The sequence below is a fragment of the Bifidobacteriaceae bacterium genome (assembly GCA_031281585.1).
In the GTDB taxonomy this organism is placed as follows: Bacteria; Actinomycetota; Actinomycetes; order Actinomycetales; family WQXJ01; genus JAIRTF01.
In genome coordinates this window covers 1-51,338 of sequence record JAITFE010000022.1, presented here as the reverse complement: position 1 = coordinate 51,338, position 51,338 = coordinate 1, and the positions used below count along the sequence as shown (strand labels likewise).

The 51,338-nt window shown below is 67.6% G+C and carries 30 protein-coding genes and 2 pseudogenes; 12 read left to right on the top strand and 20 right to left on the bottom strand.

What is annotated here, in order from left to right; genetic code table 11:
- Window positions 1–474: 474 nt before the first annotated feature.
- The 4 genes and pseudogenes from LBC97_02015 to radA form a co-directional block, all read right to left on the bottom strand.
- Window positions 475–1,314: pseudogene (locus LBC97_02015) on the bottom strand (NUDIX hydrolase).
- Window positions 1,215–3,353 (bottom strand): RNA degradosome polyphosphate kinase, encoded by a 2,139-nt coding sequence (locus LBC97_02010; protein MDR2564835.1) that lies wholly within the window; start codon window positions 3,351–3,353, stop codon window positions 1,215–1,217. The pseudogene LBC97_02015 and the gene LBC97_02010 overlap by 100 nt, the downstream one beginning before the upstream one ends.
- 4 nt (window positions 3,354–3,357) lie before the next feature.
- Window positions 3,358–4,500, bottom strand: coding sequence for a DNA integrity scanning diadenylate cyclase DisA (gene disA, locus LBC97_02005; protein ID MDR2564834.1), 1,143 nt, complete (start codon window positions 4,498–4,500; stop codon window positions 3,358–3,360).
- Window positions 4,501–4,545: 45 nt separating this feature from the next.
- Window positions 4,546–5,949 carry a DNA repair protein RadA gene (gene radA / locus LBC97_02000; GenBank protein ID MDR2564833.1) on the bottom strand — a complete coding sequence of 468 codons (1,404 nt, stop codon included), beginning with the start codon at window positions 5,947–5,949 and terminating at the stop codon, window positions 4,546–4,548.
- Window positions 5,950–6,153: 204 nt separating this feature from the next.
- Between radA and LBC97_01995 the strand changes: the two genes are divergently transcribed.
- Entirely contained in the window at window positions 6,154–7,782 is a 1,629-nt protein-coding gene (locus LBC97_01995; protein ID MDR2564832.1) for a serine/threonine protein kinase, read from the top strand.
- Window positions 7,783–7,854: 72 nt separating this feature from the next.
- Here LBC97_01995 and LBC97_01990 read toward each other — a convergent pair whose 3' ends face one another.
- The 3 genes from LBC97_01990 to LBC97_01980 form a co-directional block, all read right to left on the bottom strand.
- Window positions 7,855–8,172 (bottom strand): hypothetical protein, encoded by a 318-nt coding sequence (locus tag LBC97_01990; protein ID MDR2564831.1) that lies wholly within the window; start codon window positions 8,170–8,172, stop codon window positions 7,855–7,857.
- Window positions 8,165–9,592 (bottom strand): CCA tRNA nucleotidyltransferase, encoded by a 1,428-nt coding sequence (locus LBC97_01985; protein MDR2564830.1) that lies wholly within the window; start codon window positions 9,590–9,592, stop codon window positions 8,165–8,167. Before LBC97_01985 ends, LBC97_01990 begins: the two co-directional genes overlap by 8 nt.
- Before the next feature lie 118 nt (window positions 9,593–9,710).
- Window positions 9,711–9,980, bottom strand: a complete 270-nt coding sequence (locus LBC97_01980; protein ID MDR2564829.1) for a hypothetical protein — start codon at window positions 9,978–9,980, stop codon at window positions 9,711–9,713.
- 401 nt (window positions 9,981–10,381) lie between these two features.
- Between LBC97_01980 and LBC97_01975 the strand changes: the two genes are divergently transcribed.
- From LBC97_01975 to LBC97_01930, 10 genes and pseudogenes are all read left to right on the top strand, one after another.
- On the top strand, window positions 10,382–10,981 hold the full coding sequence (locus tag LBC97_01975; GenBank protein MDR2564828.1) for a DUF2867 domain-containing protein: 600 nt from the start codon (window positions 10,382–10,384) through the stop codon (window positions 10,979–10,981).
- A gap of 1,136 nt (window positions 10,982–12,117) precedes the next feature.
- Window positions 12,118–12,561 (top strand): annotated as a pseudogene (locus LBC97_01970) (NUDIX hydrolase).
- The gene (locus LBC97_01965; protein MDR2564827.1) at window positions 12,558–14,711 is read left to right on the top strand and encodes a DUF6049 family protein; all 2,154 of its coding nucleotides are present in this window, start codon (window positions 12,558–12,560) and stop codon (window positions 14,709–14,711) included. Before LBC97_01970 ends, LBC97_01965 begins: the two are co-directional and overlap by 4 nt.
- A gap of 284 nt (window positions 14,712–14,995) precedes the next feature.
- The gene (locus LBC97_01960) at window positions 14,996–16,639 is read left to right on the top strand and encodes a hypothetical protein (protein ID MDR2564826.1); all 1,644 of its coding nucleotides are present in this window, start codon (window positions 14,996–14,998) and stop codon (window positions 16,637–16,639) included.
- A 209-nt stretch (window positions 16,640–16,848) separates the two neighbouring features.
- Window positions 16,849–19,446 (top strand): heavy metal translocating P-type ATPase, encoded by a 2,598-nt coding sequence (locus LBC97_01955; protein ID MDR2564825.1) that lies wholly within the window; start codon window positions 16,849–16,851, stop codon window positions 19,444–19,446.
- A 188-nt stretch (window positions 19,447–19,634) separates the two neighbouring features.
- Entirely contained in the window at window positions 19,635–21,962 is a 2,328-nt protein-coding gene (locus LBC97_01950) for a hypothetical protein (GenBank protein ID MDR2564824.1), read from the top strand.
- Window positions 21,963–21,984: 22 nt separating this feature from the next.
- Window positions 21,985–22,968, top strand: coding sequence for a thioredoxin-disulfide reductase (trxB, locus tag LBC97_01945; protein ID MDR2564823.1), 984 nt, complete (start codon window positions 21,985–21,987; stop codon window positions 22,966–22,968).
- Window positions 22,969–23,145: 177 nt separating this feature from the next.
- Window positions 23,146–23,472 carry a thioredoxin gene (gene trxA, locus LBC97_01940; GenBank protein ID MDR2564822.1) on the top strand — a complete coding sequence of 109 codons (327 nt, stop codon included), beginning with the start codon at window positions 23,146–23,148 and terminating at the stop codon, window positions 23,470–23,472.
- A gap of 10 nt (window positions 23,473–23,482) precedes the next feature.
- Window positions 23,483–24,817, top strand: a complete 1,335-nt coding sequence (locus LBC97_01935) for a PLP-dependent aminotransferase family protein (protein MDR2564821.1) — start codon at window positions 23,483–23,485, stop codon at window positions 24,815–24,817.
- 161 nt (window positions 24,818–24,978) lie between these two features.
- Window positions 24,979–25,923, top strand: coding sequence for a D-alanine--D-alanine ligase (locus LBC97_01930; protein ID MDR2564820.1), 945 nt, complete (start codon window positions 24,979–24,981; stop codon window positions 25,921–25,923).
- 579 nt (window positions 25,924–26,502) lie between these two features.
- Here LBC97_01930 and LBC97_01925 read toward each other — a convergent pair.
- From LBC97_01925 to LBC97_01865, 13 genes are all read right to left on the bottom strand, one after another.
- Entirely contained in the window at window positions 26,503–27,192 is a 690-nt protein-coding gene (locus LBC97_01925; protein MDR2564819.1) for a hypothetical protein, read from the bottom strand.
- A gap of 322 nt (window positions 27,193–27,514) precedes the next feature.
- Complete coding sequence (locus tag LBC97_01920) at window positions 27,515–28,078, bottom strand: hypothetical protein (GenBank protein ID MDR2564818.1); 564 nt, start codon at window positions 28,076–28,078, stop codon at window positions 27,515–27,517.
- A gap of 31 nt (window positions 28,079–28,109) precedes the next feature.
- Window positions 28,110–30,062, bottom strand: a complete 1,953-nt coding sequence (locus tag LBC97_01915; GenBank protein ID MDR2564817.1) for a hypothetical protein — start codon at window positions 30,060–30,062, stop codon at window positions 28,110–28,112.
- Complete coding sequence (locus LBC97_01910; GenBank protein MDR2564816.1) at window positions 30,059–31,129, bottom strand: GTPase domain-containing protein; 1,071 nt, start codon at window positions 31,127–31,129, stop codon at window positions 30,059–30,061. The genes LBC97_01915 and LBC97_01910 overlap by 4 nt, the downstream gene beginning before the upstream one ends.
- Window positions 31,113–32,993, bottom strand: coding sequence for an APC family permease (locus LBC97_01905; GenBank protein ID MDR2564815.1), 1,881 nt, complete (start codon window positions 32,991–32,993; stop codon window positions 31,113–31,115). Before LBC97_01905 ends, LBC97_01910 begins: the two co-directional genes overlap by 17 nt.
- Window positions 32,994–33,342: 349 nt before the next feature.
- Window positions 33,343–34,383, bottom strand: coding sequence for a hypothetical protein (locus LBC97_01900; protein MDR2564814.1), 1,041 nt, complete (start codon window positions 34,381–34,383; stop codon window positions 33,343–33,345).
- Between the two features lie 44 nt (window positions 34,384–34,427).
- Window positions 34,428–34,937 (bottom strand): hypothetical protein, encoded by a 510-nt coding sequence (locus LBC97_01895; GenBank protein ID MDR2564813.1) that lies wholly within the window; start codon window positions 34,935–34,937, stop codon window positions 34,428–34,430.
- A gap of 563 nt (window positions 34,938–35,500) precedes the next feature.
- Entirely contained in the window at window positions 35,501–38,308 is a 2,808-nt protein-coding gene (locus LBC97_01890) for an FtsW/RodA/SpoVE family cell cycle protein (protein ID MDR2564812.1), read from the bottom strand.
- Complete coding sequence (locus tag LBC97_01885; GenBank protein MDR2564811.1) at window positions 38,305–39,327, bottom strand: FHA domain-containing protein; 1,023 nt, start codon at window positions 39,325–39,327, stop codon at window positions 38,305–38,307. The genes LBC97_01890 and LBC97_01885 overlap by 4 nt, the downstream gene beginning before the upstream one ends.
- 837 nt (window positions 39,328–40,164) lie before the next feature.
- Window positions 40,165–42,408 (bottom strand): 1,3-beta-galactosyl-N-acetylhexosamine phosphorylase, encoded by a 2,244-nt coding sequence (gnpA, locus tag LBC97_01880; GenBank protein ID MDR2564810.1) that lies wholly within the window; start codon window positions 42,406–42,408, stop codon window positions 40,165–40,167.
- Between the two features lie 28 nt (window positions 42,409–42,436).
- Entirely contained in the window at window positions 42,437–43,297 is an 861-nt protein-coding gene (locus tag LBC97_01875) for a carbohydrate ABC transporter permease (GenBank protein ID MDR2564809.1), read from the bottom strand.
- Window positions 43,294–44,253 carry a sugar ABC transporter permease gene (locus LBC97_01870; GenBank protein ID MDR2564808.1) on the bottom strand — a complete coding sequence of 320 codons (960 nt, stop codon included), beginning with the start codon at window positions 44,251–44,253 and terminating at the stop codon, window positions 43,294–43,296. Before LBC97_01870 ends, LBC97_01875 begins: the two co-directional genes overlap by 4 nt.
- Window positions 44,254–44,343: 90 nt before the next feature.
- Window positions 44,344–45,663 carry a sugar ABC transporter substrate-binding protein gene (locus LBC97_01865; GenBank protein MDR2564807.1) on the bottom strand — a complete coding sequence of 440 codons (1,320 nt, stop codon included), beginning with the start codon at window positions 45,661–45,663 and terminating at the stop codon, window positions 44,344–44,346.
- A gap of 464 nt (window positions 45,664–46,127) precedes the next feature.
- Between LBC97_01865 and LBC97_01860 the strand changes: the two genes are divergently transcribed.
- A partial coding sequence (locus LBC97_01860; protein ID MDR2564806.1) for an endo-alpha-N-acetylgalactosaminidase family protein occupies window positions 46,128–51,338 on the top strand: 5,211 nt, incomplete at its 3' end.

Below are 51,338 nucleotides of genomic sequence, written 5' to 3'. Positions count from 1 at the left end.
GATGTGGCTCCGCGATGAACTCGGGGACTCCTTTGTTCGCGGCGTGGTGTTCCACGCCGGGCCGATAGCCCGCGAACTGGGAGACCGGATAATCGCGCTGCCGTTCAGCGCCATCTGGGGATGACGGCGTTCCTCGGGGCGGGGATCCCGAGAGGGCATGCTGGCCGCGGCGCGGGCGAGGCGTGGAGATCTTGCTCAGTGGTGGCGGTGGATCAGCGGGGGGCGGACGCGGTCTAGGGCGACCACTTTGACTTTGCCGGAGCGGGTGCGGACGGTGTGGGCTATGGCGGCTTCGCCGGTGGCGAGGGGGCCGGTGGCCAGGGCGCGGTGGACTTTGCCGGCGGCGCGTTCGGCCACCACGCTGAGCAGGAGCGGCAAGACCGGGCGGTGGGAGCAGACGACCACCGGCGGGCCGCCCTGCAGGATCCGCTTCATGAGCCCGATGGCGCGCTCGGGCTTGGTCTTCGCCGCAGATTCGGTTAGCCAGCGGTTCGTGTTGACGGCCAGGCGGGCGCGGTTCGCGAACGGGCGAACGGTGCCCCGGCAGCGGGTCCACGGGGATGAGATGACCCGGCGGACGCCCAGCGCGGCCAAGAGCGGGGCGGCGCCCCGTGCGCGGGCCCTGCCCTCCGCGGTCAGGGGCCGCAGGCCGTCCAGCTTGGTCCACTTGACCCGGTCCTCGGCTTGGGCGTGGCGGATCACCACCACCGGGCGGGTTTCGAGTTGGCCGCGTTCGTAATAGCGCATCAGCTTGAGCAGCGGGACCCGGTCGGTCGCGCGGGTGAGCCGGCGCAACGCCTGGTCCGCGGGCAGCCAGCGGGTGCGGTCGATCTCCGTCCGGGACGCGGTGGCGTGGGCCGGACGGGCGCAGACGGCGGGGTTGTCGGCATCGGTCGCCAGGCGGGCCGCCCAATAGTAGACGGTCTTGATGGTGCCGCTGGCCAGCGGATACGCGACCTTCGGCAACGGGCGGCCGATCACCACCTGGCGCCCCGTCTCCTCCAGCACCTCGCGCCAGGCGCAAGTGATCAGGTCTTCGCCGGATTCGAGCTTGCCCTTGGGCCACGACCAGTCGTCGTAACGCGGGCGGTGCACCAACAGCACCTCCAACTGCGCGTCCTGGACCCGCCAAACCAAAGCGCCGGCGGCGTCCAAGCCAGTCGTGGCTGGCCTGGTCCCCCCGAGCGACGGCTTCGCCTTGTGCAGCGTGATGGTCAACGGACTCTGGCTCCCGACCGGCGCTGACGGGCCATGAAGGCGCTCTGGATGTCCTCCAGCGGGCGGCCGGCGGAATCCTTCCGGTTCGCCACCCACACGCCGTCGGGTTGGAGGTCCCAGGCCGCCGTCGCCGGGCTCATCGACAACCGCAACATGTCCAGCAGTTCGGTGACGTGCTCCGGGTTGCGCAGGTTGACCAGCGCCTCAACCCGGCGGTCCAGGTTGCGGTGCATCAGGTCCGCCGACCCGATCAGCACGTCCGGCTCGCCGCCGTTCGCGAAGGCGTAAACGCGGGCGTGTTCCAGGAACCGCCCTAGGATGGAGCGGACGCTGATGTTCTCCGACAACTCAGGCACCTCCGGGCGGACGGCGCAGATCCCGCGAACCACCATTTCGACGGGCACACCCGCGCCGGAGGCTTTGTAGAGGGCGTCGATTGTGGCCTCGTCCACCACCGAGTTGACTTTGATCCGGATCCAGGCCTCAAGGCCGGCTTCATGGTTGGCGATCTCCCGGTCGATTCGCTCGATCAGACCCGACCGGATCGAGGTCGGGGCGACCAGGAGCCGCTGGAAAGTCGAGGCGGGCGCGTAGCCGGAGAGTTGGTTGAACAGCCGCGTCACGTCCTGGCCCACCTCCGGGTCGGCGGTCAGCAGGCCCAGGTCCTCATACAGCCGGGCCGTTTTGGGGTTGTAGTTGCCCGTGCCCACATGGCAGTAGCGCCTGAGCCCCCCGGTTTCCGAGCGCACCACCAGCATCAGCTTGCAGTGGGTCTTGAGCCCCACCACGCCGTAGACCACATGGACGCCCGCTTCCTCAAGCTTCCGCGCCCAAGTGATGTTGGCCTCCTCGTCGAACCGCGCCTTCAGTTCCACCAGGGCCAGCACCTGTTTGCCGGCCTGGGCCGCGTCGATCAGCGAGTCGACAATGGGCGAGTCGCCGGAAGTCCGGTAGAGGGTCTGCTTGATCGTGAGCACGTCCGGATCTGACGCCGCCTGGGCCAAGAAGGTCTGCACCGAGGTGGAGAACGAGTCGTACGGGTGGTGTAACAGCAGGTCGTTAGCCCGGATCGCGGCGAAGATGTCAGTCGGCTCAGCGGATTCGACTTCCGCCAGGTTCGGGTGCGTGGTGGGCACGAACGGCGGGTAGAGCAAGTCGGGCCGGTCCAGGTCCGCGATCACGTTGAGGCCCCGGTAGTCCAGGGGCTCGGCGAGTTCGTAGACCTCCCGGTCGGTGATCTGGAGACCCCTGATCAGGAGTTTCCTGGCCTGGTCGGAGATGCCCGCCGCGACCTCCAGCCGGATGGGCGGTCCGAAGCGGCGGCGCAGCAACTCCCGCTCCATGGCTTTGAGAAGGTTCTCCGCGTCATCCTCTTCGACTTCCACGTCTTCGTTGCGCGTCACCCGGAAGGTGTGCACCCCGCTGATTTCCATGCCGGGGAACAGCTCGCTCAGGTGGTTGGACACCACGTCTTCGATCGGCACGAACGACGTGGGCCCTTTCGCCAGGTCCGCCACAGCCGGTTCGCGGGGTTTGCCCTTGGAGTCCACGGCCACGAACCGGGGCAGCGTTTCGGGGATCTTGACCCGCGCGAAGTGCGTCTTGCCCTTGTCGTCCGTCAGAATGACCGCCAAGTTCAGCGACAGGCCGGAGATGTAGGGGAAGGGGTGCGCCGGGTCCACCGCCAGGGGCGTCAGCACCGGGTAGATCTGTTTGCGGAAGAACTTACCCAGGCGGTCATGCTCGTGTTCTTCGAGTTGGTCCCAGCGCACCAGCGTGATGCCCTCGGCCGCCAGGGCCGGTTGGATGCGCTGTTCGAAGCACTGGACTTGGCGGTCGACCAGCTGATGGGTCCGGTTCTGAATGGCGTCCATCAGTTGGCGCGGCGTCAGGCCGGACGCGGCCACAACCGCCATCCCCGCATCCATCCGCCGTTGCAGGCCGGCCACCCGGACCATGAAAAACTCGTCCAGGTTGGAGCTGAAGATCGAGAGGAAACGGACGCGCTCAAGCAGCGGCAGGTCCTGGTCCTCGGCCAGTTCCAGGACGCGCTGGTTGAAGGCCAGCCAGCTTAGCTCGCGGTCACCGTACCGGTCGGAAGGCAGTTGGTGATCCATAGACCGATCCTTCCACAACAAATCAGACGAATCTTTCGAGGGTCGCCGTCTCGGCGATCCGTGAGAGGCCTTCGCGGATGGTCCGCGCCTTGGGCCGGTCCAGGCCGGGAACCGCCCGCAGGTCGTCGAGCCCCGCGCCCAGGATCTCTTGCAGCGAGCCGAAGCGCCCGATGATCGCCTCCGCCGTCCGCCCGTCCAGCCCCGGCACCGCGGCCAGCAACCGGAACCCGCGGGGGCTGACTTGGATTTCTATGTCCGTTGGCGTGTCGATCAGGCCCAGCGCCAATGCCACTTTTTCAGGTTCGATCAACGCGTTGGTCGGCAAGGCGGCCAACGCCGCCAACGGGTCGGCCACCGCTTGGTCGGCCGGGGAGGCGTCCGCCGATGCCGTCCGGTCCGGTTCCGCAGTCGCCCCGGGGAGCGAAACGCGCACGTAGTCGCGCGCCAACAGCCGGCGGTCCTGCTCAACGCCCGCGATCGCCTGCTCGAACTGCATGCGCAGCAGCCGCCCGGCCGTGCCCAACTCGGTCAAAACGTCGGCGATCTCCTGGCCGATCCGCCAAACCATTTCCTGGCTGCCCGCGACCTCGGCCACCTGGCGGGCTGTGGCCTGGTCCTCGACCTCGAGGGCGGTCAAGTTGGCGGCACCCTCTTCCAGCCGGGCGCGGTAGCGCTCAAGCGTGACCAAAGCCTGGCTGGCCCGCGCCGCCAACTCTTCGGGGTCCAGCAGCACATGGCGGATGCCGTGGACGTACAAGGCCGCGATGTTCATGGACTGCGACACGGAGATGACCGGGAACCCAGTCTGCTTGGCGACCCGTTCGGCGGTGCGGTGGCGCGTCCCGGATTCGCTGGTCGGGATGGACGGATCGGGCAGTAGTTGTACTGCGGCCCTGACAATCCGCCCGCGTTCGAAGTCCAGCACCACCGCGCCGTCCATCTTCGACAGCTCGCGCAACCGGGTGGCTGAGAACGGCACATCCAGCTCGAAACCGCCAGAGCTGATCGAGTCGACCACCGGGTCGAAACCCAGAACAATCAGCCCGCCGGTGCGTCCACGGGCGATCCGCTCAAGCGCTCCGCGCAGTTCAGTGCCGGGCGCGACGGCTTCAAGGGTTGCGCGCAGAAGCTCGGCGGCTGACTGCTGGCTGGCTTTGGCGGACACGAAAGGACTCCTGGCAAATGGGTGGCTGGCCAGAATTCTATAGCCCTACATGGCGATCGCCCCCGTCGGTTGCAGGAGTCGCAAGGCTTGATGGACCTCGGCCACCTCGATCAACTCGAGGTCGCCGCCGGACGGACCCAGCCGGGGAGCGACCCCGGCGGGGATGACGGCTTGGCTGAAGCCCAACCGGCTGGCTTCCTCAAGCCGCCGGGCCAGCGCCTTGACGGGCCTTAGCTGGCCGCCCAACCCCACCTCGCCAATGGCTACCAGGCCGGGCGGCGCCACCAGCTCGAAGTGGGCGGAGGCGGCGGCCAAGACCACCGCCAGGTCGGTGGCCGGATCCTGGCAGCGGATGCCGCCCACCGTGGCGACGTACACGTCGCGGGCCCGCAGGTCCAGCCCGCAGCGGGCTTCCAGCACGGCCAGCAGCATGGCCGTGCGGGGCGACTCCAGCCCGGAGACGGTCCGGCGGGGATTCGATCCGACCGCCAGGACGGCAAGGGCTTGGACGCCCACCGCCATGGGTCGGCGCCCCTCCATCATGACGCCGGTGCACGCCCCCGGCGTGGCCGGGTCGCCTCCGGCCAGGAACAGCCCGCTCGGGTCGATCACCTCGTGGATGCCGTCCTCCGTCATCTCGAAGCAGCCGACCTCATCCGCCGAGCCGAACCGGTTCTTGGTGCACCGCAGCAGCCGCAGAGCGGAATGCCGGTCGCCCTCGAACATGGCTACCGCGTCCACCAGATGCTCCAAAGTGCGAGGCCCGGCCACCAGCCCGTCCTTGGTGACATGGCCGACCAGCAGACACGCCATGGTGCCCTGTTTAGCCGCGGCGACCAGCGCGGCGGTCACCGCCCGGACGTGGGTGACGCCGCCGGGGGCGCTGTCCAAATCGGCCGAACTCAAGGTCTGGATCGAGTCCACCACCAGCAAGTCCGGGGCCTCCGCCGCCACCACGGCCAAGGCCTGCCCCAACTCGGTGACCGTGGCCAACTTGACTCCGGGATGGGCCGCCCCGATCCGGGCCGCCCGCGCCGCCACCTGGCTGGCGGACTCCTCGCCCGTCAGATAGACCACCTTGCGTCCGCCCGCCGCCGCCTTGGCCGCCACCTCCAGCAGCAAGGTCGACTTGCCCACCCCCGGCTCCCCGCCCAGGAGCACCACCGAGCCGGGCACAATCCCCCCGCCCAGCACGCGGTCCAATTCCCCCACCGAAGTGGGCCAGGGCGCCGCCTCCCCGGCCGCGACTTCGGTGATCGGCATCAAGGCTGCGGGCGGCAGTCCCCCGGACGGGCCGACGCCAACCGCCAACGCGGGGGCCACTTCTGCGATGGTGTCCCACTCGCCGCAGCCGCCGCAGCGGCCGGTCCACTTGGGTGGCTGGGCGCCGCAAGACGAGCACCGGAAACTGGCCTTTGAACCCTTGGCCGAAGCCCTCGAAGTCGACATGCAAGAAACCTATCGACTGCCTCTGACAGCGTTCCCACCAGCCTCTTCGCCACTCAGAGGTGGACGCGCGACACGCGGATGGACCCTTCGGCAGGGGCCCCGCGCGGCGGCCGAGCCGCGAAGCCGAAGGGCCGCCCCGGCGCGGCCGCCCGCGCCTTGCGGCCCACCAGACGGCACGGACGGTAAGTTGAACAAATGCAGTCCATGACCCTGCCCATCGGCACCGAGCTGGGCGGCTACGTGCTGGCCGGGGTGCTCGGTTCGGGCGCGTCGGGGACTGTCTACCGCGCGCGGGACGCCGAAGGGCTGCCTGTGGCCCTCAAACTCCTCCACCCGAATTCGGCCGCAGACCCCGCCTCGCGCCAGCGCCTGCGCCGCGAAGTCGCCGCCCAGCGCGCCATCCGTTCCCCGTTCGTGGCCCAGGTGGTGGACGCCGAACTGGACGGCGCGGAGGCCTTTATAGTCACCGAACTGGTCGAAGGCGTCTCCCTGGCCCGCGACATCACCGCCCACGGACCCTGGACACCGGAACAGCTGGCGGACCTGGCCCGCGACCTCGACTGGGCTCTTGACGCGGTCCACGCCGCCGGGGTGCTCCACCGAGACGTCAAGCCGTCCAACGTGGTCCTGAACAAGAACGGTCGGCCGGTTCTGATCGACTTCGGGATTGCGCAAGACACGGGTGCGGGCCGGTTGACCGCGGCGGGCCTGGTGGCGGGCACGCCCGGCTTCGTGTCGCCGGAACTCCTGCGGGGGGCCGACCCGAGCGCCGAATCCGACCGCTGGGCGGCCGCCGCGCTCCTGCTCAACGCCGCGACCGGGCGCCAGCCTTTCGGCACGGGCGCGGTGGAGGCGGTGCTCGCGAGGGTGCTGGACGGCGTGCCGGATGTGGAGGGCCTGCCGCCCCGTATCGCCAAAGCCTTCAGACAGGCGCTGACCCCCGACCCGGACCGCCGCCTCGGCCTTTCCGAGCTCGCGTCCGCGATCAACCCGGTGGACACTGTGGTGGACGGGCTGGGTGCGGAGCGGCTGCCGCCAACGCGGGTAGCCCCCGTCCTTGAGGAAGGTCTGACCGAGCCCGCTTTGGACCCACGGGACGCCCTGTGGACGGAACCCGTCAAGCCGCCCTGGCGCGAGCCGCGCCGGGTCGACTACCGAACGTGGCTCAGCGACGGGCGGGTGGGGGCTGGGGGCGCGGAGACGGCATCGGGCATGGGGGAGGCCTACCCGGCGCCCGCGTACCCGCCGTCCGGGGCGTCTCCTGCAAACGCCGCCGATGCCGTCCCCCCACCCCAGCCCTACCCGTCGCCGCCGCAGCCGGCACGTGCCCTAACGTTTGGGCTGTGGGCGCTGCTCAGCGCGGCGGCGCTGCACTGGCCGTGGGTGGCTGTGGGGGTCGCGGCCTGCGCCCTGGTGGTGGCGCGCGCGGTCTGGGTGGGGGTTGAGTCGGTGGCGGCGCGGCGTTACCGCCGGGGGCCGCGGCCCTCCGACCGGACGCGCACGGTCTTGGCACTGCCTTGGTATTTCTTGCGGGGCCTGGGCGGGTCCATCCCGGCTTTGGCTCTGGCGGGCGCGATCGGCGGGGCTGGCTACGCGGTGGCGGTAAACGTGGTCGGGGTGGGCCAGGCTCAGCCGCAAGCGGCGGCCGTGTGCGTGGCCGTCGGACTGATGCTGGCCTGGTGGGGCCCGTCTGCGGCGGAAACCCGCCAGGGCTTGCGGACCATCTTGCGCGGCCTGCTCTGGACCCCGCTGGCCCGCTGGCTTGCCACCCTATTGCTGCTGGCGGCGGCCGGGACGACGGCGGCGCTGGCAACCTGGCCTGGGAACCCATAGGCGGGAGCCGGCGGCCGCGCTGCTAGGCGGCCCGCCGTGGGACGTTGACTTCCGTTGAGCGAGGATTTGTGCTCAGGCGGAGTTGAGCGCCTCAGGGCGCTCCCAAGCGGCCAGGGCGTCGTCTTGGGCCTGCCGTTGCCGTGCCAATAGCTGGTCGATCTCCTCGCGGAAGTCGGCCCAATAGGCCAGCGCCGCTTCGACCTCGGTTGTTGTCAGGCCAGTCGAGTGAGCCACGGTCGCCACATCCCGGTCCCCGCCGGTGTGGGCCAGCCAGGCTTCGGCCACGGTCCAAACCTGCGGGCCGTTGGAAAGCGCGGCTCTGCGCTCGCCGCCCAATTCGGTCACGAACCGGATCTTGGGATGGGCCTGCTGCCGGAGCTCTTCACGCACGCTGTCCCGCCCACCATTCCTTCAGGGCCTCGGTTGCGGCCTCCTCGCCGAGCGGGCCTTCGTTGAGGCGGCGTTCCAGCAAGTACCGGTAGGCCCGGCCGACGTCCTTGCCGGGCTTGATCCCCAGGATCGCCATGATCTGGTCACCGTTCAGGTCGGGTCTGATCGCCCGCAACTCCTCCTGCTCCGCCAACTCCGCGATCCGCCGCTCCAAGTCGTCATACGCGAACGAGAGCCGTTCCGCCCGCCGCCGGTTCCGCGTGGTGCAATCCGCCCTGGTCAACCGGTGCAGGCGTTCCAGCAGCGGCCCCGCGTCCGTGACGTACCGGCGCACCGCCGAATCGCTCCACTCGCCCTCCCCGTAGCCGTGGAAGCGCAGGTGCAACTCCACCAGCTTGGACACGTCCTTGACGGTGGCGGTGTCGAAGCGCAGCGCGCGGAGCCGCTTGGCCGTCAGCTTCGCGCCCACCACCTCGTGGTGGTGGAAGGACACCCCGCCGCCGGGTTCGAAACGCCGGGTCGCCGGTTTCCCGATGTCGTGCAGCAGCGCCGCCAACCGCAACACCAGGTCCGGTCCCGGCACCGCGCCATCGGGCCTGGTCTCCAGCGCGATCGCCTGGTCCAGCACGGTCAGCGTGTGCTCGTAGACGTCTTTGTGGTGGTGGTGCTCGTCGATTTCGAGTTGCAGCGCTGGCAACTCCGGCAGCACATGTTCGGCCAGGCCGGTGTAAACCATGAGCTCAAGGCCCCGGCGCGGCTGGGGCGCCAGCATCAGCTTGACCAGTTCCGCCTGGACCCGCTCTGCGGAGACTATTTCAATCCGGTCTGCGAGCTTGGTCATCGCGGCGACCGCGTCCTCGTCCACGTCGAACCCCAGTTGGGCGGCGAACCGCGCCGCGCGCATCATGCGCAACGGGTCGTCGTCGAAGGATTGGGTGGCGGCCACCGGCGTCCTCAGCAACCCCGCCGCCAAGTCCCGCAGCCCCCCGAACGGGTCCGTGAAGCGCGGCTCGGGGGCCAGCAGCACCGCCATCGCGTTGATGGTGAAGTCCCGCCGCGACAGGTCCCCCTCCAACGAGTCCCCGTACGTAACCGCGGGTTTGCGCGAATCCGGCTGGTATTCCTCGGTGCGGTAGGTCGTGATCTCCACCACCGTGTCGCCCCGCCGCCCCGCCACGGTGCCGAACGCGCGCCCCACCTCCCAGGTTTTCGAGGCCCACCGCTTCAGGATCTCAAGGGTCCGCTCCGGCGGCAGGTTGGTCGCCAGGTCGAGGTCTTCGAGCCCGCGCGCCAGCAGCAGGTCCCGCACCGGCCCGCCCACCAGCGCCAATTCCGCGCCTTCGGCCGCGAACGCCCGGCCCAGTTCTTGGGCCTCCTTCGGTATCTGCCCGATGACGTGCGCCGCCGCACGCTCGAACACCCCGCCTAGCTCAGATTTTGGTTGGGACACGGCAACAAAGCCTATTCGAGCCCGCCCGCTAGCGGGGACGCAGCGCCCGCGCCCGGCCCGGGCTTGGACTCGGGGCGCGAAAGCCTGCTCAGGGGTGGATCTCGTCCCAGCAACCGCGCAGCGCCTCAAGGATGTTGAGTTTCGCTTGCTTGTCCAACTGGGCGCTGGACTGCGAATCCCAAGCCAACTGCTCAAGCACTTCCATGACAGCGGCATGGGAACCGGCCTTGAGTAGGAACGAGATTTCTACTTGCCGCAGAGCTACGGTCAAGGATTCGGACGGGGAGAGCTCGAACTCCAGGCCGAAGTCGGCTTGTCGCACGGCCCACGCCAGTACGGACCGAGGGACCTCGTTCATTTGACGCGGGACAACGCCTTTGCGACAGCTGCCCCCACGTCGCCGGCTGGATCCTGGGCGAGTTCGAGCAGGGCACGGTTGGCGTCTTCGCCGTCCCGTTTCTCCATCGATGATCAGGACACCGGCCACTAAAACACGCGCCACGCTGCCCAGGGTGCCAAACAGAACGGGGAAAACTCTATCGGCTTGGGTTTCGCGGGGGCTCCGCCATCCTGCGCGCCCGTCTGCGGGTCCCGTTGGCACGAGGGCCGGGTCGCGCAGCACGGCAACCAACTATCCAGCTTGTGATAGTTGCGCCGATCTATCAACGGGTGCGGGTTGGCCCTGGCGCGTGTGAGTCAACCCTGAGCCGCGGTGGCATCCTGGTTGGTGGGGCCTTGTTCAGGAGGAAGGGGTGTTCCATGGTCGGCCTGGCTTGGCGGCGGGCGTTTGCCGGGGTGGCGGGGCTCATTGGCCTGGGCCTGGGTTGGGCCGTTTGGGAATTGGCGAAGCCGGGGGAGCGGGCGGCGCGCAAGGAGGAACCGGCGCCCAGCCAGTTGCTCTGGCGGCACAGTGAGGGCTTCCGCGCGGTCGACGCTTGGGCAGCGTCGGTCAAGCCAAACGAGACCGCCGATGCCGTCGAGTGGGCCCACGCCGTCATCTCCCTGTCCCCGGTGGTTGTGGCCCTCTTCGCGGTGCGGGACGCGTTGGTCCGCCCGTTCGGTCTGGCGCCGGCCACCAGCCTGGTGAAGGACGCCCCTTACACTGGCTTCCCGCTGATTGACCAGGGTTCGGACGAGGTTGTGCTGGGCGTGGATGACAAGCACCTTGACTTCCGGGTCGGAATCGCGACGGCCGGCGGCCGCGTGACGGTCACAACCATGCTCAGGTTGAAGAGCGCGCTGGGCCAGCTCTATTGGCCGGTGGTGAGCTTGTTCCATCCGTGGCTGACGCGCGCGATGCTCCGCCAAGCCCACGTCCCGGCCAGCCCCCCACAGAAGGACCGTTCAAACCAACCGTGACGCGCCGGGCAAATGGCCTGACGCGCGTAAAGGCTGGGACGGGACCAGGCGGCGTCGGGCGCGAGACACCCGAAAACGACACTACCCAAACGGTGGTGTCGATCGCGGGTGTCGGCCGGAGGCGTCCTCGAAGGCGGGAAACCCGCTGACCGGGGGAAACGTTGGGACCGGGCCGGACGGCACCGGGCGCGGGGCACCCGGCAACGACACCACCTAAACGGTGGTGTCGATCGCGGGTGTTGGCCGGACGCGGCCCCAAAAGAGGGAAACCCGCTGACAAGGGGAAACGTTGGAACCGGGCTGGCGGCATCGGGCGAGGGGCACCCGGCAACGACACCACCTCAACGGTGGTGTCGATCGCGGGTGTTGGCCGGACGCGGCCCCAAAAGAGGGAAACCCGCTGACAAGGGGAAACGTTGGGACCGGGCCTGGTGGCGCCGGGCGAGGGGCACCCGGCAACGACACCACCTCAACGGTGGTGTCGATCGCGGGTGTTGGCCGGAGGGGGCCTCGAAGGCGGGAAACCCGCTGACCAGGGGAAACGTTGGGACCGGGCCTGGTGGCGCCGGGCGCGGGGCACCCGGCAACGACACCACCTAAACGGTGGTGTCGATCGCGGGTGTTGGCCGGAGGGGGCCTCGAAGGCGGGAAACCCGCTGACCAGGGGAAACGTTGGGACCGGACCGGGCGGCGTCGGGCGCGAGACACCCGAAAACGACACTACCCAAACGGTGGTGTCGATCGCGGGTGTCGGCCGGAGGCGTCCTCGAAGGCGGGAAACCCGCTGACCAGTGGAAACGTTGGGACCGGGCCGGGCGGCATTGGGCGAGGGGCACCCGGCAACGACACCACCCGGACGGTGGTGTCGATCACCGGTGGGCGGCGCGCGGGAACTCCGCGCATCGCGGCGGGCCGTCGGGCGGTTGGCCACGGCGGGGCGGGCCGGGGCCAAGAGCCTCCCCCGGCGGCCTGGATGTCTCAAGGGCCGAAGCCAGGGGCCGGAGCGGGCGGCGCAAGGCCGGGCCGAAATCGGCTTTGAGTGGCGCTGCCAGGCGGTTGATGGAGCGAAGCCCTGGATGCTCGGTAGGCTGGCTGTCGTGTCCAGTGACCATCAGGCGCCTGTCGGGGCGGGGCCGCTGCCGGTGATCGAGGAAATCTCGGCGGGCGGCCTGGTAGTGGACGCGATTGACGGGGTGGCGCAGGCGGCGGTGATCGCCAGACGGAACCGGGGCGGGCGGCTGGAATGGTGCCTGCCGAAAGGGCACTTGGAACCCGGCGAAAGCCCGGCGCAGGCTGCGGTTCGGGAGATCCACGAGGAGACGGGCATCCAGGGGCAGGTCATCAAGCGGATCGGCACCATTGACTATTGGTTCCTGGGCGAGGGCCACCGGGTCCACAAGATTGTGCACCATTACCTTCTTTCGGCGCAGGGTGGCCAGTTGACGGCCGAGGACGACCCGGACGCGGAAGCGGAGGACGCCGCCTGGGTCCCGTTGGACCAACTGCGGGAACGCCTGGCCTATCCCAACGAGCGCCGTCTGGTGCAGGTGGCGCGGCGGCTGCTGGACGGGGCGGAATGACCTGGATTAAGACGGTAGTTGGCGTCGCCGTGGCCGCCACTGTGCTCGGGTTGATGGCTGGGCCGGCGCGGGGCTGCGTGGGCGTGGCGGAGGCCGCCGCAGCGGACAGGCCGGCGGCGGCGGCCAAGACCGACGACCCGAGCATCAGGATTCTGAGTTCCACGCCGGTGCTGACGGACCCGGAAGAGACCATGACTATGACGGTGCGGGTGGACAACCGGACCGGCAAGGTGTGGCGCGGGAACGTGAACCTGTCGGTCGCCTCGGACATGTTTGAGACGCGGCAGGAGCTGATCGATTGGTGCGACAGGGGCGTCCAAGACGTGGCCGAGGAGGCGTGGATCGCCGACACGGCGGAGAATGTGGAAATCCAGCCCGGACAGTCGCAGACATTCACCTTGACGAAGAGGGCGAGCGGCCCGAACAGCATGAACCTGGGCATCCGAGACGGCGAGCCCGGTTGGGGTCCCCGCGGCGTGGCGGCGGTCCTGGAGACGCTGCGCGGGGTGGTGGCCGCCGACCGCACCTACGTCACCTACGCCCCGCCCGAGCACGTCACGAGCCGCCTCAACCTTTCCGTGGCCGCAGGCTTGACCGCGGCGCCGGGGGAAGCCAGGGCGCAGACGCTGGAACGCCTGGGCCGGGTGGCGCAGGCCAGTGCGGACCCTTTGATCGCCTGGATGGTTGATCCGGCGCTGCTGGCCGCCGGCGACGCCGAGTCTGATGTTCACGCTGACGCGCTGGTCACGGCGGTCAAGGACGGCATTGAGGCGGGCAAGCCCGTTTACATGCTCCCGTACCAGGATCTCGACGAAACCGAGTTGGCACAGGCCGGGGCCAGCGCCGCCGCTTTGGTGGTGGCCGCCCGGGAGATCGGCCAGTCCGCCTTGTCCGATGCCGTCGGAGAAGTCCCAGCCGCCCGCACCTCCGCGAGCCTCGCCTGGGCGGCCAGCCCGGCCACCAGCGCCGTCGTCAGTTTCATGGCGGACGCGGGCTCCAGCGCCGTCCTGCTGGCACCCGATCAGTTCGATGAGCCGGTGCCCCGGGCGGTGGCGAAACGGGCGGGCCAGCCCGCGTTGATTGCCGTCGACCCGGGCTTGACCGAGGCGTTGACCAGCGGCGGAAGCGCGCGGTTGGAGGCGAACCAGGTGCTGGCCGACTCGGCCTGGTTGGCGCAGCGGGCGCAGGTGGAGGATTATCAGGCTTCGGCGGTGGTCGCCATGCCGCGCGGCTGGGAACCCGACCTGGGCGCCTGGGGCCTGCTGCGGGTCCTCACGGAGGCGAGCTGGGTCCGGTCAACGCCGTTGCCAGCGGCGGTCAACGCGCCCATTGGGGGTGAACTGCCGGAGACAGGCGGACTCAGGCCCAAGCCGGACCTGCCGCCGGATTCGCTTCGCGAAATAGTGTCCTTGACGGACCGGATGATGGCGTTCGCGTCCTTGACGCCGGATCCGGGAGCGTACTTGGAGCGTTCTTTGCCGCCGCTGTTGGCGCCCTTGTCGAACGCACTGGCGGGGCCCAGCCGGGCCAGTTCGGCGGCGGTGGCGCTGGACGAGGCCGCCACGGCGGTGCCGCCGGTGTCTGTCGAGGCGGGCAGCGACGTCAATCTGATCAGCGACGACGGCCGGGTGCCGGTGACCGTCCGGAACGCCTCCAACGAGCCCGTGACTGGGCTGGTGGTGAATCTGACCCCGCAGACAACGGCCATCCAGACTGGCGAACCGGTCAGCCTGGACCTGGATCCGGGCACGTTGGTGACGGCGCGGGTGCCGGTCCACGCGGTCGCCAACGGCGTCTTCCGGGTGCGGGTCGACTTGCTTGATTCGGAGGGCCGCCCGGTCGCCGAGTCCGCCTCTTTGACCATGCGGGTGCAGGCCGAATGGGAGACCGTGGGCACGGCCGTCGCGGGCGGGATCTTGGCCCTGATCCTGGCGTTCGGCATTTTCTCTACGGTGAAGAAGCGGCGGGCTCAGGCGCGTCCGCGGCAGCGCCGCGGGGGCGGGGCGCGGGGCGGGGAAGCTGGCGTGGAAACCGACGCGGAACCCGGCCTGGAAGCTGGTGCGGAACTCGGTCTGGAACCTGGTGTGGAAGCTGGTGCGGGCGGAACGTCCCGATCTGGGACCAGTCCTCCGGGAGGTACCGCTGCGTGAGTGAACCGCCGCCGGACCGCCCCTCGGTCGCCCGCCCGGCTCGGCGCTGGGCGCAAAGCCACCGGCCGGCCCAGCCCGCCAAGCCGGGGCGGCGTGGCCGGAAGGGTTCGGCCGGCGCGAGCGAGCCAACCGGCGCTCCCAATTCACCGGTTTCGCCCCGTTCCGGTCTTCCCGGCGCTTCCGGCGCGCGGGCCGCGCCACGGGGTGCCGTTGATCAGTCTCCGGCGGGAAACGAACGGGAGCCCATGGCGGCGGCGCCTTCGATTGGGCGCTCGACTTTGGCGATGGCGTCCGGCACGGCCGCCTCGCGGGTGGCGGGAATGGTGCGGGCCGCCGTCCTGGGCGGGGCGATCGGCGTCGGCACCATGGCCGCCAACGCCTTCGACGCCGCCAACACCCTGCCGAACTTCTTTTACGCCATCTTGGCCGAGGGCGTGCTCAACGCGGTCTTGGTGCCGCAGATCGTGCGGGCTTTTGGCCGGGGCCAGGGCGAGGAGTTTGTGCATCGGCTTCTCACGCTGGCGACGGTGCTGCTGGGCGCCTTGACCGTGTTGCTGACCGTCTCGGCCGGGTTCTGGCTGACTCTGTTCACCCAGGACTGGGACGCGCAAAAGCTTGGGCTGGGCACGGTGTTCGCGTATTGGTGTCTGCCGCAAGTCTTCTTTTACGGCATTTATCTCCTCTGGAGCCAGGTGCTCAACGCCCGCAACGTGTTCGGGGTGGTGATGTGGGCGCCGGTGGCCAACAACGCGGTCTCGATTCTCGGCTTCGGGGTGTTCATCGCCGCCTTCGGCCGCTACCACGCGGTGTCTGCTGGGGCTGGGGGAGCGGGACCGGCGGCGGGCCAAGCCTCGGCCGCCTGGTGGGGGACTGGCCAGACCCTGCTGCTGGCCGGAACCGCCACGTTGGGGATAGCTGTCCAAGCCCTGATCCTGGTCGGCCCAATGGCCCGGTTGGGGCTGCGCCCCCGTTGGCGCTGGGGTTTTCGCGGCTTTGGGCTGGGCCGGGCGGCGCGGATGACCGGCTGGACGGCGCTGTCTTTGGTGTTCAGCCAGGGCGCAATGTGGGTGGCGATCCGGCTGGCCTCGGCCGCTCAGGACGCCGCGCCTGGTCAGACGGTCGCCTCGAACGCGATCCTGACTTTGGCCCTGAGCATCTACATCATTCCCCATTCGTTGATCACGGTTTCTTTGACCACGGCCTTGTTCACCCGCATGAGCGAACACGTGCAGGCGGGGGCCTTGAAACTGGTCCGGCAGGACCTGTCCTACGCGATCATGACCACCAGCGCGTTCAGTTTCCTGTTCACCGCCCTGCTGGTGGTGTTGGCGTTGCCGCTGGGGCGCGTCCTGCAACCGGGCATCAGCCTGCCGGAGGTGGGTGCCCTGGTGGGGCCGGTGGTGGCCATGTCGTTGGGGCTGGTCCCGCTGGGCATGACCCTGTTGGTGAAACGGGTTTTCTTCGCGCTGGAAGACGGCCGCACGCTGTTGGCCCTGCAGATCCCCATGTCGTTGTTGTTCGCGGGCTTTTCGCTGGTGAGCTTCTGGTTGCTGCCGCCCGCGTGGTGGGTGACGGGGATTGGCCTGGGGCAGACCCTCTCCTTCCTAGCCGGCGCTATTCTCCGCCTTTCCTCGTTGCGGGACCGGCTGGACGGGATTGACGGCCGCGAACTGGGATGGATGCACCTGCGGGCGGGCGCCGCCGCGTGCCTCAGCGCTGAGGTTGGCTGGCTGGCGCTGAGCCTGTTCCCCGGCGGTGGCGCGGCCAGCCTGGCCACCTCGCTGGCGGCCCTGGTGGTGGTGGGCCTCCTCATCACCGTGTCCTATGTCGGTCTGCTGCGCCTGTTGGGAGTGACCCAGTTGGCGGATTTCGCGCGCCCGCTCCTCGCGCGCCTGCGCCGGCCCGCCTCGGCTGGTGAGCATGGTTGACCCTCTTTGGCTGCCTTGGGCACTGTGCCGGCCGCAGCCCGAACGGGCCGATGTGGGCCAGCAAGGCCCGGCACAGGCGACCCGCCCCGACCGGACCCGACCCGCAGCGCTAACGCCTTCCTCGCTCCTCAGCCATATGAAAGCGGCTTGATCGAACCTTGATCGAAAACAGCGGCAACCGCATACCCGCGGTCCGTAGGTTGGATGGCATGCTGGCCACCCCCCTGAAGCTCGAGGACCAAGCCGAACCGCGCACCGTGGAGTTGGCGCTGACGGGGATGACGTGCGCGGCCTGTGCGGCACGGATCGAAAAGAAGTTGAACCGGCTGGAGGGCGTCAAGGCCAGCGTCAACCTGGCGCTGGAAACCGCCGCCGTGCAGGTCGAGGACGGCGTCACCGCCCAGGATTTGATCAAGGCTGTCGAAGCGGCCGGCTACGGCGCGCGGCAAATCCAGCCGTCTGGCGGCACCCCTGGGGCGGACGCCTCGAGCGGGGCGCCGGGCGCGGACTCGGACGCTTCGAGCGCGGAGAGCGGACAGGCCGCAGAGCCGGATCCGGCCGCCCGCCTGCGTCAACGCCTGGTCATCTGCGCGGCGCTGACCGTCCCGGTGCTGGCCCTGGCCATGATCCCGCCGCTGCAGTTCACCTACTGGCAGTGGCTGTCGCTGACTCTGGCGGCCCCCGTGGCGGTCTGGGGCGCCTTCCCGTTCCACAAGGCGGCGTGGACCAATCTGCGCCATGGCGCCGCCACCATGGACACCCTGATCTCGCTGGGCGTCAGCGCCGCGTTCGTCTGGTCGCTGTGGGCGCTGTTCTTGGGCGGCGCGGGGATGCCGGGCATGCGTATGGAGTTCACCTTGGTGGGCGGCGACCGCGCCGAGATCTACCTTGAGGTGGCCTCGGCGGTGACGGTGTTCATCTTGGCGGGGCGGTATTTCGAGGCCCGCGCCAAGCGTCGTTCGGGCGCCGCGCTGCGCGCGCTGCTCGGCCTGGGGGCCAAGACCGTCACTTTGCTCCCCGACGGCCCGGGCGGCCCCGAACGGCCGGTCCCCGTCCAGAAGTTGCAGGTAGGAGACCTTTTCTTGGTCCGCCCAGGTGAGAAGATCGCGACTGACGGCGTGGTCCGCGAGGGCTCCAGCGCCGTCGACGCCTCGCTCCTGACCGGCGAGTCCGTCCCCGTCGAGGTCGGTCCCGGCGACCCGGTGACCGGCGCCACGATCGCTGTCGAAGGCCGCCTGGTGGTCCAGGCCACCCGCGTTGGCGCGGACACCGCCCTGGCGCAGATCGCGCGTTTGGTGGCGGGCGCGCAGAGCGGCAAAGCCCAAGTCCAGCGCCTGGCAGACCGCGTTTCCGGGGTGTTCGTCCCGATCGTCGTGGCGATCTCGCTGGTCACGCTGGCCGCTTGGCTGATCGCCACCGGCCAGCCCACCCGCGCGTTCACGGCGGCTGTCGCCGTGCTGATCATCGCCTGCCCGTGCGCGCTGGGTCTGGCCACCCCGACCGCGCTGCTGGTCGGCACCGGTCGCGGAGCCCAGTTGGGAATCATCATCAAGGGCCCGGAGGTGCTCGAATCGGTGCGTCGCGTGGACACCGTGGTCCTCGACAAGACCGGCACCGTCACCACCGGCCGCATGGCCGTCGCGGGCGTGACGCTCGCCGAGGGCCAGGACTCCGCCCAGTTCGAACGCCTGACCGGTTCGGTCGAGTCCGCCTCCGAACACCCCATAGCGGTCGCCATCAGGCAATACGCCACGCACGATGCCGTCCCCCCAACCCCCAGCCCCAACCCGCCCGCCGTCGGGGCGCTCCCGGCGTCCGGTCCGAACCCGGCCGTGACTTCTGCCGCGCCGGGCGCCGGTCCGGCCGTCGGCGGAACCAGCGCAGGTCCGGCCGAGAACCGGGTGCTTCCGGCGTCCGGCCCGAACCCGGCCGGGACTTTTCCCGCGCCGGGCGCGGGTCCGGCCGTCGGCGGAACCGGCATCGCGTCCCGCCCGGGTCCGGCCGAGAACGGGACGCTCCCCGGGCCCCGCCGCCCTCCAGCGCAACTGCCGCCGGTGGCCGGCTTTTCCGCCGCCCCCGGGCGGGGAGTGCGCGGCGTGGTCGAAGGCGTGACGGTTTGGGCGGGCAAACCCGGCTGGGTGACCGACCAAGGCTTGGCTTTGGGCGAGACTCTGGCCACGGCCCAGGGACAGGCGGAAAAGCTCGGGCAGACGGTGACGGCCGTGGGCTGGGACGGGCGCGTGCGCGGGATCATCGCGGTGGCGGATTCGCCCAAGCCGACCTCGGCGCAAGCGGTGGCGGAGCTCAAGCGGCTGGGGCTGGAGCCGGTGCTGCTGACCGGGGACAACCCGAAGGCGGCGGAGGCGATTGCCCACGCGGTCGGGATTGACCGGGTGATCGCGGGTGTTCTCCCCGGTCAGAAGGTCGACGTGATCAAGGGCCTCCAGGGTGACGGCGCCACCGTGGCCATGGTTGGCGACGGCATCAACGACGCGGCGGCGCTCGCCACCGCCAACCTGGGCATGGCGATGGGCACCGGCACGGACGCGGCGATCGAGGCGAGCGACCTGACGCTGGTGAGGGGCGATCTGCGGACCGTGCCGGACGCGATCAGGCTGTCCCAGGCGACCCTCAGGATCATCAAGTCGAACCTGTTCTGGGCCTTCGCCTACAACACGGCCGCGCTGCCGCTGGCGGCGTTTGGGCTGCTGGGGCCGTTGATCGCGGGCGGGGCGATGGCGCTCAGCTCGGCGTTTGTGGTCTCCAACTCGCTACGGCTGCGCCGCTTCAAAGCTTGGTCCCAATAGACCCGAGGACGGCCCCGGACAGGGGGACGCCCCTGCGGGCAGAGCGGGGGGCGTTGTCGGCTGGCCGCGTCCCGGCGCAGCCTGGCGAACCGGGGCCGAGGCGGCCCCGGCCAGTCTGGGACTACGGGGGGACCGCGCCGCTAGTATGACTGAGATGACCGGCACCACCAACGGGAGTAACTAGGGTCATGGATTCCAAATCGTCGCGCCCCGACCTCGACATGGGTGACCTGCTAATGGGTCGCTATCAGCTTGACGCTGAATTGTTTTCCAACTTGCCGGGAGCGCAACGCTTCCGCGCCACCGACAAGATCCTCTCGCGTCAGACCGAGGTGCACCTGCTGACGGGCGACCACACGGAAGACGCGGTTGACGCGGCTCGCAGCGCGGCCCTGGTTGACGACCCCCGGATAGTCCGGATCATTGACGCCGGACGCTATTCCGGGATTTCGTTCGTGTTGACGGCCCCGCTGGACGGCGTTTCCCTGGCCGAAGTGGGGCCGCTCCCAGCGGCCCAAGCCCGCGCGGTGGCGGGCGAAGTGGCCACCGCGCTGGCCCAGGCGGCCGCGCATGACGTGCACCACCTGGCGCTGCGGCCGGAACTGATCTTCTTGGGCAAGGGCGACACGGTCAGGATTGGCGGCATGGCCTGGGACGCGGCCGCTCGCGGCCGGGCGGATGAGGACCCGGTCAGCTCGGCGGCCGCAGACGCCAAAGCGCTGGTGTCAATCCTGTACGCCGCGCTGACGGCCCGCTGGCCGGGTGAGACCCCCAGCGTCATGCCGCCGCCGCCGCTGTGGGAGGGCAATCCCGTCGCGCCGATCGAGTTGGTCTCGGGCGTCCCCGGCGACCTCAACACGTTGTGCGCGGTGGCGCTGGCGACCGGCGGGGTGGGGCCCGCTGACGCCGCCCAGGTGGTCGAAGACCTCGGCATTTGGCCCACCGTGCGGATCAGCCTGCCCTATTCGGCGTTTGTCCGCAGTCCGGTTCCGCGCGAGGCGGCGCCGCCCGCGCAGCCAACCGGTTCGGCTGACTCCGACCAGGAGGAGCCCAATGACCAGGGCTCCGGGGCGGAGGCGGTCCTGCCCGCCGAGGATCCCGTCCGTTCCAGTTTTCCAGCGGGCGCCCGGCCGTTGCGGCCAACGGACGCCGACGTGGCGGCCCTGGCAACCCAGGCCGTCATCCAGGACAGGCTGGCGGCGATCGAGGCGATTGTGGCTCCGGCCAGCGCGGACGCGGGCTCTGGGACAACGCGGCACTGGTCGGCGAGGGAGTTCGCCGGCCTGGCGGAACTCGGCGCGGACCTCGCGCCGGGAATGACGGAAAGCCCGGACGCGGACAGCGTAGGCGGCCCCGAAGCGGACCTCGGGGAAGACTTCGAAGCGGACCCCGAACCGGATTTGGCGGCGAACGCCGGGCCTGGTCTTCAGTCGGACTTCCGGCCGCAGGCCGAATGGGACCTTGAGGCCAGCCTTGAAGACGAGGACGGATTCGACGGAGACGAAGCCCTGGCGGAGGAGTTCGTCGAGGAGGATGGAGACGAAGACCTTGAAGAGGACTGGGACTTCGAGGACGAGCCAGCAGACTTGGATGAAGCCGAACCCGAACCGGTGGGACTAGAGGAATTGGTCTGGCCGGTGGCCAGGGCGACCCCGCTCCCGGCCCTGTCCTCGTTGGCGGAACAACTGGACCTGACCGAAACGCCCGCCCCCGGTCCGGCCATCCCGAAAGTGGTCCCCAGGCGACCCGTCGAACCGCAAGAGTTCACCCTGCCGCCGCTGCCGGAGGACCTGGCCGAGGTCTTGGCGTCGGTGCCGCCCCTGGTCCATGACGAATATACCTACGAGCCGGTCGCGGTGGGGGACGCCGACGAAGACGCCACCATAGTCCTTGACCCGGTTGAAGAAGACGAGGACTGGGAAGACGAGCCCGCCTACTACGACCGGCCGCTGAATCGGGCCAAATTGCCCCGTCCCGGCCCTCTGGCCACGCCTATCAGGCGGGACGAGGTGCCGCCCGGACCCCGTGACGAAAAGGTTCGCCAGGTCCTGGAGGGAATGGCGGCGCCAAGCTCCCCGCAGGCCGTGGACCTCTTGGCGGGTCGCGACTGGGCCAGTTCCACGCAACCGGAGGCCGCCCCCGTCGAGGAGCCGATCGAAACGTGGTCGCCCGAGCCGGTCGCGGACCAACTCTTGGCGGCGACGGCGGGCGGGGGAACGGCATCGGGCACCCCCCAAGGCTTGCCGGCGCCAACCGCGCCGGTGCCCGCCACCCCGGCTGGGGGCGAACGCCGATTGTTTGACGTCGAAGCGCCTTCGTTCAATAATGTCTTGCCGGCGCAACCCCAGGCGCCCGAGGTGACGGCCACGCGCAACTGGTGGCCCGTCATCACATTCATCGCGGTGGTGGTCGCTTGCGTGTGCTTGGGGCTGGTTATCCTGGCGCTCGTCGGCGCGATCAACCTTGGCGTACCCTTGAGTCCCGGTGTCGCGCCGGTCGTTGGGGTTGTCACCTAAGAGTTCGTTGAAGGAGTTGGTTGTGGAGCAGGTTGTGATCATTGGTTCAGGTCCGGCTGGGTACACGGCGGCGATTTACGCGGCCCGCGCGGGCTACGAGCCGACGGTGATCGCCGGGTCGGTGACGGCCGGCGGCAACCTGGTCAACACCACGGAGGTCGAGAACTACCCGGGCTTTCCGGACGGCGTGCTGGGCCCCGAGTTGATGGAGCGGATGGCCAGCCAAGCGACCCGGTTCGGCGCCAAGCTGGTGTTCGATGACGTGGTGGAAGTCGCGCTGGAAGGCCCCGTCAAGGAGATCAAGACCTTGGGCGGCCAGCATTTCGAGGCGGCCGCGGTGATAATCGCGACGGGATCCTCCTACAAAGAGCTGGGCCTGGAGTCGGAGAAACGGCTGGGCGGACGCGGTGTCAGCTACTGCGCCACCTGCGACGGGTTCTTCTTCAAAGGCAAGGAAATCGTGGTGGTGGGCGGCGGCGACTCCGCCATGGAAGAGGCCGTCTTCCTGACCAAGTTCGCCTCCAAGGTGACGGTTGTGCACCGCCGCGGCGAGTTGCGGGCGTCCCGGATCATGGCCGAACGGGCCCTGGCCCACCCCCAGATCGAGTTCGCCTGGCATTGCGTCGTGGAGGAGATCCACGGCGAGGGCGCCGTCAGCGGCGTCACCCTGCGGGACCTGCGCTCCGGCGAATCGCGGCGCCTGGACGCCCACGGCATCTTCGTGGCGATCGGCCACACCCCGAACTCGGACCTGTTCAAGGACCAACTCGCGTTGGACCAGGACGGCTACATCATTGTCGACGGGCCCTCGGCCCCGGACGAGCCGGGCAACGCCCAACACCAGGCGACGTCAATCCCGGGCGTGTTCGCGGCCGGGGACGTGGTGGACCGGACGTACCGCCAAGCCATCACCGCCGCCGGCACCGGCGCCCAGGCCGCCTTGGACGCCCAGGACTACTTGGAGGAACTGGCCGCCGACGCGGCCATCGCCGCGTCCACGGTCTGACCGGGCCGGGCTGGGGCCGTGTCAGGTTGGCTTGCGCCAATCTGGGCGGGCTCACGGCAACCCCCGGAACCGGGCGCGCCGGTCGGTACGCGGTATTGCGCGGGCCGGTAGCCCAGGGATACCCGCAAACCATGAAACGATATGAAGCCAAGTGTTGATGAATGAAGGAGCATTGCGATGAGCGCGCTGAACGCGGTTACCGACGCGACGTTTGAGGACGAGGTGCTGAAAGCCGACAAGCCCGTCCTAGTTGATTTTTGGGCCCCATGGTGCGGCCCTTGCCGCCTCCTCACCCCAGTGGTGGAGCAGCTGGCGGCGGAGAACGGCGACAGGATGAAGTTCGTCGCCCTCAACACCGACGAGAATCCGGTGACGGCCCAGGCCTACGGCATCTCCACGATCCCGACCCTCAACGTCTACCGAGACGGCCAGCTGGTCAAGACCGTGATGGGCGCCAAGCCCAAGCCGCTGCTGGCCGCGGAGCTGGCCGAGTTCATCGGCTGACGCCGCCCCCATGTCAACCAACCCCGGCGGCGGAACTCGGCTCGACCCCTGGTTCGGCTCCTATGCCGGGCGGACGCACGGGCTGCGGGTCTCCGAGACGCGAGCCTTGTTCTCGGTGGCCAACCGGCCTGAAGTGGTCTCCCTGGCGGGCGGCATGCCGTTCCTGGACGCCTTGCCGATGGACCTGATCGCCAAGGTCACAGCCGACTTGATCGCCACGGAGGGGGCCGTCGCCCTGCAGTACGGCAACGGCCAAGGCCATCCCCTGCTGCGCGCGCACATCACCCAGGTGATGGCCGAAGAGAAGATTCAGGCCCACCCGGACGATGTCGTGGTGACCACCGGCTCGCAACAGGCCCTCGACCTGGTCACAAGGATCTTTGTCGACCCCGGCGACGTGGTCTTGGCCGAGGCGCCCTCCTACGTGGGAGCGCTCTCCGTCTTCAAGTCCTACCAGGCTTGGGTGGAACACGTGCCGATGGATGACGCCGGCCTGGTTCCCGAAGCGCTGACTGAGGCGGTCAAGCGCCTGAAGGCGGCCGGGCGGCGCATCAAGTTCCTTTACACCTGTCCCACTTATCACAACCCTGCGGGGGTCACGCTGCCCGTTGACCGCCGGGCGGAAGTGCTGGACATCTGCCAACGCGAGGGCATCTTGCTGGTGGAGGACAACCCGTACGGCATGCTGGGCTTCGACGGCCAGATCACGCCCGCGATCCGCTCCTTGGACGAGGACGGCGTGATCTACCTCGGGTCGTTCTCCAAGACCCTGGCGCCTGGCTACAGGACCGGCTGGGCGGCGGCCCCGCACGCGGTGCGGGAGAAACTGGTGTTGGCCTCCGAGGCCTCAATCCTTTGCCCCTCGCACGCCTCCCAACTGTCGATTGCCGCCTACCTGGACAACTGCGACTGGCGGGGGCAGATCGACGCCTATCGCGGGGTCTACCGCGAGCGTTGCGAGACCATGCTGGCGTCCCTGGGGGAGCTCATGCCCGAATGCACCTGGAGCACGCCCGAGGGCGGCTTCTACACCTGGGTGACAGTGCCGGAGGGCGTCAACACCAAGACCATGCTGCCGCGCGCCACCACCGCGCTGGTCGCCTACGTCTCCGGCACCGCGTTCTACGCGGACGGGCAGGGGAACAGGCAGATGCGCCTGTCCTTCTGCTACCCCACGCCGGAACGCATCCGGGAGGGCGTGCGGCGCCTGGCGGGTGTGCTGGCCAAGGAGATCGAGTTGGCCGCGTTGTTCGGCCCAGCCGCCGCCGATGCCGCCCGGTCGCCTTCCGGGGCCGGCGCAGATTCGGTCGCGGACGTCACCAGTCCGGCACCGGACGTGGCCTGACGGGTGGGCTGGGAGTTGTCGGACGGCATCGGGCAGGCGGTACGGGCAGGCGTGGCCGGACGGACTGGGCGGCGCAAACGGTCGCGCTGCGACCGCGTGGGGGAAGACGCGGCGGGCGGACGGCATCGGGCACAAATTAGGCAACCCAAAGGAGCGGAACGATGGCCAACCCGAAGGTGTTGATACTGGCGGGCGGCTTGTCGCATGAACGCGACGTGTCGCTGCGGTCGGGACGGCGGGTCGCGGAGGCGCTGCGGGAGGCGGGCTGCGGCGTTGTCGAGGCGGACCTGGACGCCCGGCTGATGGATCGGCTGGCGGGCGCGGACTTCGACCTGGTGTGGCCGCTGCTGCACGGCGCGCTGGGGGAGGACGGCTCGGTGCGGGACGTGCTGGAGTTGGCGGGCGTGCCGTATCTGGGGTCAGACCCCAGGGCGGCCCGCGCGGCCTGGAACAAGGCGGTCGCCAAGACCATCATCCGCCGGGCGGGGCTGGCCACGCCGGACTACGTCACGTTCCCGCAGTCGCTGTTCCGGGAATTGGGCGCAGCCCCGCTGTTGGACCTGGTGGCGTCTTCGCTGGGGACCGACTTGGTGGTCAAGCCGCTGCACGGCGGCTCGGCGCTGGGGGTCACGCAGGTGGTCGATCCGGCGGACCTGCCCCGCGCCATGATGGACTGCTTCGCGTACGGGGAGGTCGCGCTGATCGAGCGGTCGGTGGCCGGGACGGAATTGGCCGTGTCGGTGATCGACCTTGGGTCCGGGCCGGTGGCGCTGCCCGCGGTGGAGATCGTCACCGACGGGCCTTACGACTACGACGCCCGCTACAACCCGGGCCGCACGGAGTTCTTCACCCCGGCCCGCGTTGATTCGGGTGTCGCTGGCGCGGCGGCGGCTTTGGCCCTGGCGGCCCACGAGGTTCTGGGCCTGACCAGGATCTCCCGAACCGACATGATCGTGGACGCCGCCGGCGTGCCGTGGTTCCTGGAGGTCAACGTGGCCCCGGGCATGCAGGAAACGTCCTTGCTCCCCCAGGCCGCCCTGGCGGCCGGCCACCACTTGCCCGCCCTCTACCGCGCCTTGGCGGAAGCCTCAATAGCTGCGGGGTAACTGGTCGGGGAAATGGAAATGGGGACGGTACCTTTTTCCGGCGAGCCGGAAAAAGGTACCGTCCCCATTTCCGGCCCACGCCAGGGCCCGCCCCTGCAGTTGGGACAGGCTTTTCTTGGGCACCGGGCCAGCGGACTTGCCGGGTTGCCGGGGACGGTCCTTCCGCCTGGACAGCGGGGAAGGACCTTGTCGTTTGGGTGCGGGGAACGGTTCCCGGCGGCCAGGCGGAGGCCCGCTGGGGCAGGCCCCGCCAGCTGCTTTCGGGGCAAGAGAAGGGCCAAGCCGTTAGCCTGGGCGGTCGCGAGGTGGACCGAGTCAAGGGCCTTCAGGAACGGGCGCAGCTTGATCGTCTCGTCGATCACTTGCTGGCTGATGTCTATCAAGTCGAATGCCGAGGTCAGCCGGTCGACCGCTGACCGGTCATAATCCGGCTCGCCCCGCAACGCGCCATCCGCAGCGCAGTGCGGCGGGAACTGCCGCCGGTGCTGCCGCTCCGGTCGTGGATATCGGTGCCTTCGGACGGCAGGTCCATCCCCCACGCCTATCCGCCACAGTGTGTCGGGCAGTTTCCTGGCGCGATCACTCGGCGGCGTCGACCGGTTTTCCGGATCCGCAGACCTTAGTTGTCTCGGTCTCGGAGAAATCGACAGTCCAGTACGACATTCCCTCCGGGCAGGTGCCGTCAGCGGCCAGGACGGCCTCGGTTGTCCATTCGGTGAGGTGACCGTCAGAGACTGTGGTTCCGTGTTCCGCAGCCCACTCCTCGCTTGGGGAAAGCACCCAGTCGGGTGGCTCGGTCCCGCATCGCATCGGGCGTATGGGCCAGGAATAGCCGCCCGAATCCCAACGCCAACCGAAGAAGCATTGGCCCAGTTGCGGAATGGCGTTGAAGTGGAAAGTCTGCCCCGCGTCCACGAATCTCATGCATCCGGTTGCGTCGGTATCGCATTTCGGCACCGTCTGCCCCCCCATGAACACGTCCACGATGCGTACGTTGGCGTTGGTCGAGTCGCAGGCCACTGTGGAGTCGCGCCAGTCTTCCGGCGGCTCGTCATGAAGCTCCATCGGGTAGACCGATAGGCACTCGCCCGCCGCCGGCGCGGACTGCTCGGCAGCAATTGCTGCCGCTGAGGGACCCGCTGAATCGAGCGCACGGGTTGTGGCCGAATCGGCCAGGTGGCCGTAAAGGCCTCCTGGGAGCATTGTGCCGAGTACGCTCAAAGCGACGATGGCGACTAGGAGCAGCCAAACCAAAGGGTCTTGGGGCAATCTCCGCTGGTGCCACGGAAGGGGGTACAGCCACTCGGCCTTAACGGGCCCGGCCATCTCCACGCGAAAGTCACCATGTCCTTGTCCCTCGGCATCAATCCACCAGCGGCCACGATGGGTAGGTAGTCCGCGTTCAGTTTCCTTGAAGGTGCCGTCCGGGAAGAACCGCACCGTCGACTTCCTTTCGGAGTGATCCTCAGTCGCGGCGGCCAAGCGCCAGACGCCCACAATTCTAGATTCCGGGTTCAGGGACCTTGCCCAAGGCAAGAGGGCCGCCGCAAAGGAACCCTTCACGATGGGATCATCCTCCCCGGTCTTGCGGTCATGATTGGCATAGGGCTCTCACTGTTCCGACTGCCACCTGCTCAGCTGCGGTGATCTGTCTCGGGTCGGCTGGGGGGCCGACCGCGGCTCGGAAATGGTGCAACTGCGGCTCGCATTCGGAGTCCTCACCGAATCCCGGAGGGTCCAACTCAGCGGAGAGGATGACGGTGACAGAGCCCTTGGCCGGCACGGTCGGCATGGGCCAGCCGTCTATGGCGAGAAATTGGTCGCGCTTTACGTCCTTGGGCGAATCTTTGGCTGTAGACAGCACCATTGTCGGCTCGCGGTCGCCAGAGAGGGAATCGCTCAACGTGGCCCTGATACGCAGCCCGGTCAGCGGCTCGTCGCCTGTGTTCTCGACTCGCAGCCGGAAGTCCACCCAACGACCTTCCTCCAGGTCGAGGATTTCTTCCCAGCCGTCTTCCGCGCCCTGGGGCCGGACCTCGGCCGTGGTATTGACGGTGAGCAGCGGTGCTGCCGCAAATTGGAGGGGTCTTTCGGGCTCTGCCGCCCAACTCAGACCCAGCACCCACGCTTGTGCACCGGCAAACGCAACGAACACAGCACCGATGATTCGGCGGCCTTTGCCGGCGCTAGCCATCAGGGGCCTCGCTGACGTCTAGTCCAGGAGCAGCTTCTTCGATCGGTTGGCGTTTGGCGTCAATCGCTTGGTCACTTTCCGCATCTGCCTCTTTCTGAAGTCGGCGGTTGCGTTTTCTTGTCAGCATGCTTCCAAGCAGCGCTCCCAAAGCGCAGCGCCGGGCTTTCTCTTCTGTTGCCGGGGAGTCAGGCTTCTGGGGCTGATGCCGTTGCTCCGCACCTCCCGGTCGAGGCGTCTGGTGCCAATTCACGCGCTCATCCACACGAGGCGCGTCGACCGGTGCCGGGCGGCCGTGGGGCCCAGGGATGGCGGGCTGGGCACCGGCCAATGCTCGGCTGAGGACGCTCAACGCCACGTCCTCGTCCAAGTGCCGCAGGGCGTTTAGCAGCGCCGACACGTGAAAGCTGGCTTGGTCCACGGCGACGGAGCTGTCGGGGGTGCCCGAAAAGCTTGAACGGTCGGGCGCCAGCCAAGTCAGGAGCAACTCATCGGCGGCGCCTTCGGCCAAGAGGCGGCGCAGGGCATCTGAGGCCGCACGCCAGTCCTCAATTTGACCGGGATGCCGAAGCGTCGTTTTGATCAGGTCCTGTCTGAGTGCTGGTCTGGCCAGAAGCGCCGAATGCCGCCAGGCAGCAGAGCCCCAACCCAGCCACGCCGTGAGTGGCGCGGCCTCGGCCTGCGCCACAACCCATGTCTCGAGCGGAGAAGTCGCTGATGTGATTGGCGCAGCGGGTTGGGACAGTATGGAGGCGGCTTCTCGTGCCAGATCTTGAGGGGGGGTCCCCAACTCGATCATTGGCCTCAGCAAGTTGGTCGCCATGACAGGATCCAGGACTGAGAGCGCACCCTGCCAAGCCTCTTTCAAGGCAGTCAGCAGGAGGTTCCGGATGCGGGGGTCGAATCTTTGCCACGGGTTGGTCGCCCCGAAGCGTCCCTCGGCTATGCGGTCGGCAGTTTCCCGGACGAGCTCTGCCTGCCTTTGGGCTGGGCGATCGCTCAGCCCAGCCGTCTGATCAACCAACTCGGCGTCTGAGAGTTCCGCGCTCGGACGGTTGAAATAGATGCTCTCCCGCACCTCGGCGATCAACTCGTCGATGGTCGAGGCGTTCGAGTCGTTTGGGCTCCAGAAGCGGGCGGTTGCCAAGTCAGCTAGTAGGGTGGCACCGGTCGAACCATCCGATTGGGGCGGGTAGAGCAGGCTTGCTTCGCGGTCTGCGGCAATGAGCGGCTGTGCCTCAAACCATGGGGGGCGCAAGGGCTCCACTTCTGGCACCAAAATGGCTATGCCGGAACGTTGCGCTGCTTGCGGATTGTCGATGTAGGACGATAGGGACAAGCCAGCCGCCAGCCGCCAGGGAAGACTTCGAACGATTCCGGCGAGTAACTCGACCGATTCCTCGGCCGACGCGGTAACAACGAGTCCCTTACCCTGGTCGAGCGCGTCGAATAGACCACCCAACACGAAAGCCTCCACCATCCGTGGCTCGAACTGCTCTTCGCCCGGTTGCCAGTTGACTGGCTCGAGTCCGCGGGTAGCAGACATGGTGGGCTGCCAGACCTCTGTGCCTTCGGCCACACGGGCGGCCACCGCCACCGCTTCGGACGGAGTCAGGGTGCCGGAAGAGTCCACGAGCAGGCGGGCTTCATAATTACCGGGCCGGCCGTTGGCGTCGTCTCCGGCCGGGCGTTTCACCACGATGACGGACCCCCAAGGGTGCTTAGGGTGAAAGTCGAACGCCCAAAAGCCACTGCCGCGCGGATCTCGTCGCTTCGCGCCGAATCCGATCAGGCGCCGAAGCTCGTGGTCGCCGCCAGGGACGTCGGTGAAACCCCAGCCGGGACTGGTCGCCACAAGGCCAAAACCGGCCTCTCCCGAGAGTCCGGAGGTGGCGGATGAATAGACAGCTTGTTCAAAGCCGGGTCGGGTGGGTGGCATTGCGGTCATGGCTGTTTCTCCAAATCGGCTCCCCAACCGTGCATCCATAGAGCCATGGCGAACGGGTCTCCCGCTCTGTCGGGCGCGCCAGCCAGAGCAGGTACTGCGGCTTCCGGGCGTTCTGGCGGAGGTTCCTCCTCCTTGCGGGTTCCAGACACCGCCACGATTTGGTAGTCGGGGCAAAACTGAGAAGTGACCGACGCGATGCCCTCGGCGCCGGCACCCCTCATGAATTCGAAGAGAAGCAGGCTTTCTCTTTCCCACTGGGCGCGCAAGGCGTCTACGTTCTGCCGATTGGTGGCTTGTCCTGGCGGTGCCGCGCGGGCGAACCGGTACCGAGGGTTAAGGCATTCGTGGGGAAAGCCGTCTGGTCCCTTGTACACGTCGCACTTGGTCAGGGCCAGCACGACCAAACGCGGCTTGTCGATGGACTTGAACCGGCTGTTGAGCGTCGCGAGCCACTGGGCGTACGCGCCTTGCGAATCACGGCCGCCCGTCCTTGCGTCAGTTTCCGGATCCGTGCGGACGGATAGGTCGCTCGGCGGCACAGTGATGATCACCAGGTCGAGGAATGGCACGAAGGGCTGCGCCAGAACTTCGTTGACCGTCTCGAACATCTCTCCGGCCAAGTCCCACAGCATCAACGAGGCGCGCCTGCCGGTTTCGGGCTCGGTAATCGCGTAAATGCTGGCGCGGGCCGGGCCTCTCTCTGGACGCGGAGTGGCCTCCCGCGACCGGAAAACTGCCCTCCAGGTCTCCTCGGCGGCGTCGTCGATGTGAAAAGTCCACGGGCCAAACGGGAAACTGCGCTGGTGCTCGCGGAACCCCCAAACCAAGCTGGACTTGCCGGACCGGTGCGAACCCACGATGAGGGCCAGAAGCGCGGGTCCCTCGACCAACTGGGCACCGCACGGGTCTCCAGCGCGCTCGTTGGAGCAGTGAGGACGGGTGGGGGTCTCAATGGGATCGGGCCGTGTGGCGTAAACGGAGCCGTCAAGCCCAATCCAGTTGACATTGAGGCCTGCCGCGACGTCAACCGGCAGCGTGCAGTGGGGACACCTAGTCAATTCCCGCATCAATGAGTCCTTTGAGTCTGATCTCGCCCAGAATACTGTCCACGATCTTCTGGTCCGGAGCGACGTCGCTCTTGGAGTGGATTCCCGCAGTGGCCTGAGCGCGGCTGCTTCCGCCCTCGAAGTCGTGGAAATACCAAGCTTGGTACCATTCTGACTCCTCGCCCAGCGCCCACTGCTCCCATTGGCACCAACCACGGACGCCTGGCACCCAGTCTCGGGTCTCGCAAGCGGTAGAGATCACACTGTCGGAATCCGAGAGACGCAAGTTGATGGACAAATAGTTGTCTGCGCGGGTGCCGAGGCTGAGGTCGGTCCGGGCCAGAGCTCCCTCGGGAAGCTCAAACGGAGGGAAAGGCGGTGTGTCTGCGGAGACCGGTACTGTGAGCAATCCCGGGTCTAGACCCGCAGCCTTGATGGCGTCAACATCGCGGGCTATCCAGGCTTGGTCCAGGGTACTCAGATTCTTGGCCGTGACTCCAGCTAACAGCCGTTCGGCCTGGCGGTTGATCGCGTCCATCTGGGCGGGGCTGGCGCTCCGCACCGCAAGATGGGCGTAAACCATGGTGCTACTCGCGCAGGACGTGGTCTTGAGGCCGCAGGTCTCGCCTTGCCGGAGCACAAGGCGCCGAAGTTGGCTGGCTGTCCCATTTAGGACCCGCAGATTGGTGGACTGATCGAACCAAACGTTGCCGCCCAGCTTGACGTGGGCCCCGGCCTGGAAAGGTGCTCTGTCAGACGAGTCGGCAGCCTCATAGAAGGCCCGCGCAGCGATCGACTCTGATAGCTGCTGCCTATCAGTGGCGGCGTCCGCGTAGATTTCGGTCCAGGCCTTCGGCGGGGCGTAGTCGGGATAGAACAGCGGGGCTTGCCCCGAGGCGACATAGACCGTGGCCTCGGGATGGTTCTTCAGCTTGAACACGACGGTGGTAAGCCCGGTGGCCTCCTTGAAGTCCTCGCTGGTCAACTGCCGCACATCACGCAGGCCAAGTTCTTCGAGGAGAGGGTCTTCCGCCAGTTGTTCTGCGGTTGCTCGCACCCAATCCTTTGTCGGCTCGATGCATGCGGGGCCGAACTGGATGTCTCCTTCGGCGCAGCCGGCCGCTTCTGCGTACGGCAGCGAGCCAATTTGCCCCACCGATCCCGCCAGGATCCCAGCCGCCAGGATGATGTAGAACGGACCTAAGAGCACGAACGTGATCAGGCGCACTCCGGTCGGCGTCGACTTCCTCTTCGACATAACGTCCCAAAATGAGTACACAGCGCAACAAGCCGCTGCGCCCACCATGAATCCAGTGGGGAGCCGCCCCTCGGTCCAAATGCTGCTAATCCATGCGGCTGCCACGATCACCGTCGAGGCCAAGAAAGCCACGAGCCCAGCGAACCGCGGCTTTATTCCGGCCAATTCAGCGACCGCCCAGGCGAGGCCTGACGGGACGGCCAGCCAAAGCCACACCAGGACCCACTTGATTCCGGCACCCAGGCTTGGAAGCGCGATGAACTTGAGTCCTGACAGTGCCGGGTCAGGTGCAAAATAGGGGTTCTGGGGCCAGGGAGCGATCAGGCTGCCGAGCCGCGCCCAGCCCAGGAACAGCACCAGCGCGAGAGCGGCCGCTAAGGCTGGCGTTACCACCAGCCAGAATGTCCGCCTCAGGTGCTCATCTTTGGCGAGGCTGTAGCCAGCGCCGAGTGCGAGCATCATCCCGACGCCGATGAACACCAGGGTCGCGAGGCACCGCCAGAATCCCGTTCCACCCGGCAGCGGCCAACTAGCCAGCAACTCAAGCGCACGGGGACCGGCACCCGTGTGATCCAGCCCAAGGACCAGCGCGAGAAGCACAACTGTTGGCGACAACGAGAGCAGCACGGTGGGCCGTTGGGTAGAGCGTTGAGCGGGAGCCTTCGGCCCTGCTGTCTCGTCCTTGTCGCCGACAGGCGGCCCAAGAGACTCATGTGGAACCTCGGGCGGAGAAGGCGTTCCACCTCTTGCCTCTCGCCCTCTTGGCACGGGTTCGCCGACCTTTGGGTGCGGCTGGTGAGATTCGCCGGGGACAGCTGGGGCTTCCACGAATCGCCGCATTCGCTGGGGGGCATGCGATGGCCGGTTAGGCTCGGCGTCGGACGGCCGGACGGGAACCGATGGCACCCCAGGCCGCGCGAGTTGTTCCTTGACGGCGTCAAGGAACTCCTGGTTTGACAGCCTTCCCGGTTCTCGGCTAGACATCGCCGTGCCTTGGGGGCGTCCGGAGGGAGTCCGACGGTTGCCCCAAATCCTTCTTTAGGCGCATGGCGTCTTGGCCGGTGAGGATGCCGATTAGAGCGAGCAAGTCGCCAAGCGCCGGCAACCCAGATTCCAAGGCAAACGCGTCGATCAACTGGCCCAGATGATCCCGAAAGTCAGGGGATACCAGCCCCGCCATCGCAGAGTGGTCAGCCTTGAATCCGTAGCTGGCGCGCAGTTGTGCCCGGTTCGGGCGGGATTCCAACTTGAGGTCCGGGATCTGCAGATGGTCACCTGAACTGATCTCGTAGTATGGACTGGCGCCGCCGGAGGCTACGACGTGCGCGGCGATCGCGACCGATCCGATTTCGGAGGTGAGCGTTGGGGTATGCGAAATCTGCAGAAGGTAGGGAACGTGAAGAGCGGGAACCCCCACATTCGTCCCTTCCGAAAAGCCCGATTGCCTCATCGCGTCCCCGTACGCCCTTCCCATGTCGATCAGAACCAAGTCGTCCATTCCCAGGGTTCTGGTGCCCGCGGGTTCGATTTGACAGATATTGGAGATGTGGATGTCCCGGTGGATCCCCTTTTCTATCCGGTTGAGTTCTGTCACTGCCTGGGTCCCCGACCACAGCACGGCCCTTGCAAGGGCCGTGCGGTTGTCGATGGGGTCTGCGCCTTGGTTGATCTGATCCATTAGGTCCGCCACGGTGGGACCGTACCGGCGGACGATGAACGCCGTGTTGTTGCCGATTGAGCTTTTCCCGAGGCAGATCTCAAGATGGCGCGGCGCGGACCAACCATTCTGACGGGACTCGAAAGCCGCTTGGAAAGCGGCCGCCTCCCCGTGCGTATCCCAGGAGAGGATAGAGACGATCTTGGCGAGTACTGGTGTGCGTGCTTGGTCGAGGCGCTGGCCGTTGGGCAGGGTTATTTCGACTTCCCAGATCCTCGAGCGGGGGTCGGCAGCATTCCAAGGAGAAAGAGGTTGACCTGTCAACGTGCCGGTACAACCTGCGAGTTCATAGTCGGCCACAGTGAATGACTTGCCTGGCTGAATGGCGCCAGCGGGCAGAGGGTTCATTGGCGGGGGACTTTTGGTTCGGCTGCGTGAAGCTCAGCCAGGGCGCCAAGTAACTGTTGTTCGCAGTGTTCGACCAATGACGGTTCGATCAGGCCGGCCTGGGCCGCCAGCATGCCAATGTGGCGAGCGAGTTTCGGGCCTGTCCAGCCGTGCTCTTGAGGTGACCTAGCCCATTGCGCGATCTGTGGCTCGTCGAGGACGAGCCCTGTCAGGGTCTCCACGTCTGCACTGAGTTCAGACCGGGGTATCCGCTCCGATATCCAGCCAAGCACCGAACTTGTCCGCTCCAACTGCCTTCGAGAATGACAGGCCGGGACGGGTCCGTTTTCCAAGACCGTCCGCAGTTCACCGGCCGTGGCGCGGTTGGATGTGTCTGCCGCGATGCGGTGGGCGGCCGCCAGCACCGCCAAGGACACCTTCGGTCTGGTGAGGCGGCCGGACTCGTTGTCGAAGTCTTCCGCGTGGTCGATCGCCCTCTTAGTGGGCGGTCGCAGTCTGTCCGCCACACCCGCCGTTAGAATGGGGGGCTGGCCCGCTCCGATGCCAAACGGGGAGACGTTCTCTACCTCCAAGACTGATGTGTCGACGCCTTCGGCGTCAGTTAGTGTCTTGGATCCGTACACTTTGACCGACGCGCCGGGCGGAAACCGATACCAAACGTCCGCACTTGGGTCCGAATCCAAAGTTTTGTCGCCCAGGGACGTGGTTAAGCGGGCTTCCCATTCGTTTTGGTTGCTGAAAGCCGCGCACACCTCGACCCAGTGGCCGGATCGAGTTGCAACCACGCGGAGACCGAGCAGACGGCGAGGGACGTTTTCCATAGTCTTTCGGTCCAGAAGACGCAGGAAGCGTGTGGGGTTGCTTGTCACCAGGGACTGGACGGGGGGGAGGAGCGGCACCGCGTCCTCTGCGGGCGTGGCCAGGCGTCCAACACGGATGGTCCCGCCGTTTGCGGACCACGGAATCCTGACTGGCTCGGGCGCGCCGCGGGGGGCGGGGTCGCGGCCAAGACGAAACACCAGGTTGACCGCTGGGCGATCTTGGCCGGACATCGCTGCGCCTTTCAGAGCTATCCCGGGGAATGGCTGTTCGCCGGGCATTCGGGGGAAGCGGCGACCGACTCGCCGATCGCCGCTGTGTCAGCCAAGATGTTACCGGCTAACGCCAAAGCCGGGTTGCCGGTGTTATCCGCAGTGTCTAGCACCCTCACCACAAGCACGTAGCGGGAGTCGAGAACGGCGACAGCCCAGCGGTCCACCCTTGTGGCCGTGCCGGTGGCATCCGTCGCCACCTCGGCGGTGCCTGTCTTGGCGGCGAGGTCGCGGCCGCTCAATTCGGGGTGCCCCAGAACTAGGGATCGCGCAGTGCCGAAGGGGGCGGTGATGGCAGACCGCATCCCAGACAGGACCTGGGCCGATGCGTCAGCCGAAGGGCTAGCGCCGAACTGTTCCCAGCTGACGGCCCTGTACTTGCCTTCCTGGCATACGCCTGCCGCGAGGTGGGCCAACGGCACCGGTTCGCCGGGATGCTCGGTTCCCCGCACCAACGACACGTAGGCGGCGGCCAACGACAGGGGGCTGGCGGTGACCGACTCCTGCCCGATTGACGTGCGCGCCAGCGCCGGAGAGGTGTTCCCGTCCGCGGTTGCCAGGGATCCCAAACCCGTGGTTAGGCGCGGACGGGCGGAAACGTCCGCGACGTCGTATGAAAGCTCCGAGTCTGCGCCGAAATGCGTGTTCACGTAATCGGCCAGGCGGCCGGCACCCGCCGCGATGGCGTAGTCGGCCGCCACCGTGTTGCAGGAGGCCGCCAAAGCGGTGCCCACCGAACCGTCCGGGCACCGCGCGCCGCTGGCATTGACCATCCCCTCGCCCGTCTCCGGGTCGGTCACCAGTCTGTCGAGCGCCCGACTCGGCGTGGGCACCCCGAGGTCCACTGCCGCCGCCATGATCAGCGGCTTGAAGGCCGAACCGGGCGGCGTGGCGAGACGCCACGAGTCAATGGCGGGCCATGGGGCGGGAGGCGGGGCCGCAGGATCGATTTCTAGAGAATTCGGATCCGCCACCCCTCCTGAATACAGTCCGAGAATCTCGCCGTTGGTGGCGTCAACGTAGGCAGCGGATACTTGGCCGGGCCGCAGGTCGGACGTGGCTATGGCTCGCGAGATGGCCGTCTGCGCAATTGGGCTGATTGTTGACACCAGGTCGACAGGCAAACACGGCACCGGATGTATGGCAGTTGCCAACCAGTCGCTGAGATCGGGTTCGTTGCCGCATGTCAGAAGAGGGGATGTCTCCAGGCCATAACGCGACCAGAGGCGACGCCCCGAATCTGACTGTACCCAGATGCTGCCTCCCAGGTCGGCGTATAGGCTCTGCGTTGGGTAGGTCCGCGATTCGTCGGGGCCAGTCGTCGCGACAACTGATCCGTCGCGCGCCAACAGGTCGCCGATTGGCCGGTAGGTTGCGAGAGCGCCCCGGCTTGGGGTAAGGCAAGCCATGACTATCCCGTAGACCACCAGCCCGGCCGCCACCGTCCTGGCCCAGACTGGCGCGCGCCAGGCCTGGTGGCGGACAGTTGCCGGGCCAGTGTCTCCTTGGACGAATCCAACGATCACGCCGACCAGCAACCCACTGGAGATGATTGAGGATCCCTTGAGCACCAAGAACGGGGCGCTGATCCCAGTAAGTGGCAGAATCCCAAGGCCGCCCAGCGCCGCTACCAACAACCATGTGATGCTCAGAGCCGCTAATGCGCGGGTGACCGCTTCCGTTTGCGCCCGCATTCGAACTCGACCGGCAGCACCTAGTTGAGCCAGCGCCACCAACACCAGAGCCACCAGCCCCAAGGCGGGCAGGAGGCCGAGGTCGGCTGCGATCGAAGCGAGCGCGTAGTCGGAATCTGCCGCATATATGCCGGACCCGAAAGCGCCGGTCCCCCATCCCCGACCGATCAGTCCGCCCTCGGCGGCGGCGATGCGGGCCATCTGGGTCTGCAAAGTGGCGGTGGACAGGTCTGCGGCCCGCCAGTCGGCGAGCCGCGCACTGACAGTGCTTGAAGACGTTACGGCTCCGATGCCGACTGCCGCGACCACGGCCGCAGTCAAGGTCAGAGCGACCGGTTGCGGGGAGCGCGTTCGACGGCGGCCTGGCGGTTCGGAATCAGCGGGCTGACGGGCGCGGACAGCCGTCCAGGTCGCAACACCGCACGCCAGGAGCGTGATGGCGGTCGGGCCGGTGTCCAGCGCCATTCCGCAGACAACGTAGACCGCGAAGAGCAGCGTCGCCGCCTTCGGCAGGGGATTCCCGAGCCCAGATCGCCCCCCGGCGGCCAACACGCCCGCCACCAGCGCCGCGCCAACCACCAAGGCGATCCGGGTGAACTCCCCAACCTGAATGCCTCCCGCGACGGGCAGCGGCAGGAACCCTGTCTTGATGCGGTCCCATCGGTAACCCGAGGGCAGCGCCAGAGCCGTCACGAGCCCGAACCGCAGCGCTGTGGCGGCGGCGATCAGCGTGCAGCCGACTTTCATCCGCCAGGATCCATCGTCTATTCGAGACCTCCACACAAGGCGGCAGCCACCTGTGCCGCAGGCACAGGCGACCAGCGCCACCGCCACGTACATCACGATTTCCTTGGCAAGATCGTGGCCAAAACGAGTTTGAAGGCCAGCGGTCGCTCCGCCGGCCCCGAACAGTGCGATGACTTGGTAGGTGAACGGTCTCGCTACGGTTCCTACCGCCAGGCCACCCGTCGCCACGAGCATGCCAAACCCGGCCCTCAACGAACCATCCGCCCCGGCCAGGGAGGCGGCGGCCGCGAACCCCGCGAACGCTGCGGCCAATGGCGGCCCCCAGATCGATTGCTTGGAACTCATGGCCGGTGAGACAGCGGTGCAAGGGTGATCGCCAGCTCGCCATCGCAGTCGCAGGACAAGCGGATTGGCAGGGCCAGCCTGGATGTTCCTGAGAGCTTGACCCAGCCAGAGCCGTTCCTCTCCAGCCACAGGCCGCCGCTCGAGTGGTCGGTGACTGTGAGCACGTCGTCCTCCAGCGTCAGCGCGGCGTGATCGCGGGATGCGTAGTAAGCCGCAACCGGGATTTCGCAGGCCGGCGACCGGCCGACACGTACCGTGCGGCCGGGCTCCAATGTGTAGCAGGCGGGTTCCCGCCCAGGCTCGGTCACGACTGCGGTGACAAGGCCGTTGGTTGATTCGGACGCCCTGACGCGGGGAGACGTGACGACAATGCCGACCGAATCGTTCGGCGTGCTGACCGCGCTGGGGGCGTGGGACGGGGCAGGCGGGGAGTAGGCGGTGGCGAAGCCCGGGGTCGCGGTCCCTGTCGCCGAGTCCGCGACCTTCTCCGAGGCCGGAAACGACGGCATCGGCGGCGCGTCGGCGGCGACCTGCCGGGCGGGGCTGCCCGCGCGGTTCCAGCGGGGCCTCTGGCTCGGATCCGCTGACAGGTACACATCGGGCTTAGTGCCCACGGGTCCGTCTGAGACCTCCAGCACCACGACGTCGGCTCCCGCGAAAGTCGACCCTCTCGGTGCCGCCGCCTTGTCGCCTAGGTCGCGAATCAGGTCGTGGAGCCGTTCGTTGACCTGGCGTTTTGACGATCGCAGCACCGCCCCGTGGTCAGGATCTACCAGAACGTGCGTGTAGAGGGTGGGCACCGGGATTTGGGGGTCGGCGGCGTAGTCCCGAATCCAGTCGACAGCCCGCTCGGCTATGAATTCGGTCAAGCTCTTGATTTGCGGTGTATTGATCCCGAGATGGGGAAGAAGGGGACGGTGCCCCTCCCTATTCGAACGGAAATAGAAGACCACTGCGGCTATTGCTGCCACCAGCAACAGAAGCCAGAGCGTGTGGGTGGTGCCGGGGACCTTTTCCATCGGTGTTCCTTTCGTGGGTGCTGGCCGGGTGCCAGCGGCATCAGTCAACGCGCGGGCCGCCCTCGGGGCGAGTTGACGCGTCCCCAGGGACGCCGCGCATTGGTAGTCCCCCAGGCCCGGCCTACCGTGGCTGCGAACCGGGACCGACGATGAAGGAGAAACCCATGGCCAACGACAGTATGAGACCGCAACGGCCGAAGCGTGCGGCTCGGCGATCCACGGAAAGCCGGGATCGCGTCTGGCTGGCGCCCAGTCCGGCCCACCGCGCGCCGCGCGTGGACCGTTGCTCAGCTGGCTCGAAGGTCCGCTACCCGGACGTTTCCGCGGCCAAAGAAGCGCTCTTGGGAATCAAGTACGAGCGCCAGGTTGCTGCCACGCTCGGATTGGAATCCAGGCGCCTTGAGCGACGGGTATACCAGTGCCCTTCCTGTTGTGGCTGGCACCTGACGTCCAGCTCATCGGATGGGCGCCGCTCGGCAGTAGCGACTGCACGCCCAGGGTCAACCTGGCGTGCGCCGGTGTCGCGACATCAAGGTGGCGGCCAGCCCCGAGAAGCTCGGCCGGGCATGAGCTTTTCCGCGCAGTGGGGCCAAATCGACCGTCCACCAACGTCATGACACATCAGACAACCCCCTCGCCTCCATGAAGGGATGTGGAACACCCGGAAGGTGCCGGGAGAGGCGACCAGACGGCATCGGCGGCATTGAAAACTGCTCTCTGCGGCGCCGGTGCCTCTCTCGAGGACGCGACGTTGCTGCGGGGGCCGCGTCCGGTGCTAGCCGCGCACGTCCGGCCCCGGCGTTTTGACGAAAAGGACCGTCCCCGCGACATTGGTCCTTAGAGGGGGAGCCAGGTTATGGCCGCTGGGGGGAGCGAGACCCGGTGGGTGGCACCGGACGGGGTTGTGAAAGTCGCTTGTTGGGGGGAGTCGGTGTTGTTGGACGCCGCCAGCCAGCCTGCGCCCGGATAGGCCGCCACCTCCACATTGACGTTGTCCGGGAGGAACGGGACCGCGGGAGCGTTCAAGCGCATGCCCCACAGCAGGACGCGGTGCGCCAGCCGCGCGTTCACGGCTGAGTAGGGCAGGCCCGCCAAATACGCCGAGCGGCCCGCGCCGTACTCGTTGACCGCCAGTTGCACGTCGCCGCGATCCTGCCGCACCACCGTCGCACCCAGCTCGGAGGCGTGGACAAAGCGGACCGAATCGGGCAAGTCCAGGTCCGCCGGCGCGTCCGAGGCGACCCAGTGCAACGGGTCAAGCCGGGGATACCAGTTCGTGGACAGCGAGAACCCGACCTCTTGGTCAACCCCCAACACGTCCCCCAATTGGAAGGTCCGCCCGCCTCTGACCAGCGCAGACGGCTGTCCCACCCCCAGGAAGAAGCCGCCGGCGGCGGTCCAGGACCGCAGCAAAGACACCAAAGACGAATCCGCCCACACCGGGCCGCCGGAAAACGAGGTCCCCGCCGGCCCCGCGTTGATCACGCAGCCCACGTCATCCGGCACGCCATCAGCTAGGACCTCGGCGAAACTCAGCCAGGTCACATCGAACGGCAACCCGGCCAGCGCCTCCAGCAGCCCGGCATAAGGCTCCGTGAACCGGTACGGCTTGCCGTGCGCCACCGTGTAGGCCAGCCACGCCCGCAGCGGACCCCATTCGTTCAACACCGCGACCCGGCCGCCCTGGGTCCACGGCCGTTCCCCCTGGGAACGCGAATGGATCTCCCGGAATTCGGACGCGACCCGCGCGGCCACCGCCACAAAATCCGGGTAGGCGGCCGCCAGCGACGGATACCCCCCGTACCCAATCCGGTCCACGGGATGCCGCAACATGGCCCGCCGAGCCCGCAGCCAGGACGAAAGCGCCTCGCCCGCCGGGTCCCCGCCCGGCCGGAACACGTCCGGGAAGAAGTACGGCAGCAGCCGCCCCTCCGTGTACCGGACGCCGGGGATGTCCGCGATCATCCGCAAAGTGGCGCCGTCCCCCACCGAACCGACCACGGCGTCCAGCCCGATCGACGCGAAATCCGGCCCGTACGGCTCTGTGCCGATCCATTGGTCGCCCAAGAACATCATCGCCTCGCGCCCGGCCTGATGCACCTCCGCGACCAGCTCTTTCGCTCCCGCCGTCACCACCCGGCGGACAAACGCCAGCCAGTCCCGCCAGCGCGGCGTGAGCGGCCGCCCGGTCGCGTGGTAGTAGCCCTCGTCAACGAAGTCCTCCGGCGTCAGCCGGTACCCGAACTCCTCCTCGAACTGGGTCAGCGCGGCCGGCGACACGGTGGCGGCGTACCCGAACCAGTCCACGTGCTTCTCTTCCGCCTGGTCGTTGTAGATCAACGTGAATTGGTAAAAGAACGTGGTGAAGCGCACCACGGTGGTCTTGGGGTTGTCCGCCAGCCACGTCCGCAGCTTGGCCAGATTGTGCTCGCGGGTTTCGGCGTGGAAGTTGTCGTAGGCCGGGTCGTGCGGCTTGTCGCCCCAACTGTTCGTCAGGTGGTTGTACATCTGGACGGGCTCCCAGATGTTCCACGCCAGGAAAGCGACGGTGTACTCGTGGTACGGCTGGGCTCCGGTCACCCTCACCGTCACTTTCGGCTCGCCCTGCCCGCCCGGACAGTCCGCCACGTCCACGCTCCAGCCGTCCACCGGGTGCACGATGCCGTCCGTCCGGTCCCGCACCTCCCACCAAGTTTTCGGGTAGTGCTCAAGGTCCACCCTGAACTGCTCGTGGTAGAAGCCCGCCAGCGGCTCCAGTTCGAGCTCGGCGGCGGTCGCGGTGACCGGGCGGGACAGCAGGTACAGCTCCTGCACCTGGTCCGGGTGGGCGCCGGCCCAGGCGCGGTCGCCGCGGTTGACGAAATACTTCGAGTAGACGGCCAAACCCAGGTCGCGCAACTCGGGAGGCACTTCGGTGCCGTCGGAGTTCCGGACGGCATCGGCCCCCAAAGCCTCCAGCAACTCGTAGCATGCCGCCTCCGCGCCGACTTCGGTCGGCAGGGTGACGCGGCCTTCGGAGCGGCGGGCGGGGGCGTGGGCGGAACCGGGCTGGTCGACTGGTTCGGTGTGGGTGTTGTCCACGTTGCTGGCCTCTCGGTTCGGCGGTTTCTTACTTGATGGCTCCCGCGGCCAGGCCCTTGGACCAGAAGCTCTGCAGCGACAGGAACAAGATGACGATCGGCAGGACGGACACCAAGGCGCCGGTCACAACCGTCGAATAGCCCACCGGATTGCCGCGCAACTGCTGCCAGGCGATCAGGCCGACCGTGACCGGCTGGAGCCGGGCGTCCGCCAACATCAGCGACGGGAGCAGGTAGTTGGTCCAGATCGAGACGAACTGGAACAAGAAGATGGTCAGCATGGCGGGCGCCATCATCTTGATGCCGACCTTGAAGAAGATCCGCAGTTCGCCGGCGCCGTCGATCCGCCCGGCCTCGATCACCTCGTCCGGCACCGATTCGGCCGCGTAGATGCGGGAGAGGTAGACGCCGAACGGGCTGACGATGCACGGGATGAAAACGGACCAGAAGGTGTTGATCAGGCCGGACCCGGAGAACATCAGGTAAAGCGGGATGGCGAAGATGGGGGCCGGGATGAAGACGGCGGCGAGCACCGCCCCGAACACCGCGCCCCTTCCGGGGAAGGGGTATTTGGCCAGGGCGTAGCCCATCATGACGGAGATCAACGTGGAGACCAGCGCGCCGCCCACGGCGTAGGCCAGCGAGTTGCGGATCCAGAACAGGAAGACGCCGTTCTGGGCCTGGAACAAGGTGCGCAGGTTCTCAACTATGGAGATGTCGGTGAACCAAAAGCCGCTGCCGGTGAACAAGGTGCCGTCCGGTTTGGTGGCGCCGACTATCAGCCACCAGACCGGCGCCAAGCAGTACAGCGCGAACAGGGTCATGACGAACATGACCACGGCTTTGGAGGTGGGCGAAATCCGTTGCAAAGGTGTGACCGAATGGCTCATGACGGATCCTTCTGCCTGGTCAAACGGAAGAACAGGGCCGAACACAGGCCAATGAAGAGCGCCAGGATGACCGCCTTCGTGGCCGAGTACGGGAAGTTCGACGTCAGCGTTTTGAGCGCCGACATCAGGGGTGTGTAGTCGCTGGACAGGTTCGGGGCGATGGCCTTCATGGTGACCGGCTCGTTGTAGAGCTGGGCGGTGCCGATGATTGAGAAGACCGCCGTCAGGATGATCGCGGGCCGCACCATGGGCACCTTGATCTTCCAGGCCGCGTTCCAGCCGGAGCAGCCGTCGATCGCGGCCGCCTCGATGACCTCGGGCGGGATGGACTGCAGCGAGGAGTAGATGATGATCATGTTGTAGCCGGTCCAGGCCCAGGTCAGGATGTTCATGATGGAGAACGGCAGCACGCCGTCCCGTGTGAAGTCGACGTTCCAGCCGAGCGCCTCAAAGCCCCGCACTATGGGGGAGAGGCTGGGGGCGTAGAGGAACGACCACATCAGGCCGGCGATCACTCCGGGCAGGGCGTAGGGCAGGAAGTAGATGATCCGGTACGCCTTGGTACCGGGCGCGATCTTCGAGTCGATGAACAAGGCCAGCACCAATGCCAGGACCAGCATCACGGGCACTTGGATCACGCCGATGAACAGGACCCGGCCAAGCGAGCCCATGAACGCCGGGTCCTCAAAGGCCCTGGCGTAGTTGGCGAACCAGGCGAACTTCGGCTCTGCCGCGGTCAACCCCAGGCCGGAGCGGGAGACGGTGAAGAGCGACTGATAGACGGAATAGCAAATTGGGATTATGTAGACGGCCAGGAACAGGGCCAGGAAGGGCAGCGCGAACGGCCAAGCACGGCGGATGGCGGTGCGGGCAGTCCGGTGGCCCGCGCGCCGGGGTCGGCGCACGGGGCCGGCGTTCGCGAGCGGCCCAGGGGGCGCTTTGGTAATCACAGCCACAGGTCTCACCTTTCGATCCGGACCGGGTCTGATAAGGGCCGGGGGCGGGACACCGCTTGAACGGCCGTCCCGCCCCCGGTTGGTTGGGCGTTACTTCTTCAGGGCGTAACCCTGCGCCTCGATCTCATCGACCGTCTTTGTCTGCGCCGACTTGAACGCGTCCGCGACGGTGCCGGACTTGTTGGCGACCTTGCCCAGGCCGTCCGCCAGCGCGGAGCTGGTCACGGTCATGACCGGTCCCCACTGCCAATCCGGGTTGACCTTGGCTGACTCCTTGGCGAAGACCTCAAAGATCGCCTGGCCGCCAAAGAACTCGCGGCCTTCCTTCATGACCGGGAGCGCCTGGCCCGCTGTCGAGGCCGGGTAGAGCCCGCCCTCGTTGATCATCAGGTTGAGGGAGTCGGCGTTGGTCGACAGCCAGAGGGCGGCCTCGGCGGCCTCCTTCGGGTTCTTGCATCCCTTCAGCACGGCGTTGGGCGAACCGCCCACGTTGCCGACCTCGTCCGACCCGGCCCACCGGGGCATTGGGGCGACGGCCCACTTGCCAGCCGAATTCTTGGCCTCGCTCTCGAGGATGCCGGCGGTCCAGACCGCGCCGACCTCGGCCAGGACGGTGCCGTCAGACCAGGCGGCGTTGAGGGCGGCGTCCCAGCTGGGGAATGTGGAGACAATTCCCTCGTCCACCATCGACTGCCAGAAGTCGGCGACCTTGATGTTGGCGGACGAGTCGATTGTGACCTGCCAGGCGTCATCGGCGGCGGAGAACCAGCGCGCGCCGGCCTGCCAGGAGTAGCCCGAGAAGTTGTAGGCGTCGGTGGGCAGGTTGGCGATGTACTTGGTGGCGTCCGCGGCGTGCAGTTTCTGGCCCGCGGCCTTGAACTCGTCCCAGGTGGTCGGCACGGTCAGGCCGAACTGTTCGAACAGGTCCGCGCGGTAGAACATGCCCATGGTGCCGGAGTCGACCGGGATGCCGTAGATCTTGTCGCCCAGCGAGACGGTCTTCCAGGCCGCCTCTGGGAAGTCGTCCTTGGCACTGGTGACGTATTGGCTGACGTCCTCGAGGGCGCCTTGGGCCAGGAAGCTGGTGAATGTCTCCGCGCCCACCTGGCCCAGGCAGGGCGCGTTGCCCGCCTTGACCGCGGTCAACATTTTGTCGTAGCCGCCCTGGCTGCCGGAGCTGATCTGCTCGAACTTGATTTGAACATCCTTGTGGGCGGCGTTGAACGCCCCCGCTGCCGCCTCGTAGCCCGGCGCCCAACCCCACCAGGTGACCGTGACGGGTTCGCCGCCCTTGGCCGGCGTCTTGTTGTTACCCGTTTCGTTTTCTTTTGTTCCGCCGCACGCGGCCAGGCTGAGCGTGAGCACAGCTGTTCCAGCGATGACTGCGGCGGCCTTCCCCGATAACCTCATTGTTTCTCCTTCCGGAAGCGGACCCTAGCCGACGTGAAAACCGGCGGCCCGCACCGAGCTTCATTTGTCCAAATGCCGCCTAGGACGTCGTGAGCGATTACGCGCGATTCACGGCAAGATAGAGCAGCCGTAAGCAATACTTGCGCAGGGCCAAGCACGGCGTCAAGCGGATTGAGCGGTTTTCGCCTGTGATGTTGGTCACAGGTCCGTTTAACCTAGTCGCAGCGGCCAGTTCGGCGGCCAGACGGTGCCCGACAAGGGCTCGCGGGCGTGTTCGAGCCGGCCAAAATGTGATCCAAACCACAAAATCACTCACCGCCACGCAGATTCACCGACGAATCGCCGCGAGCAAGTGTGCGCGTACGCGAGCAGATTTGACGAAAACGATCAAGGGCTGTAGTTTCGAGCCTGTTCAGTTCGCAGCGTGGCCCCAGGCGCGATCTACCTACGACGGAGTGGATTACATGACAGGGACCACGGGACGGCGGCTCCGCCGCAGCCTGGCGGCCGGCGCCACAACACTGACGGTCATTTTGGCCGGCGCCATGCCCGCACTGGCTGACCCCATACCTCACGAGATTGACTACAAGCAGTACGCCGTGGTGGCGTTTTCCAGCGAATCCGCCCCCTGGCCGGGACCCGGCTACAAAGACGGCACGGCGTTGGGCGCCATCGACGGCGACTACACCTCGCAGTGGAGCTGCCTCTGCCCCACCGGCGGGCAGTGCACGCTGCCGGCCTGGGTCACCATTGACGTGGGCGGCAGCTTCGACCTGACCGGCGTGCTCTACTCGGTCAAAGCCCAAAACAACGGCCCGATCAAGGACTACGCGGTCTACGTGACCGACGACAAGACGGTGGCCGAGACGAACGACGGCTGGGACGCCCCGGTGGCCGAGGGCACCATGGACTACGGCTCAACCAACCGCCCCAGCGCGCACTCTGTGGTTTACCCGGTGGACTTCGCCGCGCCCGTCAAAGGCCGCTACGTCAAGTTCGAGGCGGCCAGCACCTACAACACCAGCTGGGTGGCAGCGATCGGCGAACTTAGGGCCATGGCCATAGGCGACACTACGCCAACCCAGCCGCCCGGCCCGCCGGTGACAACGGCCACGCCCAAAGAGCTGACCAACGGCAAGGGCCTGAAGGTGACGGTCGCCGAGGAGTTCCCGCAGGTGGTCGAATACGAACTGGGTGCCAAGACCATGGCGGGGCAAGACGCCGTCCTGGACACCTTCTCGATCGGCCCGCGCGGCTCAATGAAGGACTACACGGCCACCACGGTGCTGGAAAGCTCGACGACGGCATCGGCGACTTGGAAGTCCACACTGGCGGAACTGGACAACCTGGCGATCACCTCGACGATCGCGGTGAAAGACGACAACACGGTCGAGTTCACCATCGACAAGATCGAGGGCGCGAAGGCCAACCTTGTGGACCAAATCGCGATCCCGGACCATCGCCTGCTGACGGTGACCTCCGACCAAGGCGACGCGGAGCTTGACCGGACGGTCATCTCGGCCGACTCGACCGTCAAATCCGACGCCTACATCAAGATCACCGGGTCCGCCAAACCGGACGGCGCCGTTGTGGGGACGCCTTACGGGTTCATCACGGGCGGCGGGCTGACCGGCTCAATCATCACGAACGCGACCGGCGACATGCGCGAGGAGAACGGCGGCGGCTGGGACCATCGCCTGGAGACGCGGATCAGCGCGGCCGGCGCCGGCGTGGTGCAAGCCGGGCTGTGGGTTGGGCCGTGGACGGTCTGGGCAAAGGCCGCGAGCACGGCGGACCCGCCGGCCAACCCCGACCCCCGTGTGATCCCCTACGAACTGCCGCGCGCCACAATTCTGCTGGCCACGGACGAGGCGGGGAACAAGAACGGCGTTACCGACTGGCAGGACGGCGCCATTGTCTACCGCTCGCTGATGGAGCGCCCGCTGGGGCACGAACGGGTGGCGGACCGCGTGGTTCAGCGCATCCCGTTCAACTTCGGGGCCACCGCGACCAACCCGTTCCGCAAGACTTTGGACAACATCCAGCGGATCGCCATGACCACGGACGGCTTGGGCCAGTGGGTGCTGGAGAAGGGCTACCAGGCCGAAGGCCACGACTCGGCCCACCCGGATTACGGCGGCAACTTCAATGTCCGCGCCGGCGGCCTGGAGGAGTTCAACCACCTGATCGCGGAGGGCAAGAAGTACAACGCCGACTTCGCGGTCCACGTCAACCTGTCCGGCGCCTACCCGGAGGCGAACCACTTCGCCGAAGATCTGATCAAAGGCCAGGGCCTGGGGTGGAACTGGCTGGGCGCAGAAGTGTCGATCGACCAGACCTACGACCTGGCGTCCGGCCAGGCCCTCGACCGTCTGAAGGAGCTCAGGGACGAATCGCCCCAACTGGACGGCGTCTACATTGACGGCTACCTTTCCTCCGGCTGGGTCTCAGACGCGCTGGTCAAGAACCTGTGGGCACCCTCCCAAGGGATCGGGTTCGAAGTCGCGTCCGAATGGTCCTACGCCTTTGAGGGCACCTCCACCTGGTCGCACTGGTCGGCCGACAAGAACTACGGCGGCAAGACCAACAAGGGCCTGAACTCCGACATGCTGCGGTTCATAGCCAACACCGACCGCGACATCTGGAACACCGACCCGCTGCTGGGCGGCACCGCGATCGTGGACTTCGAAGGCTGGACCGGGCACAGCTCCTGGAACGACTTCTACAAGAACATCTGGGCGAACAACGTTGTGACCAAGTTCCTCCAGCACTACGAGTTGATGGAATGGGACGTCGACAAGACGGCGTCCCTGAGCGACGGCCAGGTCGAAGTGACCGCCGCTATAGAGGACGGCCAGCGCGTCGTCAAAATGGACGGCGCGGTTGTGGCCCGCGGCGACTCTTATCTCCTGCCGTGGGGCGAATCCTCGACCCCGGCCGGTGTGACCAGCCCGTCCAACCCGGTCAAAATGTACCTCTACGTGCCCGCGGGCGGCACCACCACCTGGCCGTTGACCAGCGCGTTCGCCGGTGGTTCCGCTTTCGAGCTGTTCAAGTTGACGGATCAGGGGCGGGTCAAGGTCTCAACCGTGACCGCCCAGGGCGGCAGTGTCACGGTCGCCGCAGAAGCGGGCGTCCCCTACGTGCTCGCGCCGGTGGGCGGCGCGGTGGCGTTGCCCGCCGCCTCCTATGTTGGCGAGCACGGCGTGGCGGACCCGGGCTTCAACTCCGGTTCGCTGGCCAAATGGAACCCGACCGGCGGCGCCGCTTTGTCCCGAACCGACAAAGGCGACAACGTGGTTCTGCTGGGCGCTGAGAACTCTTCGATTTCTCAGACCGTCAAGGGCCTGCAGCCGGGCGGACGCTACACGTTCGGGATTGACGTCGAGATTGAAAAGGGCCAACGCCGCGCAGTCACCATTGCGGCCGGCGGCACCCAGCGGACCTTCGACATCTCGCCGCTGAAGAACCTGATTGCCGCAGACGCGCGCGTCCAAACCTACGGGCAGCGCGCGGTTGTCCACTTCACCGCTCCCGACTCCGGCGAGGTGACGGCGAAGGTTTCCGCGAAGGCTGGCGCGGCGCGCGTGTTGTTGGACGACGCCCGCGTTTTCGCGGACACCACGCGGGTCGCCTCCGGGACCACGGCGGTTGGCACCGAGTTGGTTTGGGCCGACTTCGAGGGCAACCAGCCCGGTTGGGGACCGTTCATCCACGGCGACGCCGGCGGCCAAACCGACCCGCGCACCGTCATCTCGAAACTGAACGAGCCGTTCACCCAGCACGAGTGGAAGAACAAGAACCAGCCGTTCACCACCGGGCCGCAAAAGGGCCTGGCGGTCGACGACGTCATCGACGGTCTTTACTCGCTCAAGTCTCATGAGGAGCGGGCCGGCCTGGTCTACCGGACCGTGCCGTCCACGGTGACCATTCCGGCGGGGCACAAGGTCCGGGTCGAGTTCGACTACCAGACGTCCTTCCCGAACACGTACGCCTGGGTGCGTGGCGTGGACAAGGTTGGCGGCGGGTTCCTCAGTTCCACGGAGCTCTTGGTGACGCCGTTGGCCGCGACCGTCAATCCGGTTCAGACCGCAGACCACGTGGAGGAATACGTGGCCGGTTGCGGCGACCCGTGGGTTGGGCTGCGCAAGCTCACCGCCGAGAACGACAAAGCCGACTTCATGCTGGACAACTTCAAGATTGTTGACCTGGGAGAATCCGATCAGCCTGCGGTGTGCGCGGTTCTGCAATCCCCGGACGGCGCTTTCTTGAGCCCCGGCTCGAACCGGATCACCACCTCGTTCACGAACGTCGAGGCGACTGCGGCCCAGAACCTGGTCATGCGCTTGATCGGCCTGCCGGAAGAGTGGACGGTCGAGGTGGCCCAGGAGAACGGCAACCACTTCGATTCGGTCGCCCCCGGCGCCACGGCCAAGACTTCGTGGCTGGTGAAAGTGCCGGTCGAAGCGGCCGGGACCAGTGTGCCGTTCGAATTCGACGCGACCTATTTCAACGGCTGCGCGGTCAAGGTCGCGCGGTCTGGCGTTGACGCCGCGGTCGGGTTGGACGGGGTGATCCCGTCCGCGACCTTGAAGGCGACCGCGGACGAGCAGCAGTCGACTTCCGGTGCTGAAGGGCCGGCGTCCAACGCCGTTGACGGCGACCCGTCCACCATCTGGCACACCAAGTGGTCCGGCGGCGCCAAGGACAACCACTGGCTGCAACTCGATCTTGGCGTGGTCGGAACGGTCAAGGGGCTGGGCTACCAACCTCGGCAGTCCGGCAACAACGGCTGGATCAAGAATTACAAGATCCAAGTGTCGCTGGACGGCTCAAACTGGACTGAAGCCAAAGCGGGCGCCTTCGACACGGGTGACAGCCGGGCCATGCAGGTGGTCATGTTCACCGCCGTCCAGGCCCAATATGTGCGCCTGGTCGAGTTGACCGAGAAGTCGGGCGGCGGTTACGGCTCGGCGGCCGAGGTCCGCTTGTACGGTTCGACCACCCTGGACGAGGCGGGCTTCCCGCCCGCCGAGCGGGCCGAGGACGACCCGTCTTCCTGCCAGCCGCCGGCCGTGCCCGCGATGTCCCATGCCAGTTCGGTTGAACAGGGTGCCCAGTTGACGGTGGACCTGACCGGTTTCACCGCCGGCGACCAGGTCACAGTGGTGATCCACTCCGACACGGTGGTGTTGGGCTCCACGGCGATCGCGGCTGACGGCACCGGCACGGTCACGGGCACCATCCCGGACGACCTGGCCACGGGCCCGCACACGGTCCAGGCCATGGTGGACGGCGAAGTGGCCGCCACGGGCGTCTTCGAAGTCAGGGCCAAATCCGGCGGCGGCGACCAACCCGGCGGCGGGGACCAGCCCGGCGGCGGCGACCAACCCGGCGGCGGGGATCAACCAGGCGGCGGAGACCAGCCCGGCGGCGGCGACCAACCCGGCGGCGGGGACCAACCCGGCGGCGGGGACCAACCCGGCGGCGGCGACCAACCCGGCGGCGGCGACCAACCCGGCGGCGGCGATGAGCCTGGTGGCGGGGACCAGCCCGGCGGCGGCGACCAACCCGGCGGCGGCGACCAACCCGGCGGCGGCGACCAACCCGGCGGCGTAGACCCACCCGGCGGCGAACACCCCGGCGGCGGGGGGCAGCCGGGCGGCGGGGAACAC

Excerpts from the sequence above, each read along its gene's own strand:
- LBC97_01875 (MDR2564809.1), bottom strand. The coding sequence starts at position 43,297 with ATGAGCCATTCGGTCACACCTTTGCAACGGATTTCGCCCACCTCCAAA.
- LBC97_01935 (MDR2564821.1), top strand. The coding sequence starts at position 23,483 with ATGTCAACCAACCCCGGCGGCGGAACTCGGCTCGACCCCTGGTTCGGC.
- LBC97_01975 (MDR2564828.1), top strand. The coding sequence starts at position 10,382 with ATGGTCGGCCTGGCTTGGCGGCGGGCGTTTGCCGGGGTGGCGGGGCTC.
- LBC97_01930 (MDR2564820.1), top strand. The coding sequence starts at position 24,979 with ATGGCCAACCCGAAGGTGTTGATACTGGCGGGCGGCTTGTCGCATGAA.
- radA (MDR2564833.1), bottom strand. The coding sequence starts at position 5,949 with ATGTCGACTTCGAGGGCTTCGGCCAAGGGTTCAAAGGCCAGTTTCCGG.
- LBC97_01890 (MDR2564812.1), bottom strand. The coding sequence starts at position 38,308 with ATGAGTTCCAAGCAATCGATCTGGGGGCCGCCATTGGCCGCAGCGTTC.
- LBC97_01910 (MDR2564816.1), bottom strand. The coding sequence starts at position 31,129 with ATGCGGGAATTGACTAGGTGTCCCCACTGCACGCTGCCGGTTGACGTC.
- LBC97_01885 (MDR2564811.1), bottom strand. The coding sequence starts at position 39,327 with ATGGAAAAGGTCCCCGGCACCACCCACACGCTCTGGCTTCTGTTGCTG.
- LBC97_01980 (MDR2564829.1), bottom strand. The coding sequence starts at position 9,980 with ATGAACGAGGTCCCTCGGTCCGTACTGGCGTGGGCCGTGCGACAAGCC.
- LBC97_01865 (MDR2564807.1), bottom strand. The coding sequence starts at position 45,663 with ATGAGGTTATCGGGGAAGGCCGCCGCAGTCATCGCTGGAACAGCTGTG.
- trxA (MDR2564822.1), top strand. The coding sequence starts at position 23,146 with ATGAGCGCGCTGAACGCGGTTACCGACGCGACGTTTGAGGACGAGGTG.
- LBC97_01915 (MDR2564817.1), bottom strand. The coding sequence starts at position 30,062 with ATGACCGCAATGCCACCCACCCGACCCGGCTTTGAACAAGCTGTCTAT.
- LBC97_01965 (MDR2564827.1), top strand. The coding sequence starts at position 12,558 with ATGACCTGGATTAAGACGGTAGTTGGCGTCGCCGTGGCCGCCACTGTG.
- LBC97_01955 (MDR2564825.1), top strand. The coding sequence starts at position 16,849 with ATGCTGGCCACCCCCCTGAAGCTCGAGGACCAAGCCGAACCGCGCACC.
- LBC97_01950 (MDR2564824.1), top strand. The coding sequence starts at position 19,635 with ATGGATTCCAAATCGTCGCGCCCCGACCTCGACATGGGTGACCTGCTA.
- LBC97_01960 (MDR2564826.1), top strand. The coding sequence starts at position 14,996 with ATGGCGTCCGGCACGGCCGCCTCGCGGGTGGCGGGAATGGTGCGGGCC.
- LBC97_01995 (MDR2564832.1), top strand. The coding sequence starts at position 6,154 with ATGACCCTGCCCATCGGCACCGAGCTGGGCGGCTACGTGCTGGCCGGG.